The organism is Pseudomonas syringae group sp. 247E2 (assembly GCF_032587795.1).
Taxonomy (GTDB): Bacteria; Pseudomonadota; Gammaproteobacteria; order Pseudomonadales; family Pseudomonadaceae; genus Aquipseudomonas; species Aquipseudomonas amygdali.
The window spans coordinates 115344-172572 of the sequence record NZ_JAWHPK010000005.1; the positions used below are offsets into that span (position 1 = coordinate 115344).

Below are 57229 nucleotides of genomic sequence, written 5' to 3' on the forward strand. Positions count from 1 at the left end.
GTAGCCATGAGCGAACACATGGCGGTGTTTCGTGACGTGAAAAACCGTATATTTCCGCGCGGCCAATGTGCATGGACCTGCATCGGCGTTGCCGAGCTGGCGCATCCCGGGCTGCTGCTGGAAATCAAGTGCATCGCGGTCAGGCGCAGCGCCTGACATCGCGATCAGTGGCTTGAGCGCAACGGGATCTCCTGGCGTGATGACTCTGCCTGAACGCTGCCCAGACCGACCATTTCGTCGTGAGCCACAGCCTGGGTCAGGAACAGCTTTACATCAGATACCGAAGAAAGCACCTTGCGCGCCTCTTCCACCGAGGCAACGTGCAAGGTTTTGCCAGTCGAGTCTTCCACCGGCACAGACTTGCCGTCCAGTTGCGCATGGAGCACATAGGAACCGCCCTCGATGGAGATCAGATCGAGTTCACGAACCTTTTTATCCTTCGCATGTTTTGTCAGATCTTGAATGTTCAAAGTCACACCTCCGGTGGCGTTCTGAAAATCAGCGCCTTGTAGAAGTGGAGCTTTTACCGGCGCGAACGTTCAGTCGTGTTGTATGCCTTATCGACGCAACAATAGCGCTGCCTCACTTGCCCAGCAACAGCGCCGCGTCGAAGCCCATCCGCAAGTTGCCCCAATGACGCCCTTCAAAAAAGAACGGCACATCGATTTCGGTCATGATCTCGCCGGTATCACGCAGATAGGTCTGCAATAGAAAACGCTGCTGGTTGCCCGCAGCACGCAAGCCTATCGGGTCGGAGAACATGCGTTTGTTGCGGCACACCGGCAAGTCGACGGCACGGTCGCCGGTCGGTTTCAGTGACACCCAGCTGTTGTTGACCGGGCAGTAACCTTTGTTATCCACGATAAAGGTGACCTTGCCGCCCCGGGTGCCCTTGGTGAGTTTGTCGCACTCTTCCTGACAGACTTGCGCGAAGCGCTCTGTGTAACCGGTCATGTACTGCTTGGGGTCGGTGCCGGGAATCAGCTTGTAGCTCTGATCGAACAGATTGACGCCTTGTTTGTGCAGCTCGGCCAGTCGCACCTGCAGGATGTCCCGGCACTGACTCGCGCGGGTAATGGCAGCGTCCAGTTCGCCATGCCCCAGCACGAAACGCCCCAGCAAGGCCTGAACCTTCTCGGCTACACCGGACAGGTCACGGGTGGCGGTAGCAGAGTGCTGCATACGCTGGTCGATAGCCTGGCTGTCGGAGTAAATTCGCGTCACCCGTTCGTTGATGCCTGTGTTGGTGGTTGCGAACTGCTGGATATGCGCAGCGATGTCGGCCAACTTGTCATTGGTGGACTCGAAATCACCGATCATGCTCTCGAAATGGCCGGATGCGCGCTCTACGACCTGTTGGGTTTCGCGGGCGCTGTGGCTGATCTGAATGGTCTGTTCGTGGGTGGAGCTGACCTCCTGAAGCATCGCGTCGATGTTCCGGGAGATATCGTCAGTGGCTTTACTGACGTTCTGCGCCAGGGTGCGCACCTCATCCGCCACCACAGCAAACCCTCGACCGCTTTCACCGGCCCGCGCCGCTTCGATGGCCGCATTGAGCGCGAGCAGGTTGGTCTGCGAGGATATCTGCTGGATGAGCCCGACAATCGACTTGATGCTTGAAGAACGCTCATTCAAGCCGGATACCAGCCCACCGAATTCATTGAGACTGCTGGATATCTGGCTAATGTTTCCAGTCACCTCCAGCAATTCGGCATAAGAGTCGCGCGCCATGCTCAGGTTCTGCGCAGTGGTAGTGGAAATGCCCTGCGTCTGCTGCGAGACGTCCTCAATGCTGCCCACCGCCATATTGCTCTGGTCCATCACCTCTCTGGCGAAACGCGCCTGATCGGTCGCGCTGTCGCTGGAATCACTGATGTTTTTCAGCGAGCGTGCCGATTCGACTGCGATCTGCACCGTCAGCGCCTGAATACTGCTGATAACCTCGCGCTGCTTGGCCAGAAAACGATTGCAGGTACTGGCCAGCACTCGAATTTCGTCATGGGTCAATAATGGCAAGTCACGGGACAGGTCGCCCTCGCCGTTGGCGATTTCTTCGAGTGCGTGAGTCATGAACATCACTGGACGCACAATCAAATGGCGGAAGTACCAGACCATGAAACTGACCATGACCAGCGTAAACAGGGTGCTCAGCAGGATTGCGTTGCTGAGGACATCCAGTTGGCCCTGAATTTTGCCCAGTTCGGCCGCATCCAGTTGCGTGCCGTGGAGTTGCAGCATGATGTCAGAGCGGATGTTCAGAGCCACCCAGTACAGCAGCGCGCTGACCAGGACCAGCAGAAAAAGGCTCGAGAGCTTTTTGGTCAGTGTGTCGAAAAACTGCTTTTCGACTGACTCGTATAAGGCCTTTAACGTCTGCATGTCGCTGCTCCTGGGGTGAAAAATGATTCATCCACGAAAATTAACGCTTGTCGGTGCCGAAGATTCAATGGCTGAACCGGCCAATACAGGCCTGTGACGCCCCCTGCGCGACTCGACCGGGGGTCGAATGCGCCGGAGAGTACTGCAGGTCGGGGCTATTTGATATCAAAGACGGAAACGATCCACCGATTGCGAAAGCTGTCCGGCCATTGCCGAAAGTTCATCGGTAGTGCTGGCGGTCTGCCCGATGACCCGGCTATTGCCCTCGGACATACTGGCAATCATCTCCACCTGGTGAGCGATTTCGTTACTGGCCAGGCTCTGTTCACCAATGGTGCGAGTGATGTCGTTGACCAGTTGTGTGGTGCTCAACGTGGCCTCCAGTATCTCGCTGATCGAGCGTTGCACTTCGGCGGTGACGGCCATGCCCTTGTCGACCTGGGCAACGCCTGCTTCCATGCTGGTCACCGCCTCGCGGGTACTTTGCTGAATACGAGCGACCATCGCGGTGATTTCCTGGGTCGAGGTGCTGGTGCGCCCCGCCAGATTGCGAACTTCGTCGGCAACTACGGCAAAACCTCGACCCTGCTCGCCAGCGCGTGCAGCTTCAATGGCTGCGTTAAGCGCCAGCAGGTTGGTCTGATTGGCAATGCCCTTGATCACCTGAATAATATTGAAAATTCCCTCCGAGTCCTTGTCCAGGGTACGGATCACCTGCGCCGACAGCTGCGCCGAGCGGGCAATGCTGTCCATGTCACTGACCACCTGATGAATCACCCGGCCACCATTTTTCGCCAGTGTTTCAGCCTGATTTGCCATTTCCAGCGCGTGCCCGGCATGTCGGGTGATTTCTTCGATGCTCGCCGTCATCTCGCTGGTCGCTGCCGACATGGTGCCCGCTGCCGAGCTCTGCTGCCGACTGCTGTCGGCCACTTCATGGCAGCCACTGCTGAGCTGGCGGCTCATACCGCTGACGCCATGCGCGTTGCTGCGCACCACTTCGATCATCCCGCGCAGGTCGCGCTGCATGACCGCCAGACTGCGAATCAGCATGCTGGCCTCATCACGGCCACGGGGCTCGGCGATTGGTTCACTGAGATTGCCGTGAGCAATGCTGTCGGCAATGCGGCTGGCAGAGGCAAGAGGAATCATGATACTGCGGGTTACCCAGCGGCCCTGAACCAGAAGCAGCAGGATACTGGCCACCAGCACCACAACCAGAGCGATGTTGGCGCTGCGGATTGCCTGACGGGCACCTTCGCCGCTTGCCTTGAAATTCTCCTCGATCAGGTCGCTGAGACTGGACATCTGCTCTTCCAGTTGCGTGAAGGCGCTGGTGAACGTGCCCAGTTCCTGTTGCGCTCGTTCCGGATTAACCAGAGCCAGACCGACAATACGCTCGCCACTGGCAATATAGGTATCGAGGCTGGGCTTGATCCTGTTCAGCTCCGCCTTGATCGCTTCGGTGATGGGAAGTTTGAGGTTATCGTTCAGCACAGCTCGAAAATGTGCAGCATGCTCATCAAGGGATTTCTGCACCTCTTCACGCGTGCTGTTGCTTTTGCCCAGGCCGACCAGCATCGCCGACAGCACATCGGCACGCAGCGCATCGTGCATCATGTCGGCTTCCAGATGATTGCTGAGCGCGGTCATGCTGACCTCGCTGTCGATCATCGCCGTCTCCGTGCGGGTATTGCCCACATAGTTGACCAGGCTGATGATCAGAACCGTCAGCACGCTGGTGCCAATCAACAACAATAGACGTAGCTTTATCGACATCCTGATGTCCCCTGCGATCAGTGAAATAACATGAACTGCGGAGTGCTCTTATTCAGAGCTTATCGACGCCTGTTACCCGTAACTTGAACCCGTTTACAGTTTTTTACTGTATGAGTGCCCGCGAACGATCGATTACCCGGCCTGACGTCGACCTGTAACGCGGCTATGGTGAACTGTAATGAACTCACGCCCACCGCAGGAGCCAACCAAGTGTCTGACAAAAAACCCGCTATCGATCTCACCTACCGACCACGCCTCGCCGACCTCAAGCCACTGCTCCCTTCGGCCGAATTGCTTGCACCGCAACCTCTTGCATCGCCACGCACCACACCGGCGAGCGAATTGCAGAAACGTAAGGGGTATGTCGAGAATTTTCTCGGTGACTTCGTCGTGCCATGGCCCTCGACCGACGCGGAGCTGGCACCGGATGTCTATCCGCTGGACAACGCTGGAAATCGCCTCGATTACACCCACTTTTCAATCACCATGTCCCGCAGTCGGCGTCTTGCTCTGTATGTCGGTGTCAATATCGACGGTGCCAGCAGCGTCGAGGTCAAGCGTGGCAAGGATTCGTGGTCTTTTGATGGCAGGCTGCCTGCCGAGGCGCAGATCGGCGAAAGCCTGTACGCCGACAATCTGCTGGATCGCGGTCATCTGGTCAGGCGTCAGGACCCTAATTGGGGCAAGGAAGCCGAAACGGCCAACAGCGATACCTTTCACTTCACCAACTGCTCACCGCAGATGGCCGCCTTCAATCAGAAGACATGGCTGGAACTTGAGGACTACATCCTTGAGAACACGCGACGCTGGAAATCCCGGGTAACCGTTTTCAGCGGGCCGGTGCTGCGCGAAGACGACCGCAGCTACCGCAACGTCAAGATCCCTTCGGCATTCTGGAAGGTCGTGGCGTTTCTTGGCGACGACGGCAAACCTTCGGCCAGTGCCTACATGATCGACCAGAGCAGCGAGCTGGGTAAGCTGGAGATCGTATTCGGTCCACTCAGAACCTGGCAGCGCAGCGTCCTGCAGATCGAAAAACTCACTGGCATCAGCTTCGGCGACCTGGCCAGCTACGATGGTTTCTCCAACGAAGAGCGCCTGACCGGCACACGCATCGAAGCACAGATTCGCGGGCCGCAGGATATCCGGTTATAGCGCGTTATAGACAAGCCCTGAGATACCGTAGAGTGGGCTTGTGCCCGGAAAGCGTCGAGCTTCCGGGCTAATTGAAACAACGCTGAGCGCTCCGCGTGCGGTTCACTGGAAAGACAGTCAGTCCACACCGCGGCCCTATTCGAACTGCTGGCGATTCTCCGGGGTGATGAGTTTGAAGGGTACCCAAATGACCGGAGATGCCAGTGTTTCGCCACGCGCCATGCTCAGCGCGGCATCTACTGCGCCGTTGGCCTGGCCGACCGCATCCTGAAACACGCTGACGGCCATCTTGCCCTCGGCCATCAGCTTCAAGCCGTCCGGGGTGCCGTCGATGCCGCCCACCAGATAATCCCTGGCATTCTTTCCGGCCTTCTCCAGCCCCATGATCGCACCGATCGCCATTTCGTCGTTGTTAGCCGCGACGATAGAGAAGTCCACACCCTGCTTGACCCAGTCAATCACGATTGTCGCGGCCTGGCTGCGCTCCCAGTTGCCGATTTTCTTCTGCACGACCTTCATGTTCGGGTACTTTGCGACCACCTTTTCCACGTCCTCGGTGCGCATGACCGACGACTTGTTACTCGGATCACCCACCAGAATCACCACGTTACCCTTGTAACCGGCACGACGGGCCAGCTCTTCCATTTGCAAAGTGCCGGACTCCAGTTCGTCAGAGCCGACAAATGCCGTCAGCGCAGGCCACTTGGCAGGTTCCGGATTGCGGTTGACGAATACCAGCGGAACCTTGGCCTCATTGGCCAGGCGCATCATTTCCGCTGCGCTTTTGCCGTTCACCATCGCGACAACGATAGCGTCGACTTTCGAATTAACCAGATTGCGGAATTGACGCATCTGCAGTTCGACGTCGTCCTGACCGTTCTCCATGAAGATGTCGGCATCCAGCAGCGCCACCTGCTTTTCCACCCCGTGGCGCAGAATGGTCTGGAAATTGTCGTTGTACTTGGCCATACCCACGCCGATCAATGGCGTGGCCGCCTGTGCCAGGCCCGCGACCAGAAGGCTTGCACTCAGGGAAATCGATAACCACTGTTTCATGTTCTGACTCCCGGGCATCAAACGCTGAAATGATGGAGCAGCTCGCGCTGATCCCTGGCCATTTTCGACAGGTCCTGACTGCTGCTCGCAGACTGTTCGGCACCGTCGGCGGCCTGCTGGGCAGAATCGTTGATGTGCGTGACCATGCGACTGGTTTCCTGCACCGTTGCGCTTTGCTGCTCGGTGGCAGCTGCGATCTGGATATTCATGTCGCGAATCGTGTCCACCGCCTCGCCCATTTCCACCAGCAACTGGTCGGCACCGGAAGCCAGCGTCACGCAGTGATTGGACTGGATCTGGCTTTCGTTCATCACCTGCACAGCCGAGTGGATCTTGCTCTGCATCTGGCCGATCATTTCCTGAATCTCGCTGGTCGAGGTCTGGGTGCGACTGGCCAGCGAGCGTACTTCATCGGCCACCACCGCAAAGCCCCTGCCCTGCTCGCCAGCGCGTGCCGCTTCGATGGCCGCGTTGAGCGCCAGCAGGTTGGTCTGCTCGGCAATGGTACGAATGGCATCGACAATACCGTCAATGTTTTGCCCGTACTTCTGCAACTCGTCGGTGACCGCAGACGCCTTGTTGACCTGTTCAGCCTGCTGACGAATGTTGACGATGGTTTCAGCCACGCGCTTCTGCACCTTGTCGGTCAGTTCGCTGGTGCTGTCCACCGCTCCACGCGTGTCCTGAGCACGACGGGCCACTTCTTCCACGGTGCTTTCCATTTCATTCATGGCCGACGCGGCAGAATTGAGACGGTCTTTCTGCTCGTCGACCACACGGGTGGTCTGCTCACTGATCTGCGCGTTCTGACTGGCAGTCAACGCCAGGGTGTCGGCAGAGCCGATCAACTGACGAAACGTCTGTTGCAACGACTGGGTGAATTCATTGAGGTAACCGCCCAGCTCGCCGAACTCGTCGCGACGGCTGACATCGAAACGTACCCGCATGTCGCCGCTGGTGAGGGTCTTGAGCACCTCGCGAAACGCCGCCAATGGACGCCGAAGGCTGAACGCGACCCAGGTACCGATGACTGCCGCCGCAACTACCGCCAGCAGGCAAGCGATCAGCAGCAGGCTGAGGCTGGTGGCGATGGTCGAATCCGCACCCGCCTTGGCCTCGTTGGCCACCGCCAGTGACTGATTACCGAACTCGCCGATCTTGTCCAGTGTTGCCTGAAGCCGGGTTTCCGCCGCCTGGCGCTGTTTACCAACCTGCTCGGCGAGCGCCGCCTCCTGCCTGTAGGCCTGATAAACGCCGTCACTGCCGGTGAGGTCGTTGAGCAGGCGGTTGACCATCACACCAGCGATACGACCGCCGCGTGGATCTACTGCCGTGAGTTCGCGCGCCCGAGTACTGATTACCTCATCCTGCAGGTTGAGCACACGCTGCAAGGTCTGGATATCCGGCGTCGCCGCGTGGGCAGCCAGCCCCTCGTAGGATTTGCCGACTTCCAGCAACAGCTTTTCACCTGCGGCCACGTTATCCGCAGCCCCTGCACTGCGCTCGCGGGCAATGTAATCACGAAGATATCCGGTCAGTTGGGCGCCCTGGCTGCTGCTGTAGCCCTGCAATACCCGGCTCTGGAGTGACTGCAAAACGTGCTGTCGGTGACTGGCAATCAGAGTCTGCGCCTGTTCGGCATAAGCAGCGCTCAACTGACGCTGCTGATTCAGGTTGTCGCGCAGTTCAGCGCGGTCGCCGATGTAGGCAGGCGTACTGTCCAGCAACTGATTGAACCGGGCCATGCTGTCGTTGAAGGGCTGCTTGCCATCGTCAATCTGCTTGGGGTCATTGCTGACCAGAATCCCGAGCAGTGCCTGATTGGCGCGCAACACATGTACATAAAGCTCGCTCGCCGCCCTGCTCAAGGGTGCCGACTGCCCGGTAATGATGCTGATCCGGTCGCTTATGGAATGGGTGCTTTGGTAGCTGATACCTGCCATGGCAAGCAGCAGCACAACCAGCACGGCAAACCCACCGATCACTCGCTGAAGAATGGTCATGGCTATCCTCTTTTATTTTTATTGCGCCGAATCTGATCCGGGCCTGCGTAGAGAACGTCAGTCCGGAAAATGATCGGAGCTCAAGAGAGAATGTCGGCCGGGCGAAAGGCGACTTGAGGCATGGTTCACATTATCTTTATCGAAAAAAGGGCCGCCTGACCTGAAATATCACGCAGCCCTCTGACTACCCGAATGGAGATCAGCGGAAATGACGCGCTACCGCCTCCGGTGCATCAGGCACATCCATGTTGATCCTGCGCCATGCGGCCTGGGCGAAGCTGTACACCGAAAACGCGATCAGACCCAGCGCCACGATCAGTAGCACCAGACCACCGGCAGGCAGATCCTGCAAACCGTTGAGCGCATCCTTCATGCCCGGCGGGTGCATGGCCTGATAGCTGGAACCGCTTACGGCCAGCAACACTGCAATTTCGATAAACGCCACGCCGCGGGCGATCAGCCCGAAGCGCGACACTGGACGCACATATTTCATGACGTCTTCATCAGCCTCGAAATACTTCTCGAAAGACGCCTTGTAGCCCTTGATGATATGCACAATGCCCAGCGCCAGTGGCACCAGTGCCACGACGTAGACCAGCAGGTTGGAGTGATCCCAGGACAGAAGCGTTGCCAGCAGGTCCTTGGCCTGACCACCACCCGATGAGCCACCGGAGCTCTTGAGCCCGCTGACCAGCAGGCCCAGCGCGAAAAACGCCAATGCCCCATAAGTAAAGCCGCCCACCAGAAGACCGCCACGATTCACCAGCCCCTTGAGTTCGCGGCCATGATGGTCCACATCACGCGTGGCCTGCAGCACACGCCATGCGGCGAACGCCAGTAGACCGACAATTACCACCCCGACCAGCACGCTGCCGAACGGCTGGCTCAACAGGGCTTCAAGACTGCTGTGGCTGTCGGCAGGCTGTGAAGATCCCTGCGCCGCCAGTACCGCGAACAAACCAATAATCAGATAAACAACACCACGGGCGGCATAACCGCCTCGTGCAAGTAGAACAAGGCCGCGTTGCGCCGACATAAATAACTATCCCTGAGAGTAATTACAGGAACAGACCCGGCATGTTCACAGGGGTTCGACCCGATTGACGGCGTGCGCACATTGCACGCCGTCAATGGGCTCATGACCCTTCAGGCAAACGTGGCGCCTCGCGTATTCACGAACACCGAGTAAAGTGAATGGCTGCTGGCCATGAACAGCCGATTGCCCTCTCGCCCGCCAAAGCAGACATTGGCGCAGCGTTCGGGCAGGCTGATGTGGCCGATGGCCTTGCCTTGGGGGTTGAACACTCGCACGCCGTCGAGTTTCTCCATATCCGCCTTCGGATCACCGTTACCTCCCCAGCCGCACCACAAGTTGCCGCTTTCGTCGCATTTGATGCCGTCGATGGCCGCGTAGTCCAGACCTTCGATGTGTTTACGCCGCTCGCCCAGCGTGCCATCTTCGTTGACCGCTATCGCCCAGATGAGGCCGTGGGGTTTGGCGCGCCCTTCGACCACATACAAGGTTTTCTCGTCCGGCGAGAAGCACAAACCATTTGGACCTGCCAGATCATCGATAACCCTGGAGACCTTGCCGTTCGACGGGTCTATGCGATAGACGCCGAAGGGTTGCTCCTGCTTGACCTTTTGACCTTCATAGTTGCTTTCGGCCTGGAAGGTAGGATCGGTGAACCAGATAGACCCATCGCGTTTGCAAGCGATGTCGTTGGGCGAATTGAAAGGCTTGCCCTCGAAACTGTCGGCCAGCACGGTAATACGCCCGTTGTATTCGGTACGCGTCACCCGCCGTCCTTCGGTGGTGGTGCTCGACCCCTCACAGACCAGCAGCCTGCCCTGGCGATCGCGGCACATGCCATTGGAAAAGTTCGAATGCTCGCGGTACACCGACAGCTGACCCGTTACCTCGTCCCAGCGCATGATCCGATTGTTGGCGATATCGCTGACCAGCAAGTAGCGACCGTCTCCAATCCACACCGGCCCTTCGGCCCAGCGCATGCCGCTGGCCAGCTTCTCGACGCTGGCATTGAATATTCGTATTTGGGTAAAGCTGTCATCCAGAACACTGACCAATGGGTCGGGGTAGCGCTGGGTCAACGGCTGAGCGCTGGAAAGACGCGGCAATGCGCCAATGGCGGCGACCGTGGCCGAAACAGCCAGTGATTGTTTCAGGAAGCCTCTACGGCTTTGGTCTGCGGTGGTGGTTAGGGGTGAGAAATCCATGGTGCGTCTCCTTGTTGTTATTTTTGGAACGGCGTCCGCCTTGCAGCCGCAAGGCATCCTACAAGATATCTTCAGTCACGACAGGGCTCTGGTAAACCTCCAATTCCCATGCCCTGCGTTTATCACCTTACTGATCTGAATCGACAAAGAGTTTTAGCCGCACCCCGTACAATAAATGTTGACGGCACCAACATCACCAATACCATTATGACAAGAAGCATGAACTCTCCATTTTCTCCGCCGATTATACCCAAAGCACTTGCAGCCGAAACATACATATCGAGGCCTGTTTCAGTTTGAAGCAGCCAGCCCATCAGGCCTAGCGCGACAAGCCATTTAGTGAGCAGCGCAGCCAACACTAAAATTAGCGTGCTCTTTGTGATGAGCTTCATTATTTTTTTCATTGAGATATCTTCACTATTCGCTAAAAGCAGACACATCTATTACGCCATAGTACTTCAGATTCGTCCCCGGAAGAATTTCGCCATGCTGACTGCGAAGAAAATTTTTAAGCTCATCAAATCCAATCTGAGAGTTAAGAGTGATACAGCCTTGGCTTATACCACGCGGCCCAACGGGATGAAGCCTAAACGCGCCTCGTCTTATGTTATCAATGGTTGTCTGATCATCAACCTCTCCATCATCTCTGTAAAGACCAAACCACTCCCCCCTATCTGTACCAGCTAAAAAGTCCTGTATAGGCTCTTTAATCCAACCAAGACTACCCCCACTTTGCCGATCAACAATAAAATATCGACCAACTGGAATTGCACCCTTTCCCTCCACAGACTGATACTTCGGACTGTTGACAAAAGGGACGCCCATACCCGAGAAAGCTTCATAGGTAGCTTGCCCGCAACGCAAATTGCTTACAGGCTCACCATTTAAAGAAAAACTGCAGTATGCAATATTAGGATTATTGGTATTTCCAGACATGCGACGCCCGTCCCTTGCCAAAATTAAGCGTAAACCTTATTTTTTATACCATCCCATCCGCCAACAACTTGCCCGCCACCTTGACCGTCGGAGCGCTTTTGCTGAGTATAAAGCATTTTTATTCGCCCATAATTAAGGCGTATAGTTTCGGTTGGAAAACCATTCTCTACCGAACCATTACCATTGAGAGATACCGACGAAAGTATAACCTCTTCAAGTTTAATCTCTAGGTATTTTATTTTTTCCGACCCCGCACGATTTACAGCAATAGTAACCTCTTTAAAATGCTTTCCACTGCAGCAGGCCTCATGAAGCTTAGGTGTAGACTTGTCCACAGCCTTACGAAAGAAAAAATCGCTCATACTGGCTCGACCACTGCTTGCACCGCCGGCACTTGTTGCAGTCGCTGACGCTGACTGGCTGGCACCAACATCGAAATCAGAAAGCTCGATCCAATCTTTAAATACCGCATCAAGAGATTCGCCCGGAATACCCTCAATCTGCATATAAGTGTCAAGCGCCATAGTAAAAACCCCTATTAAAACGAAGAAAACCCTTTACTAACTGAGTCTTGTGATTTTGAAAGCCACTGATTAACCGCGTCAGAATCGTAAGTATTCATGCATCAAGTAAAAGACTACATGAGCATACTCGCCAAAACCATCATCTTTATCTGAAGATGATGAAGGAATGATCGTCAAAAAAAGTTTAAATACAAACATCGATTTTTTTGCGTGCCGCATTCGAACTGGTTAAGTTACCTGTCAGCACGGTATCCAAAAAAATCATGATTGCTCGGTACTGCGAAGCTGCCGACAATTCAGGTATCGTACGCAGCTATCCCTTTTACTGCCCGAGCACACCAGATGCCCTCAAGCAAACGCGAGCAGGCCCGCACTGAGCGCCAGCTTGTTACAGCGCTGACGCATGCCTGTGAAACAGCCAAAACCGAAATGCCCGGCTTTTGCTGGCTGACTCACGAAGTTGATTACGCAGCCTTCCCGGCCAGCCTTCAGGTGGTGTGGGTGTTTGACACGCTGGCCGAAAAGAACGCTGCGCTGGCGCGCGGGCTGGTGGAGCGGATGATCGGTCTCACGGTTGAGGCACTTGACGATGCACAGGTTAGCCTGACAAATGTACCGGCTCATGTGCATGTCGACTGCGAAGAGCAGTGCCTGCGCGAGAACGGTGGCGACTGGCAGCAGCGTATCAAGCGCAAATACGCCAGGCGGAGTTAATATGGCAAAAGACATTGAAAACCCGTGCATTTCCGTGTGCCAGCTCAGCGGCGATCTGTGCGTGAGCTGCGGGCGTACCAAGGACGATATCCGCAAGTGGAAACGCATGAAACGTCCGGAAAAGATGGCCGCCGTGCAACGTGCCACACAGCGCATGAAAAGCCTGCAGAAAAAGAACGTGTGAAACCGAAAATTTCATCTTCGGTGCGGAAACTTCTTTAAAACGGCCCCGGTCAGTATTACCCGTGACTCGGCTACCTGGAGTCTGACGAATTACGGGAATTCCGCTCTTGGCCAGTCATGCAGATCGCCGCAACACCCTTTCACTGGATAGCCTGAATTTCTTCCTCGCCGATGTGCGTGACGGCCTCGGGCCTTACCTGGCGATCTATCTACTGGCCGTGCATAAATGGGACCCGGCCAGCATAGGCATGGTGATGACCATCGCAGGTATCGCCGGGCTGCTGACCCAAACCCCTGCTGGCGCGCTTATCGACCGGACGCCTTACAAGCGCGCCATGATTGGTGTGGCGGCGCTGCTGGTGACCCTGAGCTGCCTGATTCTGCCTTTCACTTCGTCCTTCTCCGTCGTCGCCCTGACCCAGGCGCTGAGCAGCATCGCGTCCTCGGTGTTCGCACCGGCCATCGCGGCCATCTCTCTGGGCATAATCGGGCCGAAAGCCTTTACCCGTCGTACCGGGCGCAATGAAACATTCAACCATGCCGGTAATGCCTGCGCAGCCCTGTTAGCGGGCGGCTTTGCCTACCTCTTCGGGCCTATTGCGGTGTTCTATCTGATGGCAGCGATGGCCCTGGCGAGTGTTATCGCGATCAGCTTCGTTTCTGCGGATGCCATCGATCACGACGTCGCCCGGGGTTTTGATGCGAACCACAACGCTCATGGAGCTCAGCCTTCCGGACTTGCTACGTTGCTGAGCAACAAGCCGCTGCTGCTGTTCGGCATCTGTTGCGCACTGTTCCATCTGGCCAACGCAGCCATGTTGCCACTGGTCAGTCAGAAGCTTTCGCAAATCAATATGCAGATGGCGACGCCGCTGACCTCGGCGTGCATCGTCGCAGCCCAGCTGGTCATGGTGCCAGCCGCGCTGCTGGTGGGTATGAAAGCGGATGACTGGGGTCGCAAGCCGCTGCTGCTGGCAGGCTTTCTGATTCTGCCGATTCGTGGTGTGCTTTACACCCTGTCAGACGACCCCTACTGGCTGGTGGCGGTGCAGATGCTCGACGGCATCGGTGCCGGCCTGTTCGGCGCGCTGTTTCCATTGATGGTCAAGGACCTCACTCAAGGCAGCGGACGTTTCAATGTAAGCCTCGGGGCACTGTCCACTCTGTTCGGACTGGGCGCGGCGCTGAGCAACGGCCTGGCCGGATTCGTGGTACATGCAGCAGGCTACAGCGCTGCGTTTCTGACCCTCGCGGGTGTGGCGGCGGCGGCGTTTTGCCTGTTGCTGGTAGCCGTACCGGAGACACTTTCACGTTCGAATAATGAACCTGACCTCAAACCTGACCACGCGGTGAGCACGTAAATCTGTTTACGCCACCCGAACCTGCCAGCCTTCGCGCTGGCAGGTCACGATGACCAGCCCGCTTCCTGCGCCCTGCATACCGCCTATCCAGCGCCCTGCCCCGTCCCATAGGCCGCTGCGGCCTGCTGACTCCCAGCCGCCAGTCGGTGCTCCGTGATTGGCCACCAGCACCGGTAGGTTATGACGTCGGGCATGCCCCGCGAGCAGCTCTGCATCCTGCGCATAGCCACCCGGCGAAATCAGCACGCTCGCGGCATACACCCAGGCGCCACCTGCTGCCATACGCTGCACATGCGCAGGCTGCGTGAAGTCGGCACACACGCATAGGCCGATCTGTTGCTGATCAATGGGCAGATAGCAGTCTTTGTCTCCAGCACTGAACACCTTGTCCTCACCGGGATGCAGGTATTGCTTGGCATAGGTAGTAACGTCGCCGTCAGCGGTGAAGGTCAGCGCACCAATCAGGATGCTGTCATTTGCTCCTTTGAGCGGTACGCCAATGGTGGTCACCAGGCGCAGCTTCATGGCCAACGCCTTAATCGGCTCAAGACGGGCGTCGTCCGCATGCAACGCCAGCGCTCGGGCCAGATCGGGTTCGTAGCCTGTCAATGAGAGCTCGGGAAACAGCAGGTAACTGGCCCCAAGATCAGCGGCGCGCTGCATGAACGCGAGGTGCCCGGCCAGGTTCTGTTCGATATCGCCCCTTGCAGAGCAGAACTGAGCAACAGCGAGTATCGGAAACTTCATGGACTCTCCTGAGAACACAGTGGTGACAAGTCGGACATTATCTAACACGCGCTGCCCGGTTCACACCTGGTTACATTTTCAACCACGACCAATGTTGTACGACGTCTTATCTTAGCTGGCAGTGAATGACATCTCATTACAATAAAAACGGAGATTCAACGCATGCCTCATACCCCGTCTCTCAAAGAAACAGCTACACCCGCCAGCGAACCTCGTCTCAAAAAACTCGCCAAACTGCTCGGCCCCGGCATCATCGCGGTACTGTCCTGGCTGGGCGCGGGTGATCTGATCACATCGTCGGTGGCAGGTGCCAGTTATGGCTACGCCATGATGTGGGTGCTGGCGATTTCGCTGTTGCTCAGGTTCCTGATCGTCAACATCATTGCCCGCTTCCAGCTCTGCAATAACCAAGGCATGACCATTCTGCAGGGCTATGCGCAACTGCATCCGCTGTTTGCCTGGTTCATGCTGGGCTACGCGTTGTTGATGGGCCATCTGATCAACGCCTACATGATCAAGGGTGCCGGTGAAGCGCTTGCCATGCTGCTGCACATCAATCAGCCGTTGCTCTGCTCGGTTGCGGTGGTGATCGCCGTATGGCTGCTGGTGGGACGCAATATCTACACGATGATCGAAGGCGTCATGAAGGTATTGCTGGCAATCATGACCTTGGCGTTTCTTACCCTGGCGATCATGTCCGGTCCGGATGTCAGCGGCATCATCAAAGGCACTATCGGTTTCAGCATTCCACCCGATGAAGGCGTGCATGGGGCGCTGCTGGTGGCGGTCTCGGTGATCGGTGCCGTAGCCGGCTCCATCGCCAACTTCGTCCACCCTTACGTGATGCGTGAAAAAGGCTGGACCGGCCCCGAGCACAAACGTATTCAGCGCAACGATCTGCTGTTCGCCGTGATCGTCGGCATTATCATCAACCTGGCCATCTGGGTGGTGGGCGTCGAAATTTTGCGACCCAACGGTATTCAGGTGAACACCCTGGCTGATCTGGGCAAGGCGCTGGAGATATTCTTCGGCCCGCTGGGCTGGTACATCTTCTTCATCGGTGTGTTCGCCACGCTGTTTGCCAGTATTTCCGGCAAAACCACCGCCTTCCCGATGCTGATCACCGATGCCTTCCAGCACATTCGCCCGAAGCGTCGCGAACGCTACGGCAAAGTGTTCCACAACGACCCGATGCACAAATGGTTCATGCTGTTCATTCTGGTCACCCCGCTGATCTGGTCGCTGCCCGGCATGCCGGACTTCGTGACCCTGACGCTGGGCGTCAACGCACTGAACATCGTGGGGCTACCGGTCATCTCGCTGGGGCTGCTGATCATGTCCAATCAGAAGTCGCTGCTGAGCAAGGAATACCGCAACAACTGGTTCGAGAACATTGCGCTGACCTTTGCGACCGGACTGGCCTTGTGGGTGGCGTTTCAACTGGGGACAGAGTTGCTCGCCTGAGCAGATAGAACGCTACATGTGCGCTGAATAAACCGTCTTCGAGTCCATTTCCGTGCATGGAAATGGACTCGGTTTCAATGACCGAATCTTCCCCATATCTCAAACCCTACCTTCACGCGTCAGGCTCCTGCTGATGGGTACAACTGTCACATCCCGCCAAAAACAAACAGAAATAATTCTCAACGGAGATGTTATATTGTATCTATTATCATCAGGAAGTCTCACATGTCGTCTCGTAGAATCGCGTCTCTGGCAGGCTTGGCAATCGGGTTTTTTGGCAATACCGGCTATGCGGAGGAACATCCGCAAACCATTGAACTGGAAAGCGTCAACGTAACCTCCGACTATCAGTACGAGACAGCCACCAGCCCGGTTCAGGGCTATCGCGCTACCCGTTCGGCCACCGCCACCAAAACCGATACCGCCATCCAGGACATTCCGCAGTCGATCAGCGTAGTGCCCGCTTCGGTGCTCAAGGACCTGGGCAGTAACAGTGTCGAGCGCGCGCTTGAGTTTGCCGGGGGCGTGTCGAAGCAAAACAACTTCGGAGGCCTGACGCTCTACGAATACAGCATCCGCGGCTTCACCACCTCCGAATTCTACAAGGACGGCTTCAGCGCCAACCGCGGCTACCCTGCCACGCCGGATGCCGCCAACATCGAGCGTATCGAAGTGCTCAAAGGCCCCGCTGCCAGTCTGTATGGCCGTGGAGACCCTGGCGGGACGGTCAACATTGTCACTAAAAAACCCCAGCGTGAAGCATTCACCACCCTGCAAACCAGTGCGGGCAGCTGGGATCGCTATCGCACCGCACTGGATGTCAACACACCGCTGGATGAGGAAGGCAGGCTGCTGTCTCGTGTCAATCTGGCCGTCGAAGACAACAACAGCTTTCGTGACCATGTCGAAAGCAAGCGGGTCTTCGTCGCCCCCTCATTCAGTTGGCAGTTGAACCCCGACACCAGTCTGTTGGTGGAAACCGAATTCGTGCGGCAGACATCGACTTTCGACCGGGGTGTGGTCGCCCCCAACAATAAATGGAGTGGCGTGTCCCGCTCGACCTTCCTCGGCGAACCGGACGACGACATCGACAATGACAACAACATGGTTCAGTTTGCCATCGACCATCAACTCAGTGATGTGTGGTCGCTGCGTCTGGCCAGCCACTACAAGCAAGGCGAAATGTCAGGTTTTGCCAGCGAGGCACGCCCCCTGAATGCCGACGGTCGTACCGTCAACCGTCGTTACCGCGAACGCGACAACAACTGGCACGACAGCATCACCCAACTGGAATTGCGCGGCCATTTCGACGCGATCGGTCTGGAGCACGAAGTGCTGATCGGCACCGAATACGAGAATTACCGCAAGAACGAGCGGGTGACCACCATTGCAGGCAGCCCCTATGCCATCGACATCTACAACCCGGTGTATGGCCAGCCGAAACCCAATGGCGCGCGTTCCGGCACTGATTTCTACGAGCACATTGAAAGCCGTGCGCTGAACCTGCAGGACCAGATTGTCTTTACCGACAAGCTGCGCGGGATGATCGGCGCGCGCTACGAGCACTTCGATCAACAGGTCGATGACTTCACTACCAATGCTACCTCCGGGCAGCGTCACGACGCGTTCACCCAGCGCGCCGGGCTGCTTTATCAGCTCACACCGCAGGTTGGCCTGTTCGCCAACGCATCCACCTCGTTCAAGCCGAACAATGGTCTGGACGCCGCCGGCAAAACCTTCGACCCGGAAGAAGGCATCGGTTATGAGGCCGGGATCAAGAGCGAACTGTTCGACAACCGCCTGAGCACCACCCTCGCCGCCTTCCACATAGAAAAGGAAAACGTTCTGGCCCTGGACCCGGGCACCGACACCAATCGCGCCGTGGGCAAGGCTCGCAGCCAGGGTTTCGACATGCAATTCACCGGACAAATCACTGACGCGGTGCGGATCATCGGAGCATTCGCCTACATTGATGCCGAAGTCACCAAGGGCGACCGGACCATCCCGGCAGGCAGTCGCATCCTCGGGGTCGCCAAACACAGTGGCAGCCTGTTGAGCGTCTATGAATTTCAGGAAGGCGTATTGCGCGGTTCGGACGTGGGCGCGGCATATACCTACGTCGGCGATCGTTCCGGCCAGTCCGGCACCGACTTCGAGCTGCCGGCCTACCAGACCGTCGACCTGCTGGCTCACTATAAAGCCAGCGAGAACGTGACAGTGGGCTTGAACCTCAACAACATTTTCGATGAAAAATACTACGAGCGCTCCTACAGCAATTACTGGGTCGCGCCCGGCGAACCGCGTAACTTTACGGTCAGCCTGACACTCGGCCTTTGACTCCTGTAACCCTCGCTTCACAACAATAAGGATGCACCATGCTGTCAACAAAACCTTTCATGGCCTTGGGCCTGCTCGGCGCATTGTTCGCCAGTCAAGTAAACGCACACGGCCTGTGGACCGAACAGCGGCGCGGCAATATCGAGGTGGTCTACGGTCATGGTGCGGAAGACAACGCGTTCAAAGCGCAAGAAGTCAGCGGCGCATGGGCGTATGACCAGCAGGGCAAAATGATCCCGGTGACGGTACAACGCCTTGAGGATCACGCGCGACTGGTGCCGCTCAAGCCGCCCGCCGTGATGACGGTGGCGCTGGACAACGGCATGTGGACACGCAACGCCGAGAAAAAGTGGATCAACGAAGGCCGCAGCAAAGTGCCCAATGGCACCGACTCGATTCATACCTTCAAATACAGCGTGGCAATCTACGCAGAAGACGCGCACCTGCCCTCGTTCAGCAAATTGAATTTTGTGATCGTGCCACAGGCTGATCCATTGAAGGTCGGGGTTGGCAAACCCTTACCGGTACGCGTACTGATCGACGGCAAACCCGCCGCCGGTATCAAGCTGATCGGCGATTACCGCAGCGCACCAGACGTGGTCAGCGCCGAAACCGACGCCCAGGGCCTGGCCAGCGTGATCGTGCGCAACGAAGGGCTGAATATCATCGCTGCCGAGGTCACGCAGCCGGTCAAGGATAATGTCGATATCGCCGAGCGCGGCTTGTTTACCTCATTAACGTTTGTCGGTGAGGCGCATCACGACTGACCCTTACTGCTTCCTGAAAACGCCCGCCCTGGGCGTTTTCTGCCTCACGGCAACTGAAAAAAAGGCACCGGCTCCCCACCACGCCAACTCCCCATATTCCCTTTAGTAAACAAAGTTTCCAGAAACCTCTGGACGCTGCTTTTCCTTTCGCCTATAAAACAGCCTTCAAGAATATTAAATTCCTGTAGAGAATTTTATTCGCCACTCAAAAACCTCTGTATCTGACTTTTGCCCCCTTTGCCGAGCTGCCGCCCTATTCCAGAGGACAAGCCATGCAACACGAGAAGAACCATTTCATCCTGAAGATCAGCTGCCCGGCGACCTCCGGCATTGTCGCGGCAGTGGCTTCCTGCTTGGCTGGCAACGGCTGCTACATCGGTGAAATGGCCCAGTTCGACGATGAGTACAGCGGCACCTTTTTCATGCGCGCAGTGTTTCGCTTCAACGACGGTCACGACGGCGACATCCAGCAGTTGAAAACCGGTTTCGATGTGGTGGCCAAAGACTTCGCCATGCAGTGGGAACTGCATGACACGCGTCGCCCGATGCGCGTTTTGTTGATGGTCAGCAAGTTCGATCACTGCCTGACAGACCTGCTGTACCGCTACCACAAGGGGGAAATGGACATGACCATCACCGCCATTGTGTCCAACCACTTGGACTTGCGGCCGATGGCCGAGCGGGAAGGCATTCGTTTCATTTACCTGCCTGTGAGTAAAGAAACCAAGGCTGCGCAGGAAGCTGCGCTGATGAAGGTGGTCGACGAAACCGGTACCGAACTGGTGGTGCTGGCGCGCTACATGCAGATTCTCTCCGACGACCTGTGCAAGCAACTGGCGGGTCGGGCAATCAATATTCATCACTCGTTTCTGCCAGGTTTCAAGGGCGCCAAGCCGTATCACCAGGCTTATGAGCGCGGCGTGAAATTGATCGGTGCCACTGCGCATTACGTCACCAGCGACCTGGACGAAGGCCCGATCATCGAGCAGGAAGTGCAGCGTGTCGATCACGTCTACCTGCCTGAAGATCTGGTCGCAGCAGGCCGTAACAACGAAACCATCGCGCTGTCGCGGGCAGTCAAGTACCACCTTGAGCATCGGGTGTTTCTCAACACTGACCGAACGGTGATCTTCCGATGAGCGCGCGCATCATCGATGGCAAGGCAGCCGCCGCTCGTGTTCTGGAACAAGTCAGCACCGAAGTGAAAATCTTGAAGGCCGACGGCATCGAACCGGCACTGGCGGTCATTCTGGTCGGTAACGACCCGGCCAGTGAGGTGTATGTGCGCAACAAGATCCTGCGCGCCGAGGAAGCAGGCATTCGTTCGCTGGAGCACCGCCTGCCTGCCAAGAGCAGCCAGGCACAGGTGCTGGCGCTGATTGCCGAACTGAACGCCGACGACTCGGTAAACGGCATCCTGCTGCAACTGCCACTGCCGTCGCACATGGAAGAAGCCCGCGCCTTGCAGGCCATTGATCCGGGCAAGGACGTCGATGGCTTTCACAGTGAAAACGTGGGCGGCCTCAGCCAGGGACGCAGCGTACTGACGCCCTGCACGCCCAGCGGCTGCATGCACTTGCTTGAAGAGACCTGCGGCGATCTGAGCGGCAAGCATGCGGTGGTAATCGGTCGTTCCAACATCGTCGGCAAACCCATGGCCGCCCTGCTGCTGCAAGCGCACTGCTCGGTGACGGTGGTGCATTCGCGCAGTAATGACGCCAGGGCCTTGTGTCAGTTGGCCGACATCGTCGTGGCAGCGGTTGGCCGCCCGCGCCTGATAGATGCCAGCTGGCTCAAGCGCGGCGCGGTGGTGATCGATGTCGGTATCAACCGCATCGAGGATCAAGGCCGCAGCCGCCTGGTGGGCGATGTCGATTTCGACAACGCCCTGAGCGTGGCTTCTGCCATCACACCGGTACCCGGTGGCGTCGGGCCGATGACCATCGCCTTTCTGATGAAAAACACAGTGACTGCTGCTAGGCAGCAAGCCCTCGCACAGCGCAGCCAATCGGAGGCCGTATGCCTTTCAACCTGTTGAAATACGGGCTCAGCCCGGAGTATCCGGTCGAGGTGGATCTGCCTGCGCCCAAGGAACTCAAGCCTTCCTACGACGTGGTGATCATCGGCGGCGGTGGTCATGGCCTGGCGACCGCGTACTACCTGTCGAAATACCACAGCATCACCAATATAGCCGTGCTGGAAAAAGGCTATCTGGGCGGCGGCAACACGGCGCGCAACACGGCGGTTATCCGCTCCAATTACCTGACCAGCGAAGGCGTGAAGTTCTATGCCGAGTCGGTGAAGATGTTTCAGGGCCTGTCCAACGAGTTCGACTTCAACATCATGTATTCGGAGCGCGGCCAGCTAACCCTCGCGCATACCGACGCCACCGTACGCTCGTTCCGTCAGCGCGCCGAGGTCAACAAGCATTTCGGCGGCCGCACCGAAATGATCGACCGCCAGCAGATCCGCGAACTGGTGCCGAGCCTCAATCTGGACCCTGGCCATCTGCCGGTGCTCGCGGGCCTGTGGCATATCGACGGCGGCACCGCACGTCATGACGCGGTGGCCTGGGGCTATGCCAAACAGGCGGCCAAGCGCGGCGTCGAGATTCATCAACTGACCGAAGTGCAGGAACTGGTAATCGAGAATGGCGCCATCACTGCTGTGAAAACCAATCGCGGCACCATCCAGTGCGGTTGCGCCGTACAGGCGGTCGCGGGCATGAGTTCGCAGATGATGAAAAAGGCCGGCATTCGCTCACCGATCCAGACCTTCCCGCTGCAAGCGATGGTCACTCAACCCTTCAAACCGTTCCTCGACCCGTTGGTGAGCTCGTCTGCCCTGCACTGCTATGTCCAGCAGACCAGTCGTGGCGAGGTGGTGTTTGGCGGCGGCTCGGACCCGTATCCGCTGTTCAACACGCGCTCGACGCTGGACCTCAAGGAAAGCCTGCTGGCACACGCCATCGAGATGTTTCCGTTTCTGGCCAACGCCAAATTGATGCGCCAGTGGGCCGGAATCACCGACATGACCCCGGACTACAGCCCGATCATGGGGCTTTCGCCGGTCAAGAATTATTACCTGGACGCAGGCTGGGGCACCTGGGGCTTCAAGGCGACGCCGATCTGCGGCAAGACCATGGCCGAACTGGTGGCCAGTGGCGGCAAGGTGCCCGAGTTGATCAGGCCATTCGCGCTGGAACGCTTCTCGACCTTCCAGCAAGTCAACGAAATGGGCGCGACAGCGGCCAGCCACTGACGGAGAGCGACACATGAAAATCATGACCTGCCCGCTCAACGGGCCGCGCAACATCAGCGAATTCACCTACGGCGGCGAATTCAAGCACATGCCTGACCCGCAAACCTGCAGCGATGCGCAATGGGCCGATTACGTGTTCAACAGTGAGGACACCCTGGGCGTGGTGCGCGAGTGGTGGATGCATAACCCGTCCAGCTACTGGTTTCTGGCCGAACGTCATACCGGCAGCGACGAGATCATTCGCACCTTCGACCCGCGGGAAATATTTACCGCACGTATCGACTTCGCTCCCCTCCCATCCAAGGAGATCGCAGGATGACCACCCCAGCCCGCTTGCCCGAGCCCATGGGCCTGCTGATCGATCGCAACCAGCCGCTCACCTTCAGCTTCGATGGCAAAACGTATCAGGGCCTGCAAGGCGACAGCATTGCCAGCGCACTGCTGGCCAATGGTCGCTTTCTGCTCTCGCGCTCGTTCAAATACCATCGCCCGCGCGGACCGCTGAGCATGGCCGGACAGGACGCCAACAGCCTGATCCAGTTGCCACACGAGCCTAACGTGCTGGCCGACACTTTTGTCTTGCAGGATGGCTTGCAGGCAACCGGACAGAATTTCAGCGGCTCGCTGGACCACGATAGGGATGCCTGGCTGGGCAAGTTCTCGAAGTTCATGCCGGTGGGTTTCTACTACCGCTCGTTCTACAAGCCCAAAGGCATGTGGAAAGTCTGGGAGCCGATCATTCGCAAGAAAGCGGGCCTCGGCGTGCTGGATCTGGACTTTCAGCCTGAATACTACGACAAGGCCTACCTGTTCACAGATCTGGCGGTAATCGGTGCAGGACCTGCCGGGTTACAGGCGGCTCTGACCGCAGCCAACGCCGGAGCCAGGGTGCTGTTGATCGAACAGCAGCCGATACTCGGAGGTTCGCTGACTTACGCGCGCTTCGATATCGACGGTCAGCGTGCCGGGCAACTGCGGCGCGAACTGGTCGACGCCGTGCAGGCGCACGCCAATATTCAGGTCCTCACACAGGCCACTTGCAATGCCTGGTTTACCGACAACTATCTGCCAGTGATTCAGGGCAAGCGTCTGTACAAGGTGCGCGCTACGCAATGCCTGGTGTGCAGTGGCTCGTTCGACCAGCCGGTTATTTTTCGCAACAATGATTTGCCCGGTGTGATGCTGACCAGCGCCGTGCAGCGTCTGATCAGGCTGTACGCAGTCAAGCCCGGCAAGCGCGCGGTGGTGCTGACCGGCAATGATGACGGTTACCTCGCTGCACTGGATTTGCACGATCAGGGTGTCGAAGTGGTCGCGGTCGCCGACATGCGCGCCAATCCGTCGGATCGGGGATTGCAGGTTGCGCTGGAGCAACGCGGCATCGTCTGCCACATGAGCACCACCGTGTATGAAGCGCTGCACGAGAAAGGCATGCGTCACGTAAGCGGGGCCGAGCTGCGCAAGATCACCGGCCAGGGTCAGGTGGCCAACAAGGGTTTGAGTGTCGAGTGCGACCTGCTGTGCATGTCCGGCGGCTACATGCCGGCCTACCAGTTGCTGTGTCAGGCGGGCGGCAAGCTGGCCTATGACGATCGGCAGGCCGAGTTCGCGATCAGCAGCCTGCCGCAGAACCTGGGCATCGCCGGTTCGGTCAACGGTTATCACGCGCTGGATAACGTGCTGACCGATGCGGCGAATGCCGCCGCCGGGGTGCTCTCGGCGCTAGGCCTGGAATCGACCGACAAACCGGCCGCACTGCGCAGCGAAGCGCAGGTCAACTTCGCCTGGCCGATTTTTCCGCATCCTGAAGGCAAGGATTTTGTCGATTTCGACGAAGACTTGCAGGTGCGCGATATCGTCAATGCCACCCGCATTGGCTATCGCGACATTCAGTTGGTAAAGCGTTATTCCACTGTCGGGATGGGGCCGTCGCAGGGTCGTCACTCAGCGTTGCCAACCGCACGACTGGTGGCCGCGTCTACCCAGCGCAGCATCAGCGAAACCGGTGTGACCACTGCCCGGCCGCCCTTCGAGGCAGAGAAACTGGCGCACGTCGCGGGACGGGCCTTCGACCCCTACCGCCAGACGCCCATGCACCAACGGCATGTGCAGGCAGGCGCGAAGATGATGCCGGCCGGGATCTGGCAGCGTCCAGCGTTCTATGGCAAGCCATCGCAACGCGATACCTGCATGCAGCAAGAAGCACTGCATGTGCGCAACAAGGTCGGGATTATCGATGTGTCGACACTCGGTGGCCTGGACGTGCGCGGACCCGATGCCGCCGAGCTGCTCAACCGCATGTACACCTTTGCGTTCCTCAAGCAGCCGGTCGGGCGTTCACGCTATGCGCTGATGACCAACGAGCACGGCGTGGTCATTGACGACGGCGTTTGTGCACGCTTTGCCGACCAGCACTTCTACGTCACCGCCACCACCAGCGGTGTGGATCGCATCTACCAACAGATGCTCAAGTGGAATGCCCAGTGGCGTCTGAATGTGGACATCACCAACGTCACAGCGGCCATTGCTGCGGTCAACGTGGCGGGCCCGGATTCACGCAAGGTACTGGAGCAAGTGTGTACCGACCTTGATCTGTCCGCAGCAGGTTTCCCCTATCTGGGCGTGCGCCTGGGCACTGTTGCCGGCATCAAGGCGCGGCTGTTGCGAGTCGGTTTCGTCGGCGAACTGGGCTACGAAATCCACGTTCCGGCCCGGCATGCCCTGACACTGTGGGACGCGCTGACCGAGGCTGGCAAGGCGTTTGATATGCGTCCGTTCGGCGTCGAAACGCAGCGTCTGTTACGTCTGGAAAAAGGCCACGTCATCATCAGCCAGGACACCGATGGCATGACCCATCCAGCCGAAATCGACATGGGCTGGGCGGTCAGCCGGAGCAAGCCGTTCTTTGTCGGCCGCCGCTCAGTGGATATCCTCGAAGCCCAGCCACAGAAACGCAAGCTGGTGGGCTTCACCCTGCCCAAGGCCAGTCCGCTGCCGCTTGAAGGTCATCTGGTGCTCAAAGGTCCGGACATCAGTGGCAACGTGACCTCCTGCGAATACTCGTCAACCCTCGGCATGATTATCGGCATGGCTTATGCCGCGTTCGACCAAAGCACACCCGGCCAGCAGATCCCGATTCGCGTCGAAGACGGTGTGGTGGTTCAGGCGACCGTCGTGAAAATGCCCTTCTTCGATCCTGAAAACCAGCGCCAGGAGCTCTGAACCATGACTAGCCTTATCCAGGACCGCCCGGTCAGAGCTGGCGCGCCCTCACTGTGCACACTGCAAGACCTGACCGATCTGCCGCGCGTGGGGTTTCGCGGTACGCAAAGCGCCGAATACCTGACAGCACGTGGTTTCAGTCTGCCCGATACGCCGAACCGCGCGGTTACTCAGGCCGACGGCAGCCATGTTGCACGTCTTTCGCAGACCGAATACCTGCTGCTCGGCAGCCCGCTTGATAAAGGCCAGCGCATAGCCGATGAGGAAGCCCGTTGGGAACTGGACCATAACGCCAACTACCTGCTGCCTCGCGAAGACAGCCATGCGTGGCTGCAACTGAGCGGCCCGTGCATCCCCGAGGTGATGGCTAAATTGTGCGGCGTGGACCTGCGTCCGTCAGCATTCGCAGTCGGCTCGGTGGCGCAGACCTCGGCAGCGCGAATCAATGTGATCGTGATCAATGTTGGCGCGCAGAGCGAACCCTGTTTTCAGATTCTCTTTGATCGGGCTTCACTGGCTTACTTCAAGGAAGCGATGCTGGATGCCATGACCGAGTTTGGAGGGCGCCTCTCATGAACAACGGGTTACTGCTTCAGTGAATAAAGGCCGTTTCGTGCTCATGAACGACAACAAGTGTCTGTTACCGCCAAGCCGCCTAAAGAATGCTGGCATAAAGCCGTTGGACATTTGGTAGACCATAAGAGCGACCCTCGGCTCAACGCCTGGGGTCGCAGACTGCACCCATGCAGCACCCGACACTTGCGGCAGTAACGCGCCCCCCGGAGCTCAAATGAATATCAAACAGAAATTGACGTGGGCGTTCGCAGTCATTGCGTGTTTGCCCATATTAGTCGTCGCCGCCATCGTGATCGTGAATCTGCGTGACAAGGCGACCAGTGATTTCGTGGACAGCAGCGCACGCGAGATTCGCCAGGTCGACAATGCCATGCAACTGTTTTTCGACGGCATTACGCAGAACGTCAATTACATCGCGGCGCACCCGCTGATCGCCGGGGCGAGCGATGATTTCCGCAACTACATGGGCGCAACGCCTCCCCCGCAGTCCGAGAATGACAGGCAGGCGACCGAGCTGTTCGCCAGTATCGCCAAGGCCCATCCGGCCTACTCCTACGTCTCTTACGGGTTGATCAACGGCAGCTACATCATGACGCCGGAAGACCCGAAAATGAGCAACTACGACCCACGTGTTCGCCCGTGGTACAAGACCGCAATGGCCAATGCTGGCAAAACCGTGCGCAGCGACGCCTATTACTGGGCCAACGATGACGCGGTGCTGGTCAGCACCATTCGGGCGATCCCCAATAAACTGGGCAACCCTGGCGGCGTGGTCAACATCGACGTATCACTCAAGCAGCTGACCAACATCGTCAAGCAGATCAAGCTGGGTGACAGCGGCTACCTGATGCTGATGGAAAAGAGCGGCACCGTGCTGGTCGATCCCAAGCAGCCGGAACACAACTTCAAGAAACTGGGTGAACTGGGCGACGGTTTCACCGAGCTGGCCAAAACCGGCAGCGGTCTGGTCGAGGTAACACTCAACGGCGAACGCTACATGGCCAACGTGTACCCGTCCGAGCAACTGGGCTGGAACTTCATCGGTCTGATCAAACAGGACGAAGTGATGGCCTCGGCCACCCGCCTGACCTGGCTGATCGGCGTTATCGCTGCGGTATTGGCGGTGGTCTTTGCGATTGTCGGTGCCAGCTTTGCCAGCGTCATCGTGCGTCCGATCCACAGCGTGTCGAGCGGTCTGGAAGGCATTGCTGGCGGCGAAGGCGACCTGACCCAGAACCTCGCCGTGCGCGGCAAGGATGAAACTGCGCAACTGGCAGGCTGGTTCAACAAGTTCCTTACCGCGATTCGCAACCTGATCCAGCACATCGGCCAGGCTGCCGGGAAGATTCTTGAAGCCTCACACAGCTCCACCCGTGTCTCCAACGACATGGCCGAAGCCGCTGGACGTCAGCGCGAGGCGGTGGACATGGTCTCCACGGCCTTCCATGAAATGGTCGCCACCTCCAACGAAGTCGCTCGTTCCTGCAGCCAGGCCGCCGATTCGGCCGACAGCGGTCAGCAGCAGGCGCGCGAAGGTCAGCGACAGATCGACGATGCGGTGCGCAGTGTCGACCAGCTCAGCGAGGAACTCACCCGCTCGGCCAAGGATATGACGCAACTGGAAAAGGACAGCGCAGGCATTCAGTCGATCCTCAACACCATCCGTTCGATTGCCGAGCAGACCAACCTGCTGGCCCTCAACGCGGCCATCGAAGCAGCTCGCGCAGGCGAGCAGGGTCGCGGCTTTGCCGTGGTAGCCGACGAAGTCCGCGCGCTGGCCAAACGTACCTCGGACTCGACCGCCGAAATCGACAACCTGCTGGGCAATCTGGCCAAACGCACCGCTTCGGTGGCGCAACAGATGCACGCCAGCCTCGACGTGTCGCAGCAATCGGTGATCAAGATCGGGCAGGCACGCAGCAGCTTCGGGCAGATCCGTGAGTCAGTTGATGTGATTCGCGACATGAACACCCAGATTGCAACCGCCGCCGAAGAGCAGCATCAGGTGGCCGAAGACATCAACCGTCACATCAGCCAGATCCATGGCGACGCCCAGTTGATCGCCGACCTCTCGGACTCCGCCCGTGCGGATTCCAGAAGTCTGGAACTACTGTCCAGCGAACTCGACGGCCTGGTGCGCAAGTTCAAGACCTGATACTGCACACTCGGAGCGTGAGAAACGATAGGTGTCTGTGTGTCCCCTATCGTGCCCATGCTCCGCGTGGGCATGCCGTTCTGGGCGCTCTGCGTCCTTTGCGCAGCAGGTGATCCAACCTCAAGGCTCTGCGCCCTCCTCTCAAACCATTCAGTCAGAAAATCCAGCATGGTGCGCAAGGTGGCCGACTGGTGATGCCGCGAGGTGTAGATCGCGTGGATGCCCAGCGCCCTTGGCTGGTGGTCGGGCAGCACCGCGATCAGCTTGCCACTTGCAATCAGCGGCGCTGCCGAATGCACCGGTTGCAAGGTGATCCCCGCGCCAGCCACTGCGGCCTCCAGCAACACCACTGAATCGTTGGCGCTGAGGTTGCCGCCCACCGGAACGCTGAGCGGCAACTGCTGCCGGGTGAACTCCCACAGGCTCTTGCCGAAGTACGAATAGGTCAGGCAGTTGTGTGCAGCCAGTTCTTGCGGACTGGAGGGAGTGCCGTGCATGGCGAGGTAGGCTGGAGAGGCACAGACAACCGAATCGCAATGCCCCAATGGACGGGCAATCACATTGGGGTCCAGCTGGTTGGTGATGCGGATTGCCAGATCGATGCGCTCGCTGACCAGGTCCACGGCCTCGTTGCCAATCAGCAGATCCACCGAGGTGCCGGGGTAGCGTTGCAGGTAAGCCGTCACCGCTGGGGCCAGAACCGCCAGTGCCAGTGACTGCGAACAGGCAATACGCAGCATGCCACGCGGCTCATCGACTTGCGTATCGGCTGCCAGCGGCACTGCGTCAGCCAGCTCGACAAGCTGCTGGCAACGCAGCAACGTCACCTGTCCGGGCGCAGTGAGCCCCAGCTTGCGCGTGGTGCGGTGCAGCAAGCGCGCTCCCGCCCAGGTTTCCATCTGCGCCAGATAACGGGTCACCATCGCCCGTGACATGTCCAGCGCCTCAGCGGCAGCGATGAGGCTGCCGCGTTCGTTGATGGCCATGAACACCCGCGCCGCCATGATCCGATCCATGATTCATCCGATATAAGCAATCAATAGTTGCCAATATTGAGGCTTTTGTTTCATTTTAAGCAACATAAGATAACGACCTCAGTTTTGCTCTATAAAAAGGTCGTACCCCATGCTACGCAATTCCCTGCTTGCTCTATCGTTCGCGGTGCTATTCCCGCTTGCAGCCCAGGCCGCTGATCCACTGGCGATCGAGGTCTACAATCCGGCCGAAAAAGCCATCTTCCCGGTGTCATCCGAACTGATCACCGGCAAGCATGATGCGGTGCTGATCGATGCGCAGTTTCAGCGTAACGATGCTCAGGCGCTGGTAGAGAAGATCAAGGCCAGCGGCAAGAAACTCACTACCGTGTACATCAGCCACAGCGACCCGGATTACTACTTCGGGCTGGACGTCATCAAAGCTGCTTTCCCCGATGCGAAGATCGTTGCCAGCGCTCCTACCGTGAAAGCGATCAAGGCGTCGATGCAGGGCAAGCTTGCCTACTGGGGACCGATTCTCAAGGACAATGCTCCGGCCAGACTGGTCCTGCCAGAGGTGCTCAAGGGTGACCATCTTACCCTTGAGGGTCAGCCATTACAGATCAAAGGCCTGAACGGCCCGGCCCCCGAGCGCAGCTACGTATGGATTCCATCGCTCAAGGCGGTGGTCGGCGGCGTCGTGGTGTCCAGCGGCATTCATGTCTGGATTGCTGATACCCAAAGCCCGAAATCGCGTCAGGACTGGCTCGCGACCCTCAAGGGCATTGAGGCGCTGAAACCGGTCACGGTAATTCCGGGCCATTATCTGGGCGAGATTCCAGCGGGCACCAAGGCTGTGACGTTCACCGCCGACTATCTGAAGTCCTTTGAACAACAAGCGGCCAAAGCCAAGGATTCCAAGGGCCTGATCGATGCCATGCAGAATGCCTGGCCACAACTGGCCGAACCGAGCTCGCTGGAACTGAGTGCCAAGGTCATCAAGGGCGAGATGAAGTGGCCGAACTGATCTGAAACCAGGGAACTGTTGCCGCATCGCCGCAGTTGCACGCAGCAGTTCCGGGGGATGGTCAGACGCCCCCGTCAATCGCTATGCTGCACCCATGAACGCTCCTGTCAAAATCCGTAACCCCTGCCCGCCCGGCGCTTGCGACTGCGAGCGCGAACGGCTGGATGCGGAAGACGCCGACCTGCGCATCCTCAAGCTGACCCGTGATGCGGAAAACACGCTGCTTGAGCGCCTGAGCCGTGTCGAAAGCCTGAAGGATCTGGAGCACATGCAGCGCAAGATTTTCGAGCAACTGGGTGTGCGCGTCGAAATCGCACCGGGCTTCAACGAAGTACGCACCATGCGCGGCATCAGCATCGTCGTGCAGAAAAAGACCGGCCTGTGCCGCAAGACGCGCAAGTCGGTTGCAAGCGCAATCCGCAGTGCACTTGAGGCACGCCCGCAGATCGCCTATGAACTACTCAACGCCAACGACCTGCTGCGCGACGCGTGAGTCAATACAGAGCCCGAACAGGCCTTTGAAACCATAACGCCCGATCTAAAACAGACCGGGCGTCATGTGCATTGTCCTGTTGACTGATCAACAGGCCCCCGGCGGAATACCACCTTTGTTGAAGTCCTTCAGGCGTTCCTTTTCTTCTGGCGTCGAGTGCGCAGGCACATCGTTTGCCGGTTCCTGCTTTTTCTCGTCTTTCTGGTCAGTCATGGTCATTCTCTCCGCTCGTGGACACTCAAAATAAGGCCACGCGCGAAGCATTCGGTTCCGATTGATTAGCGCGCTGCCACTCGTTCGGCGACATTGCACTCCAGTTGCCTGGCCAGCCCCTGCAAATCGAGCAGGGTTGCGCGCCAACTGCGTTCCTGACTGCCGACGCTGACCAGCGAGCGCACTCGGTCATTGACCGAGATCCCCTTGCCGGTATTGGCCTGCCAGCCCTGCTCGAGCATGGCCGGGTCGAACTGATTGAACGCGTCGATCGCATCGACCCGGCTCACGGCAAAACCGAAGCACAGGCGCTCGCCACGCACGATCAGGACACGGGACGCTTCACCCGGGGTTTGCGCCCCCTCGCCCAGCAGGCTGCTCAGGCAGATCAGCGGCACTTGCTCGCCACGCAGATTGAATTGCCCTAGCAGGTGCGTCGCCGGTTGCGACAAACCGATCAGCTGTTGCGGCACGCTCATGATCTCGACGATCTGACTCAACGGCGCGACGAAGCGGGTCGGTGCGTCAAACAGCAGACAGGCATGGCGCAACATCGCCTTGGTCACATCGTGCGAGGCTTGTGCAGGTTTGACGTCGTGCTGATAAACTTGGGTGTAGCTTTTGACTTCCGGGCGCTGCAACAGCATTGGATGATCCAGCAACAATGCCTGTTGCCCCTCCTCCAGGTTCATGACCCCGGCCAGCAGTTCAGGATGCGGCAGGCCGTAACCCGGTGCCGCCAGAAGGCTGCCCGGGTCCTGACGCTGGATGGCGACCATGCGGTCGTAACCAAACCCGCATACCCGACCGTCCGGAGCCGTCAATAGCAACAACTGCGGCTTGGAGGTCTGGCGTTTATGGTCCAGACCAAGGACTTCGGACAGATTGAGCGCCGGGACCTTGGTGCCACGCACCGACGTAACGCCAAAGCAGCACTCACTGGCAAAGTCCGAAGCCGAAATTTCAGGATTATCCACCAGTTCGGTCACGACGCTCGCATCGATACAGAAGTTGCGACCGTCACACTCGAACACCAGGTAATGCAGCAAACGATTCTTGGCCGCGAGCGCTTCTTCCTTGAGCACCTGCGCGCTCGGATCAGCAGCAAACAGTACGCCTGGCAAGCTACTCAGAAAACCCAGGTCGAGCTTGTAGATCATCCGCGATTCTTCTGCGCCCAGCAGCAGTGATGGCAGCAACCCGACACTGGTGCCGCCAGGGCCCAAGGGGCTGAATTGAGAGTCGCGGGCCTTGAGAATGTCGCAGACCGCATCAATCGCCAGCCCCAGGTAGCCACCGCCGTACTTGAGAATAGCGACCAGCGGCGTGGGCAACGATGTATCGCCGCCCTCCGCCAACTGGCCCCGCAGGTCCACCAAAGGCACCGGTTTGCCGCGCAAGGTAAACACCCCGCGCAACGCACCGCGAGTCAGCGGATGGGGGTACAGGTCGGCAGGCCAGTGCACGGCCTCCATCAGCGCTTCGGCAACCACCGCCAGATAAACGCCATTGATCTGCACGACGCCATAGGCATTCAGGCTGCTCATGCAGGTTGTCCGATGGATACCTTGTCCAGAGTCTGGGTGTAGCCGGTCAGGTTGGCTTTATGCAGCTCGACGATCAGTGTCTCGACTTCCTGCGCCGACAGACGTTGCTTCTCTGTCGCCGTGTTGATCCCGTCGATTGCCTGAGTGGTCTGCATCACGCCTTCCACGATGTGTTCGAAGGCTTCGCCGGCACTGCGCGAAATCTCGTTGCCCGACTCGATCCGGCTGACTGTTTCGAGGATCAGCTTGTTGATTTCCTTGGTCGCACGCGAGGACTTCTCGGCCAGCTTGCGCACTTCATCGGCCACCACCGAGAAGCCCAGACCGTGCTCGCCAGCCCTGGCCGCCTCGATAGCGGCGTTGAAGGCCAGCATGTTGGTCTGACTGGCGATCTCGCTGATCACCTGGATGATGTCCTGAATGCCCTCGGCCGACTTGGCGATCATGCCCATCGCATCGGACGCCTTGACCAGAGTCTGCGAACCGGTACTGGCCTGCTCACGCGTCATTCTGGCCAGATCGGTGGCCGTCTGGGTGCTTTGTGCCACGTAGGAAATGGCGTTCATCAATGCTTTAACCGACTCGCCCATGGCGCGGGTCTTGGCTTCTATCGCCTGCTCCATCTCGACCTGACGGGTAATGTCAGTGGCGAATTTCACCACTTTGAACGGCAGCCCGTCATGGTCCAAAATCGGGCTGTAAGTCGCCTGAATCCAGATTTTCTGCCCGTACTTGCTGACGCGCATGAAGCGTCCGGAATAGAACTCGCCCTGCCCCAGCCCGTGCCAGAACTCCCGGTATTCAGTGCCACGCACATATTCCTCATCACAGAAAATACGGTGATGCTGGCCCTTGATCTCCTGCAGGCCATAGCCCAGCGCTTTGAGGAAGTTGGCGTTGGCGGTAATAATGTTGCCGGCCATGTCAAACTCGATGACGGCCTGGGCGCGGTCGATTGCATTCACCTTGCCGTGGTGCTCGACGCTGGTTTCCTTGGCAACTGTCACGTCGAGCGCGAACTTGACGATCTTGTAGGGTTTGCCCTGCGCGTCGAGGATCGGGTTGTAGGTCGCCTGAATCCAGATTTCCTTGCCATCCTTACGCTTGCGTTTGTACTCATTGGCGTCGTATTCGCCACGCCCCAGTTTTTCCCAGAGCTCGCGATACTCCAGACTGCTGACAAACTCCTCAGAGCAGAACATCCGGTGGTGTTCGCCGACAATTTCCTCAAGGTCGTAGCCGAATACCGCAAGGAAGTTGCGGTTGGCATGCAGCACCTTGCCGGTCAGATCGAATTCGATAACCGCCTGAGAACGCTCGATCGCCGTCACCTTGCCGGCGGACTCGGCCTGACGGACGCGGCTCTCGGTGACGTCGTTGGCGAACTTCACCACTTTGTAAGGACGACCATCAGGGTCAAAAATCGGGTTGTAAGTGGCGCTGATCCATAGCTCTCGACCGTTCTTGCCGATTCGTTTGTACTCGCCGGAGTCATACTCGCCACGCTCGAGCTTGGCCCAGAAAGCACGATAGGCCGGGCTGTTCAGGTAGTCGTCTTCACAGAACATGCGGTGATGCTGGCCCTGTATCTCATCCAGACGATAGCCCAGCACCTTGAGAAAGTTTTCGTTGGCGTTGAGCACGCGGCCGTTCAGGTCGAACTCGATGATGCCCTGCGAACGATCGATCGCTGCGACCTTACCTTCGTACTCGGCGTTGGTCTTGCGTTGCTGCGTGACGTCGGTGGCGAATTTTACGACCTTGAACGGGTTGCCCTGTTCGTCGAAAACCGGGTTGTAGGTTGCCTGCAACCAGATCTCGCGACCGTTCTTGCCCAGGCGCTTGTACTGCCCTTCGTCAAAGGCACCTTTGCCCAGTTTTTCCCAAAACGTCGCATACTCAACGCTGGAAGCGTGTTCCGGGGTGCAGAACATGCGGTGATGCCGACCCTGGACTTCGTCCAGGCGATACCCGACGCAATCCAGAAAATTGGTATTGGCCCGCAGGATATTGCCTTCAAGATCAAACTCGATCATCGCCTGCGAACGGTCAATGGCCGCCATCAGCGAGTGCAGGTCCATCTCTAGCTCGGCCCGGTCCCTGGGAGTGCTTTCAATTGTGGTCGACATGTAAAATACTCTGCGAGTCAGCATCTATGGAAGTATTGTTATAAAGCGCCGGTCTGTGCGGGCCCGGTCAAACGCTTCAAACATGAGGCGCGGACTGACTATGGTGCCTGCTGATCAAGCCGGTTAATCGTCTTTCTCAATGCCTTCCATAGCGCAAACTTCAAGGCCGTCAGAGCCAGGTGGAACTATCGAAGTCACTCGGCAATGAGCCGTTACATAAACATCGGCTTCAGTCAGATTAGCTTTAGCGCTGTCAGCTAGCTATTATCTAGCCACTATCAAAACACACACGGTCAGGCCCTCCCGATCACCGGCAAGGACCGCTTCGTACACAACTTCCTTCCTCTGCTGAAAACCGTTGCGTCATCAAGCATAAAACCAGATGACGAGAATCACGGCCCCCGTCCATCCCAAGGTGAGTAAGAAAGAAAGCCCAGCAAGGCGCGGGTCCATGGAACTCCTGTTCTAGAAGGCTTGGGTAAGCAGAGCGCTGCATACGTAGGGATATAACGGCTGGATCACAGGTATATAAACTATTTTCACCACCTTGAAACGCTGCCAGCACAGGGGTCTTGCTCTGGATCAACGTCTGATAACCGACGTATGGCCTGGTCACCGGCCAGTCTTTGAACGAAGCGCCGTTTGACGGCAGACTGAATGTCAGGGATCAGAGTAGCGTTACCTTCACCCGCATCCAGCCTTCCTCTACATCACCGGCGATTGCAGCAAGACAGGGAGTCTCGGCAAGGCGCTGGCGATATCGTCCTTTACGATAGCGCACAACCTTATGCATGCAGTTACCCCTAAGGTGACGATCGGAGCTTGCTGACAGACATAGCCAGCGCAGTGGACGTGGTCGGCCTTGGCATTGCCGAGCATTTGCCATGGGATGCTCTGGCGCTGAAGAACATGCTGACGAAACTACCGTTGCTTGGCGATTGGCTGCCAACCCTCGGGGCTGACTCATGAAACAGCGAGCAAAATTCAATTTATGCATATTTAAATACTTAATAATTATTTAATTTAATAATTAACATATAACAAAATAGAATTTCACTGCGGGTTTTTATAGGCATATTGTCATCCTATACCGACCCCTTTCTCCAGGCGGAGGTGCATCCACCTTTCTGAACCGTCCGGAGCAAAACCATGAGCAGACAACGACACCTTAAACTTGGCGCAATGGTCCACGGGGTCGGCCATGGCTGGGGCGAATGGCGTCACCCGCAGGCGCTGGCCAACGCCAGTGTGAATTTCGGCTTTTATCAGCAGCAGACCCAGTTGGCCGAAGCGGCCCGCTTCGATTTCGTGTTCATCGCCGACAGCCTGCACATTCACGAAAAATCCAGTCCGCATTACCTGAATCGTTTCGAACCGTTGACCATTCTCTCCGCACTCGCAGCCACCACCCGGCATATCGGTCTGGTGGCAACGGTGACGGTCAGCTACACCGAACCCTTTCAGGTAGCTCGCCAGTTTGCTTCGCTGGACCACATCAGTGGCGGTCGGGCTGGCTGGAATGTGGTGACTTCCTGGCTCAGTGGCACCGCTGACAACTTCAGCAAGGGCGAACACCCACCGCACGCCGTACGCTACCGTATCGCCAAAGAGCATATCGAGGTGGTCAAAGGTCTGTGGGATTCCTGGGAAGACGACGCCTTCTCGTACGACAAGCAGAAAGGCGAATTTTTCACGCCTGGCAAACTGCACGCGCTGAACCACAAGGGCGAATTCTTCTCGGTGAAAGGCCCGCTCAACATCGCCCGATCGAAGCAGGGTCAGCCGGTGATTTTTCAGGCAGGCACCTCCGAGGCCGGGCGTAACTTCGCCGCTCAAAACTCCGACGCGATCTTCGTCCACGCCGAGAGTTTCGATGAAGCGCGCGCCTATTATCAGGACCTGAAACAAAGGGCTGGCGGCTTTGGTCGCGACCCTCACGCGCTGTCGATTCTGCCGGGCATTCGCCCGATTGTCGGGCGCGATGAAGCTGAGGTGGAGAGCCGCTATCGCCAGGCCGTGGAGTTGGTGACGATCGAAGACGCAATCGTCGCCCTTGGTCGCCCCTTCAATGATCACGATTTCAGCCAGTACCCACTGGACGAACCCTTCCCGGAACTGGGCGATCTGGGCTCCAACAGCCAGAAAGGCGGTTCGGACCGGATCAAGCAACTGGCCAAAGACGAAGGCCTGAGCCTGCGTGAAGTCGCCCTGCGCTTCTCCCTGCCCCGCCGTGACTTTGTCGGCACACCGGAACAGGTCGCCGACGCGATACAAACGTGGTTCGAAGCAGGCGCAGCCGACGGTTTCATCATCAATAGCGTCCTGCCCGACGGCCTGCAGTACTTCACCGAATGGGTGGTGCCGGTGCTGCAACGACGCGGACTGTTTCGCACCGAATACAGCGGCAATACGCTACGTGAAAACCTCGGCCTTGAGGTGCCGGTCAATCGTCATGCGAAGGCTGTCGCCCATCAATCTGACGAGGCGTTGGCATGACTCGACTCGTGATTGCCAGCCAGCTGGATGATGATTTCAATCAGGTGATTCGCGAGCGGCTTGCAGTGACCCACCCTGAAGCCAGGCTCATCGGCGTACCTGCCGGAGTGCCGAGCGACTTGCCCGGCGAGGTCAGCATTCTGCTGGCGCGCCCTATCAACGTGCGTGGTTATGAAGCCCCGGCCTCGCCGCCTCCGGGCTGGCCCTATGGCCTGAAGTGGATTCAGGTGGTGTCTTCGGGTATCGACTTCTACCCAGGCTGGCTGTTCAACGGGCCGCCGGTGAGCACCTCGCGGGGCAGCGCGGCAGAAAACATCGCAGAGTTCTCGCTGGCCGCCATTTTTGCCGCAGCCAAGCATCTGCCGGATATCTGGGTGCATGACTCGCAATGGAACTTCACCGCCCTGACGCCGCTCAAGGGCACCACGCTCGGGATTCTAGGCTTTGGTGCCATCGGTCGCAGCCTGGCCAGCAAGGCCCAGGCGCTGGGTATCAACGTGATCGCATTGCGGCAAAGTTCGGCTCCGTTCGAGGTTGACGGTGTCGAGGCTGCACGTGACATTCATGACCTGTTCGCGCGCGCAGACCATCTGGTGCTGGCCGCGCCGTTGACACCGGCGACGCGGCACATCGTTAACGCCGAGGTGCTGAACAGTGCCAAACCCGGCCTGCACTTGATCAACATCGCCCGTGGCGGCCTGCTTGACCATGAAGCGCTGCTCAATGCGCTGGATAATGGAAACATCGGCCTGGCCTCGCTGGACGTCACCGAACCCGAGCCCCTGCCGGATGGGCATCCACTGTACTCACATCCTCGCGTGCGCCTGTCACCGCACACCTCGGCGATCTCCAGCAACAGCCGTAACGAAATAGCCGACAGTTTTCTGGCCAACCTTGAGCGTTTTCTCAAAGGGCAGGCCTTGCAGAATCAGGCTGATCGCCAGCGCGGCTACTGACACAGATCACACCCATTACGCTGCGTGGAAATACAACTCCTGACACTCAGCGTCACCCTCAAATACCGAGCGTGCCATGCCCAAACCGATAAAAAACACACAACCTGGCTACCGCCGTCCGCTGCTGGCAGGTCTGCTCGCGGCGTTGGCGTTATGCATCGCCCTCCCCGTCGAGGCACAGCAAACGTTGCGGATCGGTTACCAGAAGTCTTCCACGCTGATCACCCTGCTGAAAACACGCGGCACGCTGGAAAAAGCCCTTGCGCCACAGGACGTCACCGTCACCTGGCATGAGTTTCCGAGTGGTCTGCCGCTGCTGGAGGCGCTGAACGTCGGCAACGTCGATATCAGCGCGGATGTGGCGGACACCGTACCGATCTTCGCTCAGGCAGCACAGGCCAGGCTGACCTACTTTGCCCAGGAAGCGGCCTCGCCTTCCGCGCAGGCAATCATCGTGCATAAAGGCTCGCCCGTGCAGCAGTTGTCAGACCTGAAAGGCAAAAAGGTCGCTGTTACCAAGGCGGCGGGTTCCCACTACCTGCTGATTGCTGCGTTGAAAAAGGCCGGTCTGGCATTTTCGGATATCCAGCCCGCCTACCTGTCGCCCGCCGACGGCCGAGCGGCCTTCGAAAACAACAAGGTGGACGCTTGGGTCACGTGGGAGCCCTTCCTGACCAGCGCACAACGGCAACTGCCAACGCGCACCCTGGCTGACGGCAAGGGGCTGTCCAGCTACAAACGCTATTACCTGACCGGCACTGGTTACGCCAAGGCTCATCCGCAAGTACTCAGCGTGGTTTACGAGCAGTTGCACAGCGCCGGTATCTGGCTAAAGGCCAACCCGCGAGAAGCCGCGCAGGTACTGAGCCCTTTATGGGGCAATCTGGATATCGAAACGGTCGAAATCGCCAACAGCCACCGCACCTATCAGATACAGCCGGTCACGCATGAGCAACTGGACGAGCAGCAGCATATCGCCGATGCCTTCTTCGCAGCGGGCCTTCTGCCCAAGGCGGTGGATGCGCAGGATGTGGAGGTATGGAAGCCTTGAGGAATGAAGGGGCACACCCGCTCGCATGGAGCGAGTATGCCCCTCGATCAGTCTCTGAACTCAAACACGCGGCGGCCTGGGAAACGCTCCGCGGGCGGTTTCATAAGCCTGCGCGACACGCAACGCCAAGGCATCCTTGAAGCGCGGCGCGACAATCATCATGGCGACCGGCAGGCCCTCGGCCAGGCCTGCCGGGATTGACGTGGCCGGGTGGCCGGTCAGGTCGAACGGCGCGGTATTGGCGAGCATGTTCAGGGCGCTGTGCACGTACTCTTCAATCGGCGCATCGGCGGCGGTCAGCGTGGTGGCTACAAACGGCATGGTCGGCAACACCAGCACATCAAAATTCTTGAATGCTTCGTCGTATTGACGGGTGAGTTCCGGCACCAGCATCCGCGCCTTGGCGTAGTAGGCACCGTGCAGGTTTTTCAGGCTGTAATGCCCGGTAAGTGCCACGGCACGCACGCTGCTGGACAATGCGTTGGCATGCTCACGACGCCTGGTACCGAAGTAGCTCATGATGTCGGGGTCGTAATAGCCGTCGACATTCATGCCATAGCCGTTGCCTTGCAGCATCTGATACGCCGCACCATCGGTGGCGATGACATTCCACATGTCCAGCGCCACACCGCGGTGCCACGGAGCGCTTGCCTCTCCGACCGTCGCACCAAGGCTTTCCAACTGTGCCACTGCGGCGCGAACCAGGGCGTCTACTTGCGGTTCGGACATGCCGGGAATCGCAAAACCTTCGCGCAGCAGGCCGATTTTCAAGCCGGCAACGCCCTGATCGAGGGTCGCGACACAACTGACCGCCGGCGGGTTTTTCTGCCTTGAATCAAGCCCGTCAGCCCCGGCGATTACGTCGAGCATCACCGCGCAGTCGCGCACGTTATTGGCCATCGGACCGACATGGTCGATGGTCCGCTCGATCGGAAAAGCCCCGGTATAAGGCACAAGGCTGTAGGTCGGCTTGTGCCCGACGATGCCGCTCCAGGCCGACGGCATGCGGATCGACCCGCCCTGGTCGCCGCCGATGGCCATGTCCACTTCCTGCAAGGCGACCAGCACGGCGCTGCCGCTGGAGGAGCCGCCTGCGTTGCGAGTCAGGTCCCACGGGTTTTTTACCGCACCGGTAGCCGAGGTAAAACTGGCTCCGGAGAAACACAAGTCTTCACAGACTGATTTGCCGACCACCGTCGCGCCTGCGGCCAACAAGCGTTTGACCACCGTGGCATCTTCGGACGGCACGTAACCATCAAGGCTCAGCGAGCCGTTGGCCATCGGTACGCCGGCCACTGATACGTTGTCCTTGATGACCACCGTTCTACCCGCCAACGGGCCGCTCGCCGCACCGGCTATGTGCGTCTTCACGTACCAGGCGCCATGCAGGTTTTCGGCCTCTGTCGGTTTGCTGTGCTCGCGCAGCGGCGTGGGCTGCGCAACGTGAGCGGCGTACAGCTCATCAATGGCTTCGTAGGAGCCCAGGGTTTCGTCAGCAAGACTCAGGAACGATGCCATCTGGCTGTCTGACAGGTCGTACCCGTGATCCTGGGCGGCAATCAGAAAGTCGGCTTTGTCGGGGCGTTTTACGGACATGGTGTTCTCCAGATAACGGTAAGGGCCGCCCGGGATCGGGCAGACACTGACTGGAGCCGCCTGCGCAGGATGCGCAGGCATGGGCTCGATCCGGAGGACGCCGTTGTCCATGCCGGTCGCCACGCGGTGTTCCATACCTGCCGGTTCAGGGCGTATGGCAAGCGTCCGCGCAGAAGAGGATCAGACCGATGAGGCCCGACACTCGAAGCGAGTCTGCAGCCTGTCAGGAACAGGCTTGTTGAAACAGTTCGTGGGCCTTGACCAGCGCCTCGGCGATTTTCTCCACGGGCTCACGCTTGGCCATCGCCTGATCCCGCAGCGCGTTGTAAGCGTCTATTTCAGACATACCCTTGGTTTCCATCAGGATGATTTTTGCCTGCTGCACGGTACGCATCACCGCCATGCGCCCTTCCAGGCGCTTGACGTGTTTTTCCCGTTCCCGTGTTTTGCGTGCCTGGCTAAGAGTGATGGCCAGCGCCGTCAACAGGCCGAAAGACCTGACCGGCGAGGGAATCACCGAACAGGCATTGAGCTGCACCAGCGCCTCGACAATGATCGGGTTTTCATAGGCGATCACCGGAATGATCGGCGGCGTCGAGCTGTGCAGCAGCCAGGGCGTATTGGTCGACAGGCTTTCCGGCGACACCGCCAGCACGATCACGTCAGCCTCACTCTGCAACCGTTCGGGGATCGGCCACTGCACGCGTACCTGGCAACCAATACGCTGCAACTGGGCGATCAGGTTGCGACCGTCTTCATCATCGGGGTGCATCACCAGCACGCTGATGTCGCGCAGGTCCTTGATGCCGCCTGCGCTGTCGTTACGCAAACGTTTCTTGGCGGCACGCAGGGTCATGGACGCCTCCCGGTCAGGCTGGACCAGCCATTGAAGTCAGGCGCCACCGCATACGGATCGGGCTTCAGCGCTTTCTGACTTTCGTAAAGGATGTCGAACTGCCCGTCGGCATTGGCACGGCCGATCCGCGAGTACAGGTAGGTATGGTGATTGTGTTCATCGATACGCACCCGTCCCTGAGGCGCGTCGTATTCCAGACCGCGCATGGTCTGCAAGACATCCTCCACCTCCGTGCTGCCCGCCCGGGCTATCGCCTTGGCCAGCAGATGGACCTGAAAATAAGCGGCTTCCCAGCAGCGATCGGTCACTTGATGCTGGCCAAACATCTCCCGGTATTGCGCGATGCACTGGCGATTGAGCGGCGTATCGATCGACTGGAAGTAAGTGGCTGCCGAAATGTGCCCTGTGCCCAGATGAACGCCCATCTGCTGAATATCGGTTTCACTGGTGGTCACACTGGCAATCGGCATGACCGCAGGGTCGAAACCGGCATCGGCGTACGCTTGGTACAGGTGCGCCATGGTGTCACCGACCACGGTGGAAAAGATGAACGACGGTTTCAGCTCCCGGGCCTTGACCATGAGCCTGGCGAAGTCCTCTGGCCTGGCGTTTTTCAATGGCAAGTAGTACTCGCCCAGCTTGCTGCCACCGCGCTCGTAGAGCAGGTCGCTCATCAGCCGATTGGTTTCGTACGGGTAGACGTACTCGGAGCCGATCATCAGCACGCGACTGCCAAAGTGGTCGAACATGTAACTGCCCAATGGCACGGCGTTATGGTTCGGCGTGGCACCGGTGTAAATGATGTTGCGCGAATACTCGAAGCCCTCGTAGTAAACCGGATAGAGCAGCAACGCGTTGTACCGTTCGACGACGGGCAAGACTGCCTTGCGCGCCGCCGAGGTGTAGCAACCGAAGAAAAACCGCAGATTCTCTTCACGAATCAGCGATTCAACGTGCATGGCAAACAACGCAGGCGTTGAATCCGGGTTACGGGTAATCAGTTCCAGAGGACGGCCATTCACGCCTCCTGCCGCGTTGATCTGATGGATTGCAAACTGTGCGCCGCGCATTGTTGAACACTCACCGGCAGCAGTAACGCCGGTATTGGAAAACAGACCTCCTATGCGGATCGACGGGTCAACCATGTCTATGAACCTTGTTCAACGTGAGGTGAGACGCCCGAACCTGGCCGGGAGCCTGAAAGAAGACTGAGCGAATAACCGTGGATTCAACGGTGGCTCTCAGGCGGTTGTGCCTGGGGCTGGCGTGACGGCAGTGTCAGGACCAGTCGTGCGAGGGACCTTCCACACCTGCCGAGAGTGGGCGTGTGGCAAGAGACCCTGCGAGGGTGCTGATCAGGCTTATGCAGGGAGCGGGCCATAGGTGCTGCGTGGGTGTTGATGACTCGTGTGTCTGCTGGCCGGGGCGTTCCCTTGGTAACAGGCATTTGCTGGCAGAAACGGGCGTACATTCGCAGGGGGTCTGTCGCTCAAAACATAGCATTCGCGAACAAGTTCGCTCCCACAAAAGCTGTGCGAATGTCCCAGAAAAACGTCGGTAGCCTCACGTTTTTGGTGCGCAAGAGGCCCGTTCGCGCCAAAGCGGCGCATGCCGGTTTGTTCGTGCAATTAATGCAGGGATGCTCTGCCACACGGTTTCAAAACCCGTGCAAACAGCCGTTTCGGAACTTGGCATTGCCCTTGCTATGTTCCCCCTGAGACATCGCGCCAGCTGTCTGCCCTACGCCCCCTTGGCAAGTAGGGAGACACCTCGCGTACGACTGGATCGGACACAGTTTGTCCCGCCAGATTCGGCACAGAAGCCTGACATCCCGCCCATTGATTTGGCCGGGATGTCGGGCTTTTTTTATTCCTGGGAGAAAAGTGAATGCACAACGACAAACGCCGTTTGATCAAGCATGCTCTGTTGCTGGGTACGATCAGCCTGCTGCCGTTTTCCCTGATCGGTGAGGCGCAGGCGGACGAGACTGTGAAAGTCGGCATCATCCACTCGCTGACCGGCACCATGGCCATCAGTGAGGCCTCGGTGGTCGACGCCGAAAAGCTCGCCATCGAAGAGATCAACGCCAGTGGCGGCGTGATGGGTAAAACCATCGAACCGATCGTTGAAGATGGTGCCAGCGACTGGCCAACCTTTGCCGAGAAAGCCCGCAAGCTGCTGGAAAACGACCACGTCGCAGTCACCTTTGGCGCGTTCACCTCGGCGTCGCGCAAAGCGGTGCTGCCGGTCTTCGAGCGCAACAAAGGCCTGCTCTATTACCCGACCTTCTATGAAGGGCTGGAAAAATCCCCGGCCATTATCTACACCGGCGCAGAGGCCTCGCAGCAGACCCTGGCAGCCGTCACCTGGCTGATGGCCAACAAGGGCAAAAGCGTCTATCTGGTCGGCTCCGACTACATCTGGCCACGCACTACCAACAAGCTGGCGCGGGCATCGGTCACCAAACAGGGCGGCTCCATCGTCGGCGAAGACTACCTGCCGCTGGGCGCTATCGAATTTTCCTCGGTGATCAACAAGATCAAGGTGGCCAAGCCGGACATCGTGCTGTCGACCATCGTCGGCGGCTCGAACGTGGCGTTCTACAAGCAGCTCAAGGCTGCCGGTATCGACAGCAGTAACCAGACGCTGATGGGCCTTGCGATCACTGAAGAGGAAGTCACCGGCATCGGCGCGGAAAACCTCGTCGGCTTCCTGACCTGCATGAGCTACTTCCAGAGTCTGAAAAACCCGGTCAACGAGAAGTTCGTTCAGGCCTTCAAAACGCGCTACGGGCAGCAACGCGTAGTCGGTGACCCGATGGCAGCAGCCTACACCGCGGTGTACCTGTGGAAAAAAGCCGTCGAGAAAGCCGGTAGCTTCGACGTGCCCAAGGTGATTGCCGCCTCTTCGGAGCTGACCCTCGACGCCCCGGAAGGCGAGATCAAGGTGCACAAAGACAACCACCATCTGTGGAAACGCGCACGCATCGGCACGCTCAACGCGCAGGGTCAGGTGGACGTGATCTACGAGTCCGCACCGATCGAGCCCAACCCGTTTCCGAAACTCTGATACCGGGCCGGGCGCGATCTGGTTCGCGCCCGCTTTCGTCAATGTGCAGCAACAGGTAGCGACGGCATGACTCTCGATACGCTGGTAATGCAAGTTTTCAGCGGGTTCTCGCTGTTTTCCGTGCTGGTGCTGATGGCACTCGGGCTGACCATCGTGTTCGGCCTGATGGGCGTGATCAACATGGCCCACGGTGAACTGATGGCGATGGGCTCATACATGACCTACGTCACCTCCGTGGTGTTTCAGCGCTACTTCCCCGAGCTCATGGGCTGGTATTTCATCATAGGCATCGGGATGGCCTTTGTGGTGACCTTCGCCTTCGGTCTACTGCTGGAACGCTGCTTTATCCGCTTCATGTACAACCGGCCACTGGACACATTGCTGGCAACCTGGGGGCTGTCGCTGGTACTGCAGCAACTGTTCCGCCAGGTCTTCGGCCCCAAGGAAGTCAGCGTGCCCACCGTGCAGTGGTTGCAGGGAGCATGGAAAATCAGCGACGGGCTGGAGCTGCCCCTCAACCGGATTTTCATCATCGGTCTGACGTTCGTGATTGCCGCAGCGGTATTTCTGTTTCTCTACCGCAGCCGCTGGGGCCTGCGCATTCGTGCAGTGACCCAGAACCGCGCGATGGCCGGAGCGGCCGGGATCAACACCGCGCGGGTCGATTCGGTGACGTTCGCGCTGGGCTGCGGCCTGGCGGGTATTGCCGGGAGTTCATTCACCATGCTCGCCTCCACCGGCCCGGTGAGTGGCCAGCAGTATCTGGTGGATACCTTCATCGTGGTGGTGTTCGGCGGCGTCGAAAGCCTGCTCGGTACCTTTCTCTCGGCATTCGCCATCGGCCAGACGCAGATCTCGCTGGAATACCTCACCACCGGCTCCATGGCCAAGGCGATCACCCTGCTGGTGGTCATCGTGCTGCTGTTTTTCCGCCCCAATGGCCTGTTCGCCACGAAAGTGAGACGTTGAGATGAACAACATGACTGAAAAGCCACTGGCCGGGACGCCGGTCAAAGCGGCCCGATCAGACTGGCTGAGTGGTGGCTGGTTGTCGCTGATCGAGCGCTACAGCCTGATCTGGCTATCGCTGCTGTTGTTGGTGGTATTGCCGCTACTGCTGGGCGATTTCCGTCTGGGGCTGGCGGGCAAATACCTGAGCCTGGCGTTCTGCGCCGTGGGCATGGTGATGATCTGGGGCTACGGCGGCATTCTCAGCCTCGGCCAGGGGATCTTCTTCGGCCTGGGCAGCTACATGATGGCGATGTACCTGAAACTGGAAGCCACTGCCACGGACGAAGCCGCCAGCGCCCTCGCCGCTTTCTACGGCTCGGCGCTGCCGGACTTCATGATCTGGAACAGCGTCGAGGCCCTGCCCTGGTGGTGGAAACCGTTTGAATCGGCCACCTTCACCCTCGCAGCGATCCTGATCCTGCCTGCGCTGCTGGCGTTTCTGTTCAGCTATGCCTACTTCAAGAAGCGCGTCGGTGGCGTGTACTTCTCGATCATTACCCTGTCACTGGCCTCGATCATGTCGATCATGATCATCGGCCAGCAGGGCTACACCGGCGGTGTAAACGGTCTGACCGACTTCAAGACCGCCTTCGGCATGAGCCTGCAAGCCCCTCAGACGCCCTGGATTCTTTACCTGATCACCACGCTGTTACTGCTGGCCAGTGTGGCAATGTGCGGTTTCATTCTGCGCAGCCGCCTGGGCAAGGTCGTCGTGGCGATCCGTGACCGCGAAGACCGGGTGCGCTTTTCCGGCTACAACACTGCGTTGTTCAAGGCGTTCATCTTCGCCGTGGCGGCCCTTATTTCAGCGCTGGGCGGCGTGATGTTCACCCTGCAGGTTGGTCTGGCTTCGCCATCGCTGGTGGGCATCATTCCGTCCACGGAAATAGTGATCTATGCCGCGCTGGGTGGTCGCCTTTCACTGGTCGGTGCGGTATACGGCACGCTGCTGATCGGGGCAGCCAAGACTTACCTGTCGGAGAACTTCGTCAGCTTCTGGCAATACTTCATCGGCTTTCTGTTCATGGCGGTGGTGCTGTTCCTGCCGACCGGCCTCGCCGGGCTGTTGCAACGCCTGAGCAACAAGGAGGCGCAGTCATGAGCGCAATGTTACTGAGTGTCGAAGACCTGACAGTGTCATTCGATGGCTTCAAGGCGGTCGATAACCTCAACTTCTATGTCGAGGAAAATCAGGTGCATGTGGTGATCGGCCCCAACGGCGCGGGCAAGACTACCCTGCTCGACATGATCTGCGGCAAGACCCGCCCGAGCGCAGGCAGCATCCGCTTCAAGGACCTGCAACTGGCGAACATGATCGAGTACCAGATCACCCGCGCAGGCGTGGGTCGCAAGTTTCAGAACCCGTCGGTGTACGAAGACCTCACCGTGCGCGAAAACCTCGACATTTCCTCGCCGGACAAGCGCGGCATCTTCAACTGCCTGTTCGCTGGAAGGAATGCAGCGCTGAGCGCCGAAATCGAACAGACCGCAGAGATGATCTTTCTCAAGGACCAACTGGGGCGCAAGGCCGGGTTGCTGTCTCACGGCCAGAAGCAGTGGCTGGAGATCGGCATGTTGTTGATGCAGCGCCCGGAACTGCTCCTGCTCGATGAGCCCGTGGCCGGCATGAGCGCTGGCGAGCGGGAGAAAACCGCTGGCCTGCTCAAGCTCATCGCCAAGGGCCGGGCAATGGTCATCATCGAGCACGACATGGAGTTCGTGAAATCGGTGGCCGACAAGGTCACCGTCCTGCATCAGGGCAAGACCCTGGCCTACGGCTCGATGGATCAGGTACAGAACGATCCTCGCGTCATCGACGTCTACCTGGGGCACTGAACATGCTGAATGTCTCTCACCTCAATGTGTATTACGGCGACAGCCATGTGCTGCGTGACCTTAGCCTGGAGCTTGCACCGAGCGAGTCGCTGGCGATCATGGGCCGTAACGGCATGGGCAAGACCACGCTGCTGAGAAGCCTGGTGGGCATGCTGCCGACCCGCAGCGGCAGCATCACCCTGGCCGGGCAGGAACTGACTGGCAGCAAGAGCTATGAGCGGGTTGCAGCCGGGGTCGGTTTCGTGCCGCAGGGGCGGATGATCTTCCCCTACCTGAGCGTCGAGGAAAATATCCTCACCGGCATGCAGGGCGCACCCGCTGCGCCGATTCCCGACTACGTCTACGAATACTTTCCGGTGCTGTTCGAGATGCGTCGGCGCAAGGGCGGCAACCTCTCTGGCGGCCAGCAGCAACAGCTGGCCATCGCGCGGGCATTGGTCTCCAATCCCAAGGTGTTGATCCTCGATGAACCCACCGAAGGCATCCAGCCCTCGATCATCAAGGACATCGCCAAGGCGCTCAATCTGCTGAAAAAGGAGCGCGGGTTTTCGCTGATTGTTTCCGAGCAGGTGCTGTCGTTCGCCATGGCCGTGGCTGACCGCTATCTGATCATCGAGAAAGGCGAATTCGTTCATAGCGAAGTCCGCGAAACCGTCGACCGCGAGCGCATCCTGCGCTACCTGACCATCTGAATAGAGCACAGGAGCCATCGCCATGCTGATACTCGACCGCATTCTGGGCCAGGCCAGCGACCCTGCCCTCGCCGACCGCCTGCATGACCTGAGCCACGCCGGACAGGTCGAAACCCTGAGCCTGTCTGGCAGTGACATTCAACGCCATCGCCTGCGCCTGGCCAGTGATCGGGGCACCGACTGCGCCATTCGCCTTGAGCGTCACCAGCAGCTGCGCAACGGCTCGGTACTGATGCTCGACAGTCAACGCGCCATCGTCGTGCAGATGCAGGATCAGGAATACCTCGACCTGTTGCCAAGGGACGCAGCAGCGGCGCTGGAGCTGGGTTATTTCGCCGGCAATATGCATTGGGCAGTGCGCTTTGCCGGTGACATCCTGCAAATACCGCTCAATGGCCCGCAAGCCGATTACCTTGAACGTCTGGCCCCCATGCTTGCGGACGGCCGGGTGCGATGCGCATGAACGCCATGAGCAGCCTGCTGCTGGCCCTGCAACAGGCCGACAGCTTCTTTCCCGGTGGCGCGGTGGCATGGTCGTGGGGCCTGGAAACCCTGCTGGCTGACGGGTATCTCGGCAATGGCGAAGTCGTCGCGCCACGCCGCCGACAGCGAACCGTTCGCCTCAACCGCAGTGCCGAGGTGCACGGCTTTGTCGAAGGCCAGTTGCGCCACCGCTGGAACAGTTTTGACCGGGTATTTCTACTTGCTGCATGGCGCACGGCCGATGACCAGCCTGCGTTGATGGCCATGGACGCGCAGATCGAAGCCTTGACCCTCGCCGAGGAACTGCGCCAAGGCTCACGGCGTGTAGGCCAGGCATTGCTGGCCGTGCACGTCGCGTTGGGCATGCAGGATGCGGCGGCTTATCAGCAGCAGGTTCTGGCGGGTAACGCGCCGGGGCATTTGCCAGTTGTGCAGGGCTTGCTCTGGAACCGTCTGGGCATGCAGCGCGATCACTGCCAGCTGGCGGCGGCGCACGGTTTGTGTACCGGGCTGGTCAGCGCCGCCGTGCGCCTGGGGGTCATTGGCCATATCGATGGGCAACGGGTCCTGACCAATATCCAGCCGCTGATCACCGAACTTCTCGCAATGGAGCCACCCACCCCGGACGACGCCTGTGGTTTCACGCCCATGGCCGAAATCGCCGTGATGCGCCACGAAACCCAGGACCTGCGCCTGTTTGCCAATTGAGCCAGCCACCCTACCGGGAGCCCTGTCATGCTGCTGACGCCTACCGAACTTGAACGACTGACGCTATACACCGCCGCCGAACTGTCACGCAAACGCCGCAGCAAGGGCCTGCGCCTGAATTTTCCGGAAGCCTCGGCCCTGATTGCCGACGAGATTCTTGAAGGCGCGCGTGAAGGCCGAAGTGTTGCCGAGCTGATCGGGTTCGGCTCGACCATTCTCAATACCGATGATGTGATGCCAGGCGTCGCCGACCTGCTGCCCGTGCTGCAAGTGGAAGGCACCTTCCCGGACGGCACCAAGCTGGTCACCGTGCACCAGCCCATCAGGCCGGGCAAACTGCCGCTTACGGTCATGCCGACACCTGGCGAGATACTCTCGCCGGACAGCGATATCCAGCTCAATAACGGCCGGCCGACCGCGACCCTGCGAGCGATCAATACGGGTGACAGGCCGGTACAGATCGGCAGCCACTACCATTTTTTCGAAGTCAACAAGGCGCTGGATTTTCCGCGCGAAACGGCCTTCGGCATGCACCTGGACATTCCCGCAGGCACGGCGGTGCGTTTCGAACCGGGCGAGCTGCGCGAGGTGCAATTGGTGCAGTTCGGCGGCACTGGTGACATTCACGGTTTCAGCGGCCTGACCAACGGCAACCTGCACGACCCGGCCTGCAAACAGACAGCGCTGGAGCGTGCCCGCGCCCAACATTTCAAAGGAGCCTGAAGCATGGCGACGATGACCCGCAAGGAATACGCTGCCATGTACGGCCCCACCAAGGGCGATGCAGTGCGCCTGGGCGACACCTCGTTGCTGGCCGAAGTCGAATTCGACTACTCGGTGCCCGGCGACGAGTGCCTGCACGGCGGCGGCAAGACCCTGCGCGACGGCATGGGCCTGATGCCCGGTCATGACAGCGCCGACGGTGCCCTGGACATGCTGATCTGCAACGCGCTGATCATCGACCCGGTGATCGGTATCGTCAAAGGCGACATCGGCATCAAGGATGGCAAGATCGTCGCGATTGGCAAGGCAGGCAATCCGCAGATCATGGACGGCGTACACCCACAACTGATCTGCGGCGTCGCCACCACGGTGCGCGATGCCGAGGGACTGATCGTCACCCCCGGTGGCATCGACGTGCATGTGCATTTCGACTCCGCGCAACTGTGCGAGCACGCGCTGGCGGCGGGCCTGACAACCCTGATCGGCGGTTCACTGGGACCGATCACGGTCGGCATCGACTGTGGCGGGGAATGGAATGTCGGCAAGATGTTACAGGCCGCCGAAGCATGGCCGATCAACTTCGGCTTTCTGGGGCGCGGTAATTCAAGCAAGCCCGAATCGCTGCTCGGGCAACTGCGCGGTGGCTGTCTGGGGTTGAAGATCCATGAAGACTGGGGTGCCATGCCTGCGGTGATCGACACCTGCCTGAAGGTCGCCGACGAATACGACTTTCAGGTCCAGTTGCACACTGACACGCTGAATGAATCCGGGTTTCTTGAAGACACACTGGCGGCCATCGGCGACCGCACCATCCACATGTACCACACAGAAGGCGCAGGCGGCGGACACGCCCCGGACATCATCAGTGTGGCGGGTAAAAGCAACTGCATACCCTCCTCCACCAACCCGACCAACCCTTACACGGTGAACACGTTCGACGAGCATCTGGACATGATCATGGTCTGCCACCACCTCAATCCGGACGTACCGGAAGACGTGGCGTTCGCCGAATCGCGGGTACGGCCACAGACCATCGCCGCTGAAGACATTCTTCACGATACCGGAGCCATTTCGATTCTCGGCTCTGACAGCCAGGGCATGGGGCGCATCAACGAGGTGATCTGCCGCACCTGGCAACTGGCGTCGAAAATGAAAGACCAACGCGGCCGCCTGCCGGAAGAAACCACGGCACTGGGCGACAACGAGCGGATCAAACGCTACATCGCCAAATACACCATCAACGCTGCGCGGGTGTTCGGCATCGATAGCTACATCGGCTCGCTGGAGCCCGGCAAACTGGCCGATCTGGTGCTGTGGCGACCGGCGTTCTTTGGCATCAAGCCGGAACTGGTGGTCAAGGGCGGTTTTATTGTGCATGGCGTGATGGGCGATTCCGCCGCCTCGCTGTACACATGCGAGCCATTGGTGATGCGCCCGCAATGGGGGGCGTTTGGCGAGGCGAAGCAGGCGCTGTCGGTCAATTTCGTCAACCGCCTCGCCGTCGAGGCCGACACCGCTACACGGCTGGGGCTCAAGAAGCAAATGCTGCCCGCGTTCGGCACTCGCACCCTGCGCAAGTTGGACATGTTGCACAACGATGCCTGCCCGGACATCCGCGTCGACCCGCAGACCTTCGACGTGTATGCCGACGGCGAGCGTCTTTACTGCGAACCGGTCAGCGAAGTGCCCCTAGCGCAGCGCTACATGCTGCGCTGAACCTCGACCACACAGGAAACCCGACGATGAGCCTGCCCTTGAATGCACCCGCCACGCACACCGATGTCCAGCCTCACCCCGGCGCTGCCCGAGTCGGAATTGGCGGCCCGGTAGGCTCGGGAAAAACCCGTTTGCTGGAACAACTGATTCCACGTTTTATCGCGCGTGGCATCGAGCTTGCGATCATCACCAATGACTTGGCCACTCGCGAGGATGCCGAGCGCGTGCAGCGCAGTGGCCTTATCGACCCGCAACGGGTGCGCGCAGTGGAAACCGGTGCCTGTCCGCACACCGCCATTCGCGAAGACCCTACCCTCAACCTGCAAATGGCTGACGAGCTGGAAGCACGTTTCGGCAATCTCGACCTGGTGCTGATCGAGTCAGGCGGCGACAACCTGGCCTCGACCTTTTCGCTGGATCTGGTGGACTTCTGGATCTTCGTCATCGACGTCGCGGGCGGTGACGACATACCGCGCAAACGTGGCCCCGGCGTATTGAGCTGTGACCTGCTGGTGGTCAACAAATATGACCTGGCGCCTTATGTGGGCGTTGATCTGCCACGCATGCGGCGCGAATCGGCGGACGCGCGAAATGGCCGGCCCGTCCTGTTTACCAACTGCGGCACCGGTGAAGGTGTCGACGCAGTGGTTGACGCGATAAGCCGCGCCGTATTGTTCGACCGCCCATGAACGCCCATCAAACGTTACTGCCCGTCCAGGCCAAAACCACGGCGCATATTGCCTTCAGCAAAGCGCCTTCGGGGGCCAGTTATGTATCCCGTCAGGAAGTCGGCTACCCCTTCCACCTGGGCCGCACGCTGAAACTGCCACAGGACCCGCTCGGCATGGCAGCGATCTATCTGCAATCGTGTTCGGGCGGCCTGTTTGCCGGGGAAACGCTGCACCTGCAACTGCACGCCGGGCCGCACACGCAGGTGCACGTCAGCACGGGCGCGGCAACGGTCGCCCACAGCATGCTGGAACGGTCCGCGCAGCAGAGCGTCACGCTGGTCGCCGAACCTGGCGCGCTGCTGGAGTACCTGCCGATGGCCACCATTTTGTTTCCGCAGACGCAGCTGCACAGCCTGGTAAATGTCACCTTGCACCCCGATGCGCGGGTCATGTTGTGCGACGCTTTCTGCCTGCACACGCCCCAAGGCAGCGAGGGCTTACCCGGCTTTTACCGCGCCGATCTGCAGATTCACTGCCCGGCCGGAAAACTGCTGGCCGGTGATCGGCTGGCAATGACTGGCGCAGACCTGCAACGTCGTTTGCCGGGCGTCAGCGGTCAATTGCAAGCCTTGGCGACGTTCATGCTGGTGGGTCAGGGTTTACCTGTGGAGGATTTGAAACGGGCCTTGCGCGATGCATTGTGCATAGTCCCAGAGAGCTATCTGGGCGTCAGCGCGCTGCCGAATGATTGCGGCGTATCTGTGCGCATCATGACCGCCGATGCCGTGGCACTACGCAACGCCCTGCACCTGGCCTGGGCGTGCGCTCGCCAGCAACTGACCGGCATTGCGCCGCGGGCGCGGCGCAAGTGAAAAAGTTCGGGGTTGATGTGGGACCAGGGCTGATGTAGATCGATGCAGCCCCGGTCGTCACACTGGCTCAGCGATAACGTTCAAGCCAGTGAGCGTAAGGCGCAGGCAGAGTCCAGGCCGATTTTTCGACACCCAGCTCTTTCGCTGCGAAGTACGCCCAGTGCGGGTCGGCCAGATGCGCACGGCCTATCGAAACCAGGTCAAGCTGGCCGGATTTAACCGCGTCTTCTGCCAGTTTCGGCTCGCCAAAGCCCCAGGCGCTGGTCACCGGAATATCTGCTTCACGGCGCACACGCTCGGCAATTGGCCCCATGAACGCAGGCCCCCATGGAATGTTGGCGTCTGGCGTGCTGAAACCGACGCTGACACTCAACAGATCCAGACCACCAGCCTTGAAGCGACGCGCCAGCTCGATGGACTCGGTGAGGGTCTGTTCGTCACGACCGTCGTATTCAAGTACCCCAAAGCGTGCTGTCAATGGCAGGTTTTCCGGCCAGACTTCACGCACCGCTGCCAGCGTTTCAAGCAGGAAACGGCTGCGGTTATCGAAGCTGCCGCCGTATTCATCGGTGCGCTGGTTGGAGTGCTCGGAGAAGAAGCTCTGCCCCAGATAACCGTGGGCAAAGTGCAGTTCGATCCACTCAAAGCCCGCATCACGAGCTCGACGGGCGGCATCGACGAAGTTCTGACGAACGCGGGCGATATCTTCCAGGGTCATGGCGCGCGGGACTTTCGGCAGGTTGGCACCGAACGCAATAGCGGAAGGCGCAATAGTGTCCCAACCGCGCGAATCGGAAGCGGGAATGTGGTCGTCGCCTTCCCATGGACGATTGGCGCTGGCCTTGCGTCCTGCGTGGGCGATCTGGATGCCCGGCACGCAACCTGCGTCCTTGATGGCTTTGACAATCGGCACGAACGCCTGCGCCTGCTCATCGTTCCAGATACCGGTGCAACCGGGGGTGATGCGCCCTTCCGGTGCAACCGCGGTGGCCTCAACCACCAGCAAACCTGCACCGCCACGCGCCATACTGGCAAGGTGAACGTGGTGCCAGTCATTGACTACCCCGTCGATTGCCGAGTATTGGCACATCGGAGGAATGGCGATTCGGTTACGCAGCGTCACGTCTTTCAGTTTGAAGGGTTCGAACAATGCAGACATTGAAAAGCTCCCGTAGGCCAGATGACTTTTGATTTCAGTTATTCGATGGTAATCGAACTATGGCAATCAACGGAAGCCTTGATATCATCCGCACCATGCGAACCTTCCAACACCCTGATCCAGAAGACCTCACCCTCGAACGCGTGCTCTACGCCTTGAGCGACCCGGTGCGCATGGAAATTGTGCGCTACCTTGCGGGTGTCGCCGAAGCCACTTGCGGTGAGCTGGACGGCGGCCGGCCGAAATCCAGCATGTCCCACCACTTTCGCGTTTTACGGGATGCAGGGCTCGTGCAGACGCGAAACATCGGCACCACGCACATGAATTCGTTACGCACGCAGGTGCTGGAGAGCCGGTTTCCCGGGTTGTTGGGGAGTGTTCTGGCGCAGCGGTAAAGCAGCAAGGCGTCATTCCTGAGCACCTGTGCTGTCACTTCATTGCATGAATGCGAAAACGCCCGGTATCAGTCAATTGCCTGATACCGGGCGTTTCTTTGCTGCTGCGAATCTATTTACCGATCCGCTTACGCAACTGCATTACAGCTGAAATTTCCCCACTTCCATCTGCAGACTGGTGGCCAGGTTTTTCAGCCCGCCGCTGGTCTTGAGCAGTTCCTGAACCGACATGTTGTTCTGTTCGGCCATTTGCGCAGAACGCTCGACGTTGCGTGCCACATCCTGGCTGGCTACGGTTTGCTCACGCAGTGCAAAGGATATCTGGTCGACCACTTGCAGAACCTTGCCCGAACTGTCGCGAATCTCGATGATGGCCTGACCGGCCGTGCCAGCCATCTCCACACCCTGATTCACTTCCTGAACACCGCTGCGCATGCTCTCGACCGTTTCGCGTACGCCTGCCTGAATTTTCTCGATCATTCCGGCAATTTCCTTGGTGGACTTGCCAGTGTTCTGTGCAAGCAGGCGTACTTCATCGGCAACCACGGCGAAGCCGCGACCTTGCTCACCGGCACGAGCCGCTTCGATAGCGGCGTTGAGCGCCAGCAGGTTGGTCTGGTCGGCGATGCCTTGAATCACGCTGATGATCGATGAAATGTGCTCGGAGTGCTGACCCAGGCCTGCGACCTGTGTTGACGACAGCTGCACGGTCTTGGCAATGCCGTTCATGCTGGACAGCGTATTTTCGATGACCTGCGCACCATCCTTTGACTGCTGACCCGAACGACTGGCGAGTTGATGCGCCTCATCGGCATTTTCGGAAACGTGGTGGATGCTGACGGTCAGCTCTTCAATGGTAGCCGCCATCATCGACGCAGACGTCGACTGTTCCTGAATTGCACCGGAAAGCTGCTCGGAAGCACCGGAGATCTGTTGCACGGCAAGTACCAGCTGATTAGCCGCCTGGCTGATCTGTTGAATCATCTCACGCAGGCGGTTTTGCATACGATCAAACGCTTTCGGCAGTTCGTCGTGGCTGCTGGTGTCGATCACTGTGTCCAGCTTGCCATTGGCAATTGCCGTTGCAGCATCGATGGCCAATTGCAGGCGTGCTGTGGTGCTGCGCCCCAATGCGGTAGCCAGAATAGCCGAGAGCAGCGCTGCCGCAAGGCCGCCACACATCAGAATCATGATAGCGAAATGCTTGGCGTCCAACATATTCTGGGTTCTTTCCACCAGAAGCTTGTTCTCGGTGGCGCTGATTTCAGCCAATAAGGCACGCATGCTGTCCATCTTGGCCTTATCGGCACCGGAGGTAATGCGATTGTCCAGCTCGTCATCGGACATGTTGCGAGCGGTCAGGTCGCGGCGCAGGGCGATGATCGGATGGATATCTTCATCGAGCCAGCGCTTCTGAGTTTCACCCAGCGAGGCCAGACGACGCTGTTGTTCCGGGTTATCGGCGGTCAGGCGCTTGAGCGAATCGAGCTCTTCGGTGAAACGCTTTTCACCTGCTAACAGCGGCTCCAGAAAGGCATCTTTCGAGGCGATAACAAAGCCTCGCATACCCGTTTCGATATTGATTAGTTGCTCAAGAGCCAGTTGTGCATCACTGAGTACCTGATAGGTATGGACGTTGCTGTTAGTAGCGTCCTCAACCTGCTCGAAGCCTCTGTAGGCACTGAACACCAGCACGGCG

51 protein-coding genes and 6 pseudogenes (2 of these 57 only partly in view) are annotated in these 57229 nt (G+C 58.8%); 35 read left to right on the forward strand and 22 right to left on the reverse strand.

The window, feature by feature from the left end:
* On the forward strand, positions 1–156 hold the final stretch of the coding sequence (locus tag RYC18_RS06505; protein ID WP_004658073.1) for a RidA family protein. It extends 243 nt beyond the left edge of the window; only the last 156 of its 399 coding nucleotides appear in the window; the start codon falls outside the window, past its left edge; it ends in the stop codon at positions 154–156.
* An 8-nt stretch (positions 157–164) separates the two neighbouring features.
* Here RYC18_RS06505 and RYC18_RS06510 read toward each other — a convergent pair whose 3' ends face one another.
* The 3 genes from RYC18_RS06510 to RYC18_RS06520 form a co-directional block, all read right to left on the reverse strand.
* On the reverse strand, positions 165–476 hold the full coding sequence (locus RYC18_RS06510; RefSeq protein WP_032707183.1) for a DUF6482 family protein: 312 nt from the start codon (positions 474–476) through the stop codon (positions 165–167).
* A gap of 106 nt (positions 477–582) precedes the next feature.
* Positions 583–2379: a methyl-accepting chemotaxis protein gene (locus RYC18_RS06515; protein WP_054083059.1), complete on the reverse strand. Its 1797-nt coding sequence runs from the start codon at positions 2377–2379 to the stop codon at positions 583–585.
* A gap of 165 nt (positions 2380–2544) precedes the next feature.
* Positions 2545–4158 (reverse strand): methyl-accepting chemotaxis protein, encoded by a 1614-nt coding sequence (locus RYC18_RS06520; protein ID WP_316884509.1) that lies wholly within the window; start codon positions 4156–4158, stop codon positions 2545–2547.
* Between the two features lie 210 nt (positions 4159–4368).
* On the opposite strand from RYC18_RS06520, the gene RYC18_RS06525 reads away from it, so the two are divergent.
* Positions 4369–5313: a DNA/RNA non-specific endonuclease gene (locus RYC18_RS06525; RefSeq protein WP_005744259.1), complete on the forward strand. Its 945-nt coding sequence runs from the start codon at positions 4369–4371 to the stop codon at positions 5311–5313.
* Between the two features lie 135 nt (positions 5314–5448).
* On the opposite strand, the gene RYC18_RS06530 is transcribed toward RYC18_RS06525, so the two are convergent.
* The 8 genes and pseudogenes from RYC18_RS06530 to RYC18_RS06560 form a co-directional block, all read right to left on the reverse strand.
* Positions 5449–6369 carry a substrate-binding domain-containing protein gene (locus tag RYC18_RS06530; RefSeq protein WP_005732958.1) on the reverse strand — a complete coding sequence of 307 codons (921 nt, stop codon included), beginning with the start codon at positions 6367–6369 and terminating at the stop codon, positions 5449–5451.
* 17 nt (positions 6370–6386) lie between these two features.
* Positions 6387–7100 carry a methyl-accepting chemotaxis protein gene (locus RYC18_RS26345; RefSeq protein ID WP_394298303.1) on the reverse strand — a complete coding sequence of 238 codons (714 nt, stop codon included), beginning with the start codon at positions 7098–7100 and terminating at the stop codon, positions 6387–6389.
* A 141-nt stretch (positions 7101–7241) separates the two neighbouring features.
* Positions 7242–8372 (reverse strand): annotated as a pseudogene (locus tag RYC18_RS26350) (HAMP domain-containing protein); the annotation flags it as partial.
* A gap of 199 nt (positions 8373–8571) precedes the next feature.
* Positions 8572–9408 (reverse strand): DUF1206 domain-containing protein, encoded by an 837-nt coding sequence (locus tag RYC18_RS06540; protein WP_316884515.1) that lies wholly within the window; start codon positions 9406–9408, stop codon positions 8572–8574.
* Positions 9409–9518: 110 nt separating this feature from the next.
* Complete coding sequence (locus RYC18_RS06545) at positions 9519–10610, reverse strand: SMP-30/gluconolactonase/LRE family protein (RefSeq protein WP_005779725.1); 1092 nt, start codon at positions 10608–10610, stop codon at positions 9519–9521.
* A gap of 122 nt (positions 10611–10732) precedes the next feature.
* On the reverse strand, positions 10733–11002 hold the full coding sequence (locus RYC18_RS06550; protein WP_016981348.1) for a hypothetical protein: 270 nt from the start codon (positions 11000–11002) through the stop codon (positions 10733–10735).
* Between the two features lie 25 nt (positions 11003–11027).
* Complete coding sequence (locus RYC18_RS06555; protein ID WP_081023588.1) at positions 11028–11546, reverse strand: DUF2778 domain-containing protein; 519 nt, start codon at positions 11544–11546, stop codon at positions 11028–11030.
* Between the two features lie 23 nt (positions 11547–11569).
* A complete protein-coding gene (locus RYC18_RS06560) occupies positions 11570–12070 on the reverse strand; it encodes an Hcp family type VI secretion system effector (RefSeq protein ID WP_016981346.1) in 501 nt (166 codons plus the stop codon).
* Between the two features lie 342 nt (positions 12071–12412).
* On the opposite strand from RYC18_RS06560, the gene RYC18_RS06565 reads away from it, so the two are divergent.
* The 3 genes from RYC18_RS06565 (at position 12413) to RYC18_RS06575 (ending at position 14328) form a co-directional block, all read left to right on the forward strand.
* The gene (locus RYC18_RS06565) at positions 12413–12784 is read left to right on the forward strand and encodes a hypothetical protein (RefSeq protein ID WP_316884523.1); all 372 of its coding nucleotides are present in this window, start codon (positions 12413–12415) and stop codon (positions 12782–12784) included.
* 1 nt (position 12785) lies between these two features.
* Positions 12786–12968 carry a DUF1289 domain-containing protein gene (locus RYC18_RS06570; protein ID WP_004665593.1) on the forward strand — a complete coding sequence of 61 codons (183 nt, stop codon included), beginning with the start codon at positions 12786–12788 and terminating at the stop codon, positions 12966–12968.
* Positions 12969–13074: 106 nt separating this feature from the next.
* Positions 13075–14328, forward strand: a complete 1254-nt coding sequence (locus RYC18_RS06575) for an MFS transporter (protein ID WP_316884528.1) — start codon at positions 13075–13077, stop codon at positions 14326–14328.
* Positions 14329–14334: 6 nt separating this feature from the next.
* Here RYC18_RS06575 and RYC18_RS06580 read toward each other — a convergent pair whose 3' ends face one another.
* Positions 14335–15075 (reverse strand): carbon-nitrogen hydrolase family protein, encoded by a 741-nt coding sequence (locus RYC18_RS06580; protein WP_005779731.1) that lies wholly within the window; start codon positions 15073–15075, stop codon positions 14335–14337.
* Positions 15076–15237: 162 nt separating this feature from the next.
* Between RYC18_RS06580 and RYC18_RS06585 the strand changes: the two genes are divergently transcribed.
* From RYC18_RS06585 to RYC18_RS26360, 11 genes and pseudogenes are all read left to right on the forward strand, one after another.
* Positions 15238–16539, forward strand: a complete 1302-nt coding sequence (locus RYC18_RS06585; protein ID WP_002553892.1) for an Nramp family divalent metal transporter — start codon at positions 15238–15240, stop codon at positions 16537–16539.
* 225 nt (positions 16540–16764) lie between these two features.
* Positions 16765–18876, forward strand: coding sequence for a TonB-dependent siderophore receptor (locus RYC18_RS06590; RefSeq protein ID WP_117140353.1), 2112 nt, complete (start codon positions 16765–16767; stop codon positions 18874–18876).
* Between the two features lie 38 nt (positions 18877–18914).
* Entirely contained in the window at positions 18915–19643 is a 729-nt protein-coding gene (locus RYC18_RS06595; RefSeq protein ID WP_316884533.1) for a DUF4198 domain-containing protein, read from the forward strand.
* A gap of 272 nt (positions 19644–19915) precedes the next feature.
* On the forward strand, positions 19916–20782 hold the full coding sequence (gene purU / locus RYC18_RS06600; RefSeq protein WP_004658059.1) for a formyltetrahydrofolate deformylase: 867 nt from the start codon (positions 19916–19918) through the stop codon (positions 20780–20782).
* On the forward strand, positions 20779–21681 hold the full coding sequence (gene folD, locus RYC18_RS06605; protein ID WP_005746839.1) for a bifunctional methylenetetrahydrofolate dehydrogenase/methenyltetrahydrofolate cyclohydrolase FolD: 903 nt from the start codon (positions 20779–20781) through the stop codon (positions 21679–21681). The genes purU and folD overlap by 4 nt, the downstream gene beginning before the upstream one ends.
* Complete coding sequence (locus RYC18_RS06610) at positions 21663–22904, forward strand: FAD-dependent oxidoreductase (protein WP_016981343.1); 1242 nt, start codon at positions 21663–21665, stop codon at positions 22902–22904. Before folD ends, RYC18_RS06610 begins: the two co-directional genes overlap by 19 nt.
* A 13-nt stretch (positions 22905–22917) precedes the next feature.
* Complete coding sequence (locus RYC18_RS06615; protein WP_002553898.1) at positions 22918–23223, forward strand: sarcosine oxidase subunit delta; 306 nt, start codon at positions 22918–22920, stop codon at positions 23221–23223.
* Entirely contained in the window at positions 23220–26126 is a 2907-nt protein-coding gene (locus tag RYC18_RS06620; protein WP_016981342.1) for a 2Fe-2S iron-sulfur cluster-binding protein, read from the forward strand. Before RYC18_RS06615 ends, RYC18_RS06620 begins: the two co-directional genes overlap by 4 nt.
* Before the next feature lie 3 nt (positions 26127–26129).
* Positions 26130–26702: a sarcosine oxidase subunit gamma gene (locus tag RYC18_RS06625; protein ID WP_005746842.1), complete on the forward strand. Its 573-nt coding sequence runs from the start codon at positions 26130–26132 to the stop codon at positions 26700–26702.
* A gap of 370 nt (positions 26703–27072) precedes the next feature.
* Positions 27073–27999 (forward strand): annotated as a pseudogene (locus tag RYC18_RS26355) (cache domain-containing protein); the annotation flags it as partial.
* Positions 28000–28128: 129 nt separating this feature from the next.
* Complete coding sequence (locus RYC18_RS26360) at positions 28129–28857, forward strand: methyl-accepting chemotaxis protein (protein WP_371913369.1); 729 nt, start codon at positions 28129–28131, stop codon at positions 28855–28857.
* Positions 28858–28994: 137 nt separating this feature from the next.
* Here RYC18_RS26360 and RYC18_RS06635 read toward each other — a convergent pair.
* A pseudogene (locus RYC18_RS06635) lies at positions 28995–29873 on the reverse strand (LysR family transcriptional regulator); the annotation flags it as partial.
* Positions 29874–29982: 109 nt separating this feature from the next.
* Here RYC18_RS06635 and RYC18_RS06640 point away from each other — a divergent pair.
* The gene (locus RYC18_RS06640; RefSeq protein ID WP_005779744.1) at positions 29983–30858 is read left to right on the forward strand and encodes an MBL fold metallo-hydrolase; all 876 of its coding nucleotides are present in this window, start codon (positions 29983–29985) and stop codon (positions 30856–30858) included.
* Positions 30859–30952: 94 nt separating this feature from the next.
* Entirely contained in the window at positions 30953–31351 is a 399-nt protein-coding gene (locus tag RYC18_RS06645; RefSeq protein ID WP_005746847.1) for a hypothetical protein, read from the forward strand.
* A gap of 87 nt (positions 31352–31438) precedes the next feature.
* Here RYC18_RS06645 and RYC18_RS06650 read toward each other — a convergent pair whose 3' ends face one another.
* The 4 genes and pseudogenes from RYC18_RS06650 to RYC18_RS06660 all read right to left on the reverse strand — a co-directional run.
* Complete coding sequence (locus RYC18_RS06650; RefSeq protein ID WP_080900487.1) at positions 31439–31564, reverse strand: hypothetical protein; 126 nt, start codon at positions 31562–31564, stop codon at positions 31439–31441.
* 65 nt (positions 31565–31629) lie between these two features.
* A complete protein-coding gene (locus RYC18_RS06655) occupies positions 31630–33111 on the reverse strand; it encodes a chemotaxis protein CheW (protein ID WP_005779746.1) in 1482 nt (493 codons plus the stop codon).
* The gene (locus RYC18_RS26365) at positions 33108–33734 is read right to left on the reverse strand and encodes a methyl-accepting chemotaxis protein (protein ID WP_371913370.1); all 627 of its coding nucleotides are present in this window, start codon (positions 33732–33734) and stop codon (positions 33108–33110) included. The genes RYC18_RS06655 and RYC18_RS26365 overlap by 4 nt, the downstream gene beginning before the upstream one ends.
* Positions 33735–35264, reverse strand: a pseudogene (locus tag RYC18_RS06660) (PAS domain-containing protein); the annotation flags it as partial. It abuts the gene before it with no gap.
* A 584-nt stretch (positions 35265–35848) separates the two neighbouring features.
* Here RYC18_RS06660 and RYC18_RS06665 point away from each other — a divergent pair.
* The 5 genes and pseudogenes from RYC18_RS06665 to RYC18_RS06685 all read left to right on the forward strand — a co-directional run.
* A pseudogene (locus RYC18_RS06665) lies at positions 35849–36044 on the forward strand (AraC family transcriptional regulator); the annotation flags it as partial.
* 18 nt (positions 36045–36062) lie between these two features.
* Positions 36063–36209: pseudogene (locus RYC18_RS06670) on the forward strand (arginase family protein); the annotation flags it as partial.
* 180 nt (positions 36210–36389) lie between these two features.
* Positions 36390–37736, forward strand: a complete 1347-nt coding sequence (locus RYC18_RS06675; protein ID WP_029240935.1) for an LLM class flavin-dependent oxidoreductase — start codon at positions 36390–36392, stop codon at positions 37734–37736.
* The gene (locus tag RYC18_RS06680) at positions 37733–38692 is read left to right on the forward strand and encodes a D-isomer specific 2-hydroxyacid dehydrogenase family protein (RefSeq protein WP_005746853.1); all 960 of its coding nucleotides are present in this window, start codon (positions 37733–37735) and stop codon (positions 38690–38692) included. The genes RYC18_RS06675 and RYC18_RS06680 overlap by 4 nt, the downstream gene beginning before the upstream one ends.
* Before the next feature lie 76 nt (positions 38693–38768).
* Positions 38769–39743 (forward strand): aliphatic sulfonate ABC transporter substrate-binding protein, encoded by a 975-nt coding sequence (locus tag RYC18_RS06685; protein ID WP_316884554.1) that lies wholly within the window; start codon positions 38769–38771, stop codon positions 39741–39743.
* 60 nt (positions 39744–39803) lie between these two features.
* On the opposite strand, the gene RYC18_RS06690 is transcribed toward RYC18_RS06685, so the two are convergent.
* The 3 genes from RYC18_RS06690 to RYC18_RS06700 all read right to left on the reverse strand — a co-directional run bounded on the left by RYC18_RS06690 (position 39804) and on the right by RYC18_RS06700 (position 43340).
* Positions 39804–41474: an amidase gene (locus tag RYC18_RS06690; protein ID WP_316884556.1), complete on the reverse strand. Its 1671-nt coding sequence runs from the start codon at positions 41472–41474 to the stop codon at positions 39804–39806.
* Between the two features lie 88 nt (positions 41475–41562).
* Positions 41563–42195 carry an ANTAR domain-containing response regulator gene (locus tag RYC18_RS06695; protein ID WP_005746856.1) on the reverse strand — a complete coding sequence of 211 codons (633 nt, stop codon included), beginning with the start codon at positions 42193–42195 and terminating at the stop codon, positions 41563–41565.
* Complete coding sequence (locus RYC18_RS06700; RefSeq protein WP_005746857.1) at positions 42192–43340, reverse strand: transporter substrate-binding domain-containing protein; 1149 nt, start codon at positions 43338–43340, stop codon at positions 42192–42194. Before RYC18_RS06700 ends, RYC18_RS06695 begins: the two co-directional genes overlap by 4 nt.
* Before the next feature lie 742 nt (positions 43341–44082).
* On the opposite strand from RYC18_RS06700, the gene urtA reads away from it, so the two are divergent.
* The 11 genes from urtA (at position 44083) to RYC18_RS06755 (ending at position 53976) form a co-directional block, all read left to right on the forward strand.
* A complete protein-coding gene (urtA, locus tag RYC18_RS06705) occupies positions 44083–45264 on the forward strand; it encodes an urea ABC transporter substrate-binding protein (RefSeq protein WP_005746859.1) in 1182 nt (393 codons plus the stop codon).
* A gap of 66 nt (positions 45265–45330) precedes the next feature.
* The gene (urtB, locus tag RYC18_RS06710) at positions 45331–46233 is read left to right on the forward strand and encodes an urea ABC transporter permease subunit UrtB (RefSeq protein ID WP_005746860.1); all 903 of its coding nucleotides are present in this window, start codon (positions 45331–45333) and stop codon (positions 46231–46233) included.
* A gap of 1 nt (position 46234) precedes the next feature.
* Entirely contained in the window at positions 46235–47377 is a 1143-nt protein-coding gene (gene urtC / locus RYC18_RS06715) for an urea ABC transporter permease subunit UrtC (protein WP_005779754.1), read from the forward strand.
* A complete protein-coding gene (urtD, locus tag RYC18_RS06720; RefSeq protein WP_005753678.1) occupies positions 47374–48111 on the forward strand; it encodes an urea ABC transporter ATP-binding protein UrtD in 738 nt (245 codons plus the stop codon). The genes urtC and urtD overlap by 4 nt, the downstream gene beginning before the upstream one ends.
* Before the next feature lie 2 nt (positions 48112–48113).
* Complete coding sequence (gene urtE / locus RYC18_RS06725) at positions 48114–48803, forward strand: urea ABC transporter ATP-binding subunit UrtE (RefSeq protein WP_005746864.1); 690 nt, start codon at positions 48114–48116, stop codon at positions 48801–48803.
* Positions 48804–48825: 22 nt separating this feature from the next.
* Positions 48826–49266, forward strand: a complete 441-nt coding sequence (gene ureE, locus RYC18_RS06730; protein ID WP_005746865.1) for an urease accessory protein UreE — start codon at positions 48826–48828, stop codon at positions 49264–49266.
* Positions 49263–49994: an urease accessory protein UreF gene (locus tag RYC18_RS06735; protein WP_005746867.1), complete on the forward strand. Its 732-nt coding sequence runs from the start codon at positions 49263–49265 to the stop codon at positions 49992–49994. The genes ureE and RYC18_RS06735 overlap by 4 nt, the downstream gene beginning before the upstream one ends.
* 27 nt (positions 49995–50021) lie before the next feature.
* Complete coding sequence (locus RYC18_RS06740) at positions 50022–50717, forward strand: urease subunit beta (RefSeq protein WP_316884565.1); 696 nt, start codon at positions 50022–50024, stop codon at positions 50715–50717.
* Positions 50718–50720: 3 nt separating this feature from the next.
* Positions 50721–52433, forward strand: coding sequence for an urease subunit alpha (ureC, locus tag RYC18_RS06745; protein WP_316884567.1), 1713 nt, complete (start codon positions 50721–50723; stop codon positions 52431–52433).
* 26 nt (positions 52434–52459) lie between these two features.
* The gene (ureG, locus tag RYC18_RS06750) at positions 52460–53122 is read left to right on the forward strand and encodes an urease accessory protein UreG (RefSeq protein ID WP_005746871.1); all 663 of its coding nucleotides are present in this window, start codon (positions 52460–52462) and stop codon (positions 53120–53122) included.
* Positions 53119–53976, forward strand: a complete 858-nt coding sequence (locus RYC18_RS06755; RefSeq protein ID WP_316884569.1) for an urease accessory protein UreD — start codon at positions 53119–53121, stop codon at positions 53974–53976. The genes ureG and RYC18_RS06755 overlap by 4 nt, the downstream gene beginning before the upstream one ends.
* A 67-nt stretch (positions 53977–54043) precedes the next feature.
* Here the strand turns inward: RYC18_RS06755 and RYC18_RS06760 are convergent, their stop codons facing one another.
* Positions 54044–55135 (reverse strand): NADH:flavin oxidoreductase/NADH oxidase, encoded by a 1092-nt coding sequence (locus tag RYC18_RS06760; protein ID WP_316884571.1) that lies wholly within the window; start codon positions 55133–55135, stop codon positions 54044–54046.
* A 59-nt stretch (positions 55136–55194) separates the two neighbouring features.
* On the opposite strand from RYC18_RS06760, the gene RYC18_RS06765 reads away from it, so the two are divergent.
* Positions 55195–55530, forward strand: coding sequence for an ArsR/SmtB family transcription factor (locus tag RYC18_RS06765; RefSeq protein WP_005753663.1), 336 nt, complete (start codon positions 55195–55197; stop codon positions 55528–55530).
* A 141-nt stretch (positions 55531–55671) separates the two neighbouring features.
* Here the strand turns inward: RYC18_RS06765 and RYC18_RS06770 are convergent, their stop codons facing one another.
* A protein-coding gene (locus tag RYC18_RS06770; protein WP_122358955.1) for a methyl-accepting chemotaxis protein crosses the window boundary here: on the reverse strand, positions 55672–57229 show its 3' portion. It continues 65 nt past the right edge of the window; 1558 of the gene's 1623 nt are visible here — the last part of the coding sequence; its start codon lies beyond the right edge, outside the window; the stop codon is at positions 55672–55674.

Excerpts from the sequence above, each read along its gene's own strand:
- RYC18_RS26345 (WP_394298303.1), bottom strand. The coding sequence starts at position 7,100 with ATGAATGAAATGGAAAGCACCGTGGAAGAAGTGGCCCGTCGTGCTCAG.
- RYC18_RS06690 (WP_316884556.1), bottom strand. The coding sequence starts at position 41,474 with ATGGAACACCGCGTGGCGACCGGCATGGACAACGGCGTCCTCCGGATC.
- RYC18_RS06550 (WP_016981348.1), bottom strand. The coding sequence starts at position 11,002 with ATGAAGCTCATCACAAAGAGCACGCTAATTTTAGTGTTGGCTGCGCTG.
- RYC18_RS06735 (WP_005746867.1), top strand. The coding sequence starts at position 49,263 with ATGAACGCCATGAGCAGCCTGCTGCTGGCCCTGCAACAGGCCGACAGC.
- RYC18_RS06560 (WP_016981346.1), bottom strand. The coding sequence starts at position 12,070 with ATGGCGCTTGACACTTATATGCAGATTGAGGGTATTCCGGGCGAATCT.
- RYC18_RS06545 (WP_005779725.1), bottom strand. The coding sequence starts at position 10,610 with ATGGATTTCTCACCCCTAACCACCACCGCAGACCAAAGCCGTAGAGGC.
- ureC (WP_316884567.1), top strand. The coding sequence starts at position 50,721 with ATGGCGACGATGACCCGCAAGGAATACGCTGCCATGTACGGCCCCACC.
- RYC18_RS06565 (WP_316884523.1), top strand. The coding sequence starts at position 12,413 with ATGCCCTCAAGCAAACGCGAGCAGGCCCGCACTGAGCGCCAGCTTGTT.
- urtB (WP_005746860.1), top strand. The coding sequence starts at position 45,331 with ATGACTCTCGATACGCTGGTAATGCAAGTTTTCAGCGGGTTCTCGCTG.
- urtA (WP_005746859.1), top strand. The coding sequence starts at position 44,083 with ATGCACAACGACAAACGCCGTTTGATCAAGCATGCTCTGTTGCTGGGT.
- RYC18_RS06765 (WP_005753663.1), top strand. The coding sequence starts at position 55,195 with ATGGCAATCAACGGAAGCCTTGATATCATCCGCACCATGCGAACCTTC.
- RYC18_RS06620 (WP_016981342.1), top strand. The coding sequence starts at position 23,220 with ATGACCACCCCAGCCCGCTTGCCCGAGCCCATGGGCCTGCTGATCGAT.
- RYC18_RS06740 (WP_316884565.1), top strand. The coding sequence starts at position 50,022 with ATGCTGCTGACGCCTACCGAACTTGAACGACTGACGCTATACACCGCC.
- urtC (WP_005779754.1), top strand. The coding sequence starts at position 46,235 with ATGAACAACATGACTGAAAAGCCACTGGCCGGGACGCCGGTCAAAGCG.
- RYC18_RS06685 (WP_316884554.1), top strand. The coding sequence starts at position 38,769 with ATGCCCAAACCGATAAAAAACACACAACCTGGCTACCGCCGTCCGCTG.
- RYC18_RS06700 (WP_005746857.1), bottom strand. The coding sequence starts at position 43,340 with ATGGTTGACCCGTCGATCCGCATAGGAGGTCTGTTTTCCAATACCGGC.
- RYC18_RS06540 (WP_316884515.1), bottom strand. The coding sequence starts at position 9,408 with ATGTCGGCGCAACGCGGCCTTGTTCTACTTGCACGAGGCGGTTATGCC.
- RYC18_RS06680 (WP_005746853.1), top strand. The coding sequence starts at position 37,733 with ATGACTCGACTCGTGATTGCCAGCCAGCTGGATGATGATTTCAATCAG.
- RYC18_RS06695 (WP_005746856.1), bottom strand. The coding sequence starts at position 42,195 with ATGACCCTGCGTGCCGCCAAGAAACGTTTGCGTAACGACAGCGCAGGC.
- purU (WP_004658059.1), top strand. The coding sequence starts at position 19,916 with ATGCAACACGAGAAGAACCATTTCATCCTGAAGATCAGCTGCCCGGCG.
- RYC18_RS06755 (WP_316884569.1), top strand. The coding sequence starts at position 53,119 with ATGAACGCCCATCAAACGTTACTGCCCGTCCAGGCCAAAACCACGGCG.
- RYC18_RS06655 (WP_005779746.1), bottom strand. The coding sequence starts at position 33,111 with ATGAGCAGCCTGAATGCCTATGGCGTCGTGCAGATCAATGGCGTTTAT.
- RYC18_RS06555 (WP_081023588.1), bottom strand. The coding sequence starts at position 11,546 with ATGTCTGGAAATACCAATAATCCTAATATTGCATACTGCAGTTTTTCT.
- RYC18_RS26360 (WP_371913369.1), top strand. The coding sequence starts at position 28,129 with ATGGTCTCCACGGCCTTCCATGAAATGGTCGCCACCTCCAACGAAGTC.
- RYC18_RS06515 (WP_054083059.1), bottom strand. The coding sequence starts at position 2,379 with ATGCAGACGTTAAAGGCCTTATACGAGTCAGTCGAAAAGCAGTTTTTC.
- urtD (WP_005753678.1), top strand. The coding sequence starts at position 47,374 with ATGAGCGCAATGTTACTGAGTGTCGAAGACCTGACAGTGTCATTCGAT.
- RYC18_RS06595 (WP_316884533.1), top strand. The coding sequence starts at position 18,915 with ATGCTGTCAACAAAACCTTTCATGGCCTTGGGCCTGCTCGGCGCATTG.
- ureE (WP_005746865.1), top strand. The coding sequence starts at position 48,826 with ATGCTGATACTCGACCGCATTCTGGGCCAGGCCAGCGACCCTGCCCTC.
- RYC18_RS06640 (WP_005779744.1), top strand. The coding sequence starts at position 29,983 with ATGCTACGCAATTCCCTGCTTGCTCTATCGTTCGCGGTGCTATTCCCG.
- RYC18_RS06580 (WP_005779731.1), bottom strand. The coding sequence starts at position 15,075 with ATGAAGTTTCCGATACTCGCTGTTGCTCAGTTCTGCTCTGCAAGGGGC.
- RYC18_RS06760 (WP_316884571.1), bottom strand. The coding sequence starts at position 55,135 with ATGTCTGCATTGTTCGAACCCTTCAAACTGAAAGACGTGACGCTGCGT.
- RYC18_RS06645 (WP_005746847.1), top strand. The coding sequence starts at position 30,953 with ATGAACGCTCCTGTCAAAATCCGTAACCCCTGCCCGCCCGGCGCTTGC.
- RYC18_RS06530 (WP_005732958.1), bottom strand. The coding sequence starts at position 6,369 with ATGAAACAGTGGTTATCGATTTCCCTGAGTGCAAGCCTTCTGGTCGCG.
- RYC18_RS26365 (WP_371913370.1), bottom strand. The coding sequence starts at position 33,734 with ATGGAGCAGGCGATAGAAGCCAAGACCCGCGCCATGGGCGAGTCGGTT.
- RYC18_RS06610 (WP_016981343.1), top strand. The coding sequence starts at position 21,663 with ATGCCTTTCAACCTGTTGAAATACGGGCTCAGCCCGGAGTATCCGGTC.
- urtE (WP_005746864.1), top strand. The coding sequence starts at position 48,114 with ATGCTGAATGTCTCTCACCTCAATGTGTATTACGGCGACAGCCATGTG.
- RYC18_RS06650 (WP_080900487.1), bottom strand. The coding sequence starts at position 31,564 with ATGACTGACCAGAAAGACGAGAAAAAGCAGGAACCGGCAAACGATGTG.
- RYC18_RS06520 (WP_316884509.1), bottom strand. The coding sequence starts at position 4,158 with ATGTCGATAAAGCTACGTCTATTGTTGTTGATTGGCACCAGCGTGCTG.
- RYC18_RS06675 (WP_029240935.1), top strand. The coding sequence starts at position 36,390 with ATGAGCAGACAACGACACCTTAAACTTGGCGCAATGGTCCACGGGGTC.
- RYC18_RS06625 (WP_005746842.1), top strand. The coding sequence starts at position 26,130 with ATGACTAGCCTTATCCAGGACCGCCCGGTCAGAGCTGGCGCGCCCTCA.
- RYC18_RS06585 (WP_002553892.1), top strand. The coding sequence starts at position 15,238 with ATGCCTCATACCCCGTCTCTCAAAGAAACAGCTACACCCGCCAGCGAA.
- RYC18_RS06570 (WP_004665593.1), top strand. The coding sequence starts at position 12,786 with ATGGCAAAAGACATTGAAAACCCGTGCATTTCCGTGTGCCAGCTCAGC.
- ureG (WP_005746871.1), top strand. The coding sequence starts at position 52,460 with ATGAGCCTGCCCTTGAATGCACCCGCCACGCACACCGATGTCCAGCCT.
- RYC18_RS06615 (WP_002553898.1), top strand. The coding sequence starts at position 22,918 with ATGAAAATCATGACCTGCCCGCTCAACGGGCCGCGCAACATCAGCGAA.
- folD (WP_005746839.1), top strand. The coding sequence starts at position 20,779 with ATGAGCGCGCGCATCATCGATGGCAAGGCAGCCGCCGCTCGTGTTCTG.
- RYC18_RS06590 (WP_117140353.1), top strand. The coding sequence starts at position 16,765 with ATGTCGTCTCGTAGAATCGCGTCTCTGGCAGGCTTGGCAATCGGGTTT.